We start from the raw sequence: 57,671 nt of genomic DNA on the forward strand, positions 1-57,671 counted from the left end.
CTGCGCGCAGCGTTGGAAGGTGACCGAGATAGCTTACTCGAACTGGGCTATGCCGTTGACCTTCACTACATTCGTGATGGTGAAACCGCTTTTGATGCGGCGACTGAAGCACTCACAGGCAAACCTTATGAGTGCGTGCTGATTGGCGCTGGTGTCCGTCGCGACGAGGACCATTTTCTGGTGTTTGAAAAGCTGGTGAATGCCGTTCATAAAGCCGCGCCACAAGCGACGATTTGCTTCAATACCAATCCAAGTGACACGGCGGATGCGATTAAGCGCTGGACGTAATATCCTAGTGATAGTGGGTCGATTGACTCGACCCTTTTCATCTTGTCATGGAGGACACTATGTCGATACGCGCCACAGAAACAGGCTTCAATCCCGAATACAGTGAAGACGCCCCCTCTTTTGAGGATGTCAGCGACCAAAAAGGTATCACTATTATAGAGTTTGGCGCGCCATGGTGTGGTCATTGTCAGGCAGCTGAACCCGCGGTAAAAGCAGTGCTGGAAGCAAAGTCTTTCCCTCACACCAAAGTGTACGACGGTAAGGGAAAGCCTTTAGGTCGAGCCTTTAAAGTGAAGCTCTGGCCAACTCTGATCCTGCTCCAAGATGGATTGGAAATAGACAGAATTGTCCGCCCAATCCATGAAGATGAAGTGGAAGATTTAATCGCTCAGGCTAGCAACTAATAATGCGCTCATCCAAAGGTCAGCAGACCCTAAACCCTAAGGTCTGCTGACCTTTGACAAAAAAAGCGTGCTCCCGCACGCTTTACATACCTATTACTCCTGGGGAAGAGCATCTAACAAAAATGGTGTGTAACACGTGCCGGATGACGCGCCCTCACCATACTCTTCAATATTCGACGCTGCGCAGTGGTCTTCCGGTACACCAATCTTACCGTCAGTGGTTGCTCCCCATGCCCAAACATCACCTTCGTCTGTAACTGCAAAGTGGCTTGATGTGTTCGAGCTCAGTTGCACCACTTTCAGCTCATCAAGCGCTTCCAACTTCACTGGCTTAACGGCGATTTGACGCTCAATGCCAAGTTCATCCACTTCATAGCCGTTACCTGCGTAACCTGTGCCCATATCACCCCAAGAGTAAACATCACCGCCCAGCGTCAATGCGTGGGCATTTCGGCTACCGCCCTGGAAAGCAATAATACGGTCACCACCGAGATTTTCAGGAGACAAAGCAGTCAACACTTCGGGGGTTGGAATCGATGTGATGTCGTTGATCTTATAGAGGGTGTTTGCACTGTTTGGCTCTGGCGTGCCTTGTGCCAGCGCACCGTAATCATTACTGCCCCAGCCATAGACAATCCCTTCTGCATCTACGGCCAGGCCATAATCTGCGCCCGTTTCTACATAGATGATGTTCATGCCTTCAAGAATCTTCTGCGGCTCAGAACGATCTTCGTTTACCGTGCCATCACCTAATTCACCGCCTCTGGCGTTGTTACCCCAAGAATACACATCACCCTCTGCCGTTAATGCAAAAACGTGGTGGTCACGAATCGCAACATGCACGATGAATTCATCACTTGGAATATCCACCAAGCCAAAGGTGTTTTGATCATCATCTTTGTCATCAACACGGCCAAGCTGCAAGTTACCGTTATCGCCGGACGAATAAACCTTGCCAGACTGAGTGACAACGTAAGCACTTGCGCTTCCGCTGGTTGCGTAAGCAGCTAATTCACCATCGGGCAGCGTGACCTCCACAGGAGCATCGGTGGTATTTTCGTTTCCAAGACCAAGCTGACCCCGATTGTTTGGACCAAACACAAACAGGCGGCCATCTTCTGTCACCATGGTGCCGTCAATTTGGTCGGTAGAAATGGATTTGAAGCTAACGCCGCTGATATCTACCCAAGCGCTGGCAGGGTTTGATAATCCGTACAAACGCTGGTTCTGCAGTTCAATGTAACATTCACCTTCCGCTTCAGTGAGACCATCACGAGGTTCTGTCACCAATTCCGTTCCTGCTGGCAGGTACAAATCAGAAGCCCGTCCTAACTTGGTGCGCATCGCGCCTTCACAATAACGGTTTGGGTCTTCACCGTATGAAAAACCACCGTAGTTTTCACCGAAGCTGAAAGGACGTCCACCTTGACTCAAACCCAGCGTGTGGTGATTACCCGCAGCCATTTGTATTTGTTCGTTCGCCGTTGCCCAATTGATGTAGGCGTATGCTTTAGCATCACCAGTCTTCTCAGCAAGCGCTTTCAATTCTGCGCGAGCAACTTTGCCTTTTTTGCTTTTCCCTTTAACAGGTTCAACACTGAGGCCGGTATACATATCCCCATCAGCATCGTCGGCAATAAATGCCTTTAGCAAGGTGAGCGCTTTTTCTTCACGTAAGTCTTTTTCTTTGGTTAAGTCAGCCAAAGAGATGTGTTCAGCGCCTTTCACTTTTTTCAAACGCATACCATCCACTGAGAAACGGATTTTCTCACCTTGCAGGTAGTAGAACGTCCCTCCTTCTCCAGTCGTTCCCTTGTAGAAACCTGATTGATAACTGAGCCCCTCAACCGGAATATCCAGCTTTCCCTGCTCCAACGCAGGACACCCTGCCAGTGCCGCGACGGCACTCGCCAACACCGCTGGTTTCCATATTCCTACTGCCATTACTGCTTTTCCTTTTGTAATTGATAACGATTTGCATTCTTATTATCAAAAAACAAAAAGGAGAAACGCAATATCTCAACTGGCCATGACGCGACTAATTTGGGTAATGAATCAATTTCGCTACAGTCGAAGCATGATCAAATCCTTCACCGCATAAGTTTCGGTTTCCATTGAGGACGTAGTTGACTCAAGATACTCTGGCACAGAGTGGATTCGCGTTAACAAGGAGTGTGGAATCATGGCAATTGAAACTTGGCTGGCATTCTTATCTATTGCTTTTATTGCTGCACTGTCGCCAGGGCCTGCCATTTTATTGGTGCTCACCCACTCTTTCCGCTCTGGCTGGAAAAGGTCAATATTCACCATTGCTGGAAACGTGACTGGGCTATTCATTATGTCGTCAGCTTCCGTATTGGGTTTGAGCGCCTTAGTTTTGAATTCAGCAACGGCCTTTATGGTAATCAAAGCGATTGGCGCAGTTTACCTGTTCTACATCGGCTTTAAGATCTGGCGAAATGGTATGACGATTTCGCTGGATCCATCTGCGCAGGAGCAACTTGCCAAAAAAGGAAACTATTACCTGCAGGGTGTGATGGTGGCATTAACCAATCCGAAAGCCATTGTTTTCGCGACTGCCCTCTTCCCGCAGTTCATCACTATTGAGCAGCCTTTGGCACCGCAGTTCGCCATTTTGGTCGTGACCATCATGTCTTGCTCCGCCATTTGCCTTTTAGGATATAGCTACTGGGGTGGGAAACTACTGACACGATCGGGTAAGTTTGCCGCATCACGCTGGTTGCCTCGAGCCTTTGGCTCCACTTTTATGGGCGCGGGCATTGCGCTGGCGTTAACCGCCCAGCGCTAACCGATAAGAAAAACAAATTGGATTAATACAATCAGGAACAGAGCGAGGCTTAGTCCTTTCCAGAAACGTAATGGGTCGGTTTCTAAAAGCGGCCTGTTTTCATTGGAAGATTTGAACGTAGGATTTGGTTTCATCAAATCCTGTTCAAATTCTGAAAGTGCCTGATAGCGGGCTTTTGGGATTGGATGACATGCCTTTTTGAGCGCCTCATCAAACCAATCCGGCGCAGCAGGACAATAGACCGTAGCTGGCACATAGTTTTGACGATTTGCCGCTCTGGGGTTGGAGGCATTCACTGCTTTGTAAGGTAGATGTCCGGTCAAAAGCTCGTAAACTGTCATACCTAACGAAAATAAGTCAGAGGAGAAATTGGCTTTGTTGCCCTTGAGGTATTCCGGTGCCGCGTAGTTTAAGTCACCGACTGGGTACCCTTCTTCCTCGCTACCCATTAGCTCTTCCAAGCCCGCTGATTGCGCAGTGCCGTAGTCAATCAAAGTCACATTCATGTCTTTGTCGACCATGAGGTTGTCCGGTTTGATGTCGCGATGAACCACCGAAAGACGTTGAAGCACCCGAACCGCTCGAATAGCTCCTTTTGCCAGCGTACGAACCTGAGTGAGCGTCGGCGTTGGATTATCGATCATCCATTGTCTGAGTGTGACACCTTCGATGTAATCGCAGACATGATAGAGGTATGGCGAATAACTCGATGGCGGATGAATCTTCATCACACCGGGTGATTTCACCTGTTCACCAATCCACCCCTCCCGGATAAAGCCCGCAAGATAAACAGCGTCATCCGCAAAGTTGAGCGATGGCATTTTCAATACATACTGACGGCCATCCAAGTCACTGCGTGTCAGGTAGATATGGCTCCGGCTTCCGCTGTAAAGCACCCTCGCCACTGTGTAGTGGTCAATCTTCTGCCCCTCTTTCAAAACAGGCGGAATTTTTCTTTCTGATAAATCGCGGAGCGCTTCGCCATAGGTCGCAGCGGGAAGAGAATCGACAGCTAACAACAGACAAGTGATGTTGTCATCGCTTCCCAACTTGTAAGCGTCATCAACAAACGATGCCGCTAAGTGTTCGAGATCAGACGTGGTATCGGAAGCGTAGAGACGTTGGGCGATTTCCCGCTCTGTCATGGTGTCATGAATGCCATCTGTCGCGAGAAACAACAGATCACCACGCTCAAGTGCTACGGGCTGATAATCCACATTCAAGTGGCTATCAATACCCAGCGCGCGGGTTAAGTGATGTTGGGTTTTACTTTGGTAGTGTCGATGATCCTGCGTAATCTGGGTCAGCCTGTGCTGACGCCAAAGGTAGACGCGGCAATCGCCGACATGAAAAACATGGGCGGTATTCGATTTCACAATCACTGAGCAAAAAGCTGCCACCATGGCACTGGCTTGCGTGCCTGCTTGTTGTCCATGATGGTAAAGCCAGTAATTGAGAGATTTCATCACCTTTCCAGCAGCATCTTTCACTGGCCAGGTAATTGGCGTATCAAGGTAGTTATTCACGAATTCAGTCACACCCATTTCACTGGCTTTCTGACTGACTTCGCTGGTGCTGACGCCATCCGCAATCGCCGCTACCACTCCTTTGTGTTTCAGCTCGCTTGCCTTTTTTGGCAAGTAAACAGCAAAAGCATCCTGATTAGGTGGCTTGCGCCCGGCAACCGAGCTACCACCTGCACGAACGATCAAACGGGAAGCCGCCTCCTGCGTCTCCCCGTTTTCAGTACCGGCAGCGCCATACGACGCTGCCTGATCATGAAACTCTGGTTTCATACTTATGCTTTCGCCACATCAATCATGGTGATTGAACCATCATCATTCACTTCAGCAATCTGGCCTGACGGCTCTTCCATAAAGAGTAGCGTTACAAAGCCAAGAACCGCAGTGCCTGCAATGATGTAGAAGAAAGTACTGTAATCAACCAGCGACAAAATCGTCAGATAAGTCACGGCACCTACGTTACCATAAGCACCTGTCATACCAGCGATTTGACCTGTCATACGACGCTTGATCAGTGGCACGGCCGCAAATACTGCACCTTCACCGGATTGCACGAAGAACGAACAACCCATTGCCGCTACAACCGCCAGCCAAACTGGCCACGCGCTGTCGACTTGACCCATCACGAAGTAACCCAATGCCAGACCCGCAGTGAGGATAAGCAGCGTTGGTTTACGACCGAATTTATCAGACAACCAGCCGCCACCAGGACGTGACATCAGGTTCATGAAGGCATAAGCGGATGCCACCATACCCGCCACAACAGGGGTCAACTCAAAGGTTTCAGAGAAGAACAGTGGCAGCATAGAAACCACAGCAAGCTCAGATCCAAAGGTCGCGAAGTACAGCACATTCAGCACAGCAACCTGCTTAAATTGGTAGCGGTGAATTTCTGGCACCTCTTCTTTAAAGACGTGCTTGTTCACTTTCCACACTTGGGAAGCATCAAACAGGTAGATGCCTGCAAGTACCGCGTAGATGCCATAAACGGCTGCATCAGAAAACATGCCGATACCGCTTGGCGAAAGTTTCCAAGCCAACAGTGCCAGTGCGCCATACATTGGTGTTTTCATGAATAGCAGCAGGTAGAAATCGCCTTTTGAGGTGACTTCCATGGCACCGCCGTTCTTTGGTTTGTAGTAGGTTGCACCTTTTGGCGTGTCCGTCACGTTGCGATAAAACACGAAAGAGAAAGCCAGGCTCATCAAGCCAGTGATACCCATAGCGTAACGCCAGCCATCTTCACCACCGAACATCACAGCCACGGTTGGTAGAGTGAATGCGGCGGCTGCTGAGCCGAAGTTACCCCAACCACCATAGATACCTTCTGCAGTGCCCAGTTCATTGTGTGGGAACCACTCAGACACCAGACGGATACCGATAACAAAGCCTGCACCGATGAGACCCAGGGCAAAACGGGCAATGGCAGCCTGAACGAAGCTATCTGAAAGTGCGAAAACAAAACAAGGGATAGAACAGATAGCGAGCAGTAAGGAGTAGATTAGCCGCGGGCCATATTTATCCGTGAGCATGCCGATTAAAACACGGGCTGGAATGGTAAAAGCAACGTTGAGAATAAGCAGAGTTTTAATTTCTGCGGTAGTTAAGCCGAGCGATTCTTTTACCGATTGCAGTAATGGCGCAAAGTTAAACCACACCACAAAGGTAATAAAGAATGCGAACCAACTTAAATGGAGAATTTTCATTTTTCCGGTAAAGGAAAATATATTGAACTTGTCACTAGATGACATTATTGACTTCCTCTTCAAACAAACAATCCCTGTGCCGCGATGTTTTAATCACAGCAAACTTAATTTGAAAATTTTTAACTTCCCCTGATTGAGTAATCAGGGGAATGAATATTTAAACTAGACTCAGTTGCACAGCACCTTCATGACAACGAACTGGGTAGGTGGTGATCGATACGTTTTCGTCTTCCAGACAAATACCGCTATCCAAGCAAAAATGCTGTTTATAGAGCGGTGAGGCGATCACTGTTTTGTCACCTATCGAGCCGATCATTCCGCGAGAAAGCACATTCGCTTTTCCGATTGGATCATAATTATCAACGGCATATAGCGAGTCTGTTTGGCCACAAAGAAATACCGCCACCTGCTTGTCTTCCAACAACGCGCACACACCGGTGTTTTTGACCAAGTCAGACTTTTCACAAATGGTTTGCCACTGGCTCATTGCTTTCTCCTTAACTTTCCAGCGTGACGATATCGATATTTTGCGATGCAAGTTCAGCAGGAATGCGCTGACCACGAACAGTTTGATATTTCAAACTCTCATCCTGCGCTTCGCTATTAACGAAGTGTTTGAAGCGCTTGAGTTTCTCAGGCGATTCAATCGTGGTTTTCCACTCGCATTGATAGTTACCCAGGCTTGCCGCCATTTCTGCTTCCAACTCTTCACCAATGTTGAGCTTGTCTTCGATCACCACTTGACGCAGGTAGTCCAACCCTCCTTCGAGGTTTTCTAGCCATACTGACGTGCGTTGCAAGCGGTCTGCGGTTCGGATGTAGAACATCAACACGCGGTCGATGTATTTAATCAGGGTTTCACTATCCAGGTCTGATGCGAACAGGTCAGCGTGACGCGGGCGCATACCACCATTGCCACAAACATAGAGGTTCCAGCCATTTTCTGTCGCGATAATACCGATGTCTTTTGATTGCGCTTCTGCACACTCGCGGGTACAACCTGATACGGCGAACTTCAGCTTGTGCGGCGATCTCAGGCCTTTGTAGCGGTTCTCGATATCAATCGCGAAACCCACGCTGTCATCCACGCCGTAACGACACCAGGTAGAGCCAACGCAGGATTTCACGGTACGGACAGATTTCCCGTAGGCATGGCCGGTTTCAAAACCTGCATCAACCAGAATTCGCCAGATTTCAGGCAGTTCATGAAGTTGCGCGCCGAAAAGGTCGATACGCTGACCACCGGTCACTTTGGTGTAGAGGTCAAACTGCTTAGCCACCTGACCAAGCACAATCAGTTTATCCGGGGTGATCTCACCACCAGCCACGCGCGGCACGACGGAATATGTTCCGTCTTTTTGCATGTTGCCAAGGTAGATGTCGTTGGTGTCCTGCAATCCCATGTGCTCTTCTTCCAACACATAGTCATTCCAGAAAGACGCTAGAATTGAACCGACGGCAGGCTTGCAGACGTCACAGCCCAGTCCTTCACCATGGCTGTCTAACAGTTCGTCGAACGTTTTGATTTTCTTGATACGAACAATGTCAGCCAGTTCCTGGCGGGTGTAATGGAAGTGCTCACAAAGGTTGTTGTTTACCTCGTGGCCTAGCGCTGCCAGCTCTGCGTCCATCACCTGTTTGGCAAGTGCTGAACAACCGCCACACCCACTTGATGCTTTGGTTTCCGCTTTAAGATCTGCCATGTTGGTGCAACCCGCGACAACGGCTGCTTTAATGTCTGCTTTTGTGACGTCATAACAAGAACAGATTTGTGCTTCATCAGGAAGGTTTGCAACACCAGCCGAGCCAGAGTCTGAGGAAGCTGCACCGTCAGACAGAAGCAACACTGAGGGATATTCCGGCAGTGGCATGTCGTTCAACATGGTTTGCAGAAGAGTCGGATAGCTCTCGGTATCTCCGACCAGCACAGCACCCAGCAGTTTAGTACCGTCTTCAGAAACGATAATGCGCTTGTAGATTTGCTCCACACTGTCGGCGTAAGTGTATGATTGCGCGCCAGGCGTGTTGCCTTGCGCATCACCAATACTTGCCACATCAACACCCAGCAACTTGAGCTTGGTGCTCATATCAGCGCCTTTAAAAGCGGCTTCGTCACCGCAAATATTGGCGACGGCCACCTTGGCCATTTGATAGCCCGGTGCCACCAAACCAAAGATCTTGCCCTGCCACAGCGCACATTCACCAATGGCGTAAACATCCTCTTCATTGGTCTGACACTGATCGTTAATCACAATCCCGCCACGCTCACCAATCTCAAGGCCAAACTCCCTCGCAAGCTCATCCTGCGGACGGATACCTGCAGAGAAAACAATCATGTCAGTTTCAAGCTCGGAGCCGTCCGCAAACATTAGTTTGTAGCGTGAAGTGCTGCCTGCCGTAATGCATTTGGTGGCTTTTTCGGTGTGGACTTTAACGCCCAGAGATTCGATTTTTTCTTTGAGTAATTCACCACCGCCCTCATCCAGCTGAACGGCCATCAATCTCGGCGCAAACTCCACTACATGGGTGTCAACGCCCATACATTTCAGGGCGTTTGCTGCTTCAAGCCCAAGCAAACCGCCACCGATAACGACGCCTGATTCGCTTTGCTTTCCAGAGGCTTCAATCGCTTCCAAATCTTCTATGGTGCGATAAACATGACAATGTGGCTGATCGTTACCTTCAATAGGTGGAACAAAAGGGTAAGAGCCAGTAGCGACCACTAACTTGTCGTAAAAAACTTCTCTGCCTTTGTCTGTCACAACGCAGTGATTTTCAGCGCGAATAGCGGTGACCTTCTCATTCAGGAAGTAGTGAACACCTTTTTCGTCGTAGGCTTCTTCATTGGTTAACATCAAATCATCAGCAGATTTCCCACTGAAATAACCACTGAGCTGAACCCTGTCATAAGCCAGTCTTGGTTCTTCTGAGAAGGTCGTTATTTCAAAGGTGCCTTCAGCATTTTTGTCGCACAACTCCTCGATAAATCTGTGCCCAACCATGCCATTACCAATGACAACGATACGTTTCTTTTCCATTGTTATTCCCTATGCAGAAAGCTTCTCAAGCTGTGTTTCAGCCTGAGAGATAAACCAGTTGAGCTCGTCAGCAAGTGTGACGACCTCACCCACCACAACAAGCGCAGGGGACTTGACACCCTCTCCTTGAATGGTGGCTTCAATTGAATGCAAATCGGCGGTAAAAACCCGCTGCTGCGGGGTGCAGCCATTCTCAATAATGGCGACCGGCGTGCTGGTAGAAAGGCCATGCTGGCGAAGTGACTGAGCAATTTGCCCAACCTTCGACAAGCCCATGTAAAACACCAGCGTGTGATTCAGCGAGGCCAACGCCTGCCAGTTGATGGAGAGCTCTTTTTCCGCATGAGCCGTGACAAACGTTGCCCCTTGAGAAAGGCCCCGATGTGTCAGAGGAATACCCGCGTAGCTGGTGCACCCAGACGCTGCAGTGATACCCGGGACGACTTCTACAGATATACCCTCACGGTGCAGCTCTAACATCTCCTCACCACCGCGACCAAACACAAAAGAATCACCACCTTTTAAACGACAAATTCTCTTGCCGCGGCTGGCGAGTTCGATCAATAGCTGGTTGGTTTCACTCTGAGGAACGCTGTGCTTTCCTTTTGCCTTACCCACATACACCAACTCGACACCCTCTGGGATCAGCCCAATGATTTCTTTGCTGACGAGTCTGTCGTAAACCACCACGTCGCTATTCTCGATACAACGAAGTGCCTTAATGGTCAGCAAGTCTGGATCACCCGGTCCTGCCCCCACTAATGAGACGTGCCCTCGTTTGAAAGATGTAATTTTAACGGTGGACATCCTTGCCCCTCATGTCGCGTGTTATTCATCTCGCTAGAGCAAATTGAGTGCCACTGGGAAACCAAAGATCTACTTATCTGGCATAACACCCTGTTTTTAAAAGTGATATTTTTATCAATTAAAAGAAAACAACCAGAGTAGAAAACAACAAAGAAATAAAGAATCCGCTTCGAAATAGTGCAAGATGATTTTCGGGATGCACTGTTATTGCGCAATTTATTAACAGAAATCATTTAGCACTATTTCAGTGAAAGATAATATTTAAAACTTTCCCCATACTTATTCATTGGTTTTCATTAAATAAAAACTCAAATGCAACAAATCATATTTATCACCGAGTAGTTGGCGTGAGAGTTGCTTTATTCCCCTCAATAGAGATAAGAGAATCTCAAGAGGAATAAAATGACTAAAAATAATGATTCCAGTTGGATAAAGTCGACATGTGCATATTGCGGAGTAGGCTGTGGCATTGAGGCCAAAGTACAAGCGAATGGAAAACTGGAAGTTCGCGGTGATGAAGAACATCCGGCAAATTTAGGAAAGCTTTGTTCAAAGGGCTTAAAGCTAGGAGAAACTGTCACTACCCAAGGGCGCATGCTTTCCCCTTCCGTTCACGGCGAAGATTGTTCATGGGATCATGCGCTTTCCCATGTCGCCTCCACCTTCAGCGATACCATCGCTAAGTACGGACAGGACTCGGTCGCGTTTTATGTGTCAGGACAACTGCTGACCGAAGATTACTATGTCGTCAACAAGCTGATGAAAGGCTTTATCGGCAGCGCCAACATCGACACCAATTCCAGACTGTGTATGGCTTCTTCTGTCGTGGGACACAAGCGCGCATTCGGCGAAGATATTGTGCCGGGCAACTATGAAGATCTGGAACTAGCTAATCTTGTTATTCTCACAGGCTCAAACCTCGCATGGTGCCACCCGGTTTTGTATCAACGCCTTAAAGCCGCAAAAGCACGTCATGGCACTAAGATAGTGGTTATCGACCCACGGGAAACAGCAAGTTGCGAAATTGCTGACCTCCACCTTCCCTTATTCCCGGGCTCTGACATTGCGTTGTTCAACGGCTTACTAGCCTATATGGCCAAGTTGAATCAGATTAACCAAAAATATGTCGAACAGCATACCGAAGGCTTTGATGAAGCATTAGAGCTCGCCAAGCGTTTCTCAAATATCACGTCAGTGTCTTTGGCTACTGGCCTCAAGACAGCCGATATTGAAACCTTCTTTCAGTGGTTCCGCTCAACACCGAAAACCGTGACTGTGTATTCGCAGGGAGTCAATCAATCCACCAGCGGTACAGACAAGGTAAACAGCATTCTCAACTGCCATATTGCAACAGGTCGGGTTGGCCAGCCGGGCTCAACACCATTTTCCATCACAGGACAACCTAACGCCATGGGAGGCCGTGAAGTTGGCGGTCTGGCTAACACGCTGGCCGCACATATGGAATTTGGTAATCCGGAGCAATCAGAACTGCTCAGTGAATTTTGGGAAACATCCAACCTTGCGACAAAGCCAGGCCTCAAAGCCATGAACATGTTCGAAGCGATTGAGACAGGAAAGATTAAAGCTCTCTGGGTGATGGCAACCAACCCGGCAGTCAGTCTCCCGGAAAGTAACCGGATTAATGCGATTCTCGCCAGTTGTCCCTATGTTGTTGTCTCTGATTGTGTTGAAAGCAATGACACCCTGAAGTACGCCCACGTTCGACTCCCTGCACAAGGTTGGAGCGAGAAGTCAGGTACTGTCACCAACTCCGAGCGCCGGATTTCGCGCCAGCGTCGCTTGTTGCCTACGCCAGGTATGGGCAAGCCCGACTGGTGGATAGTCAGCGAAGTCGCAAAGAAAATGGGATTCGAAAAACAGTTCAGCTACCGCTCGGAACTGGATATCTTCAACGAGTATGTAGAACAAACCCGATTGGGAAATGAAGTCGGCAAATCAACCGCACGTGCCCTGACACTGGAAAGCCTTTCAGGTATGACACCAGAAAATTACCAATCTTTTGCGCCTAGGCAATGGCCTGCAAAAGATGGTGTTTGCCCGGAACGTCTATTTGGCGATGGAAACTATGCGACGCCGAATGGTAAAGGTAGATTTGTTGCCGTTGATTTCAAGCCACCTGCACTCTCTTTAAGCGAGCGCTACGGCCTTATATTGAACTCGGGGCGAATTCGGGACCAGTGGCATACCATGACCCGTTCTGGGCTCTCTCCGTCGCTTTCAGAGAACGACAGCGTGCCTCAGCTAGAAATCCATCCCTTTGATGCAGCCGATCGCGGAATAAAAGATGGTCATTTGGCGAAAGTCATCAGTAGCATTGGTGAACAAATTTTCATTGCTAAAGTAACCAGTACTGTTTCGGTCGGGCAATGCTATGCCCCTATTCATTGGACACACACCAACTGTTCAGATGGCAAGGTGTGTACCGTCATTCCTTCCAACACGGATCCGTTCTCCGGCCAGCCTGAATTCAAAGCGACGCCTATAGAGGTGAAATCGGTAAAAACTTATCTCGATGCGCAGATTGTTTCTAGATCCCCGTTGGATAAAACAAAGCTCAATGCTATTCCCGCTGCCTTTTGGGTATCACAGCAATGTGATAGCGGTGTCTTGTATTCACTCAAGCTAACCGTCAAAACATTGGAGTTGGAAGATTTGTTAGCTGCATTGATGGATGATGGGCAGCCTACTCTGGTCATTGCATCCAGTGGCGAGGCGCAACGTGTGGTTTATCTTCAGTCAGGAAAATTCGGGCTTGCTGCTGCGATATATCCATCGTCGCTAGCCGGATCTCAACCCGATATTTCCCAGTTAGTGTCAGCGGAAGCAGAGCCAGAAGTCATGCATGGTTTTCTTGCCGGCACGCTGAAAGCCAAATCACGAACCATCTGCACCTGTAAAAAGGTCACTAAAGCAGATATTGAGAATGCCATCGATAACACTGGCGTTTGTTCTGTGAAATCGCTGGGTGAGTTAACTGGCGCAGGAACGGGCTGCGGCTCCTGCGTGGCGGAACTGGAACAATTTATTGGTAATGCAAAGCCGATTTCAATCACGCCGTATGAGCGTCAGGTTGAAAGCGCATGTGGCAAGTAGTCGGGCTTACTTGGCAAACAGCTGGCCTTCGATGTCTTTGAAAGCTTTGAATTCGAGCGCATTACCGGTTGGATCAAGGAAAAACATCGTGGCCTGCTCACCGGGCTGGCCAACAAAACGGATGTAGGGCTCAATCACAAATTCGACGCCTTTGGATTTCAACCTGTCCGCCAGTTGTTGCCAGTCTTCCATTTCCAGTACAACACCGATGTGCGGAACAGGCACTGACTTGGCATCAACAGCATTGTGATGAAGCTTGAGTGTGTTGTTTTCACCAATGTTTGGATCATGATGAATCACCAGTTGGTGACCATAGAGATTGAAATCGACCCACTCATCGCTACTGCGCCCCTCTCCGCAATTGAGGATATCCGCATAGAAACGTCGGGATTCTTCCAAGTGTCGCACTGGAATGGCGACATGAAATGGGGTTAATGCCATAACTTTCTCCTTGTCGAACTACCTCTAACCAGCCTACGCCAAAAAATGACATTGCGATTGCCTTAAGGCTCGGAATGGAAACAAAAAAAGCACCCGTAGGTGCTTTTTAGTTTTAGCGTGAAGAGACTACTTCTTCTTGCGTTTGTCAGTGATTTCCCACTTACCGTCGATAAACAGACCCGTCCAGCCAGAAGGCTTGCCGTCATCTTCGGTACGCACGTAGTTCTCTTTGCTCTTACGGCTAAAGCGAACCACTGCTTTGCGACCATCTGGATCTTCCGATGGTGCATCTGCCAGATATTTGAACTTCTCAGGCAGGCGTTCTTTGAAACGTGCGAGTTCTTCAACCAAAGGTGCACGGGTTTCGCGCGATTTCGGGAAGTTACTTGCCGCCAGGAATAGACCTGATGCACCGTCACGAAGCACAAAGTACGCGTCTGAATTCTCACAAGGCAGTTCAGGGAAGTGAACTGGATCCTCTTTCGGTGGCGCGACTTCGCCGTTCTTCAGGATCTTACGGGTGTTCTTACAGGTTTCGCTGGTGCAATCCATGTACTTACCGAAACGGCCGTTTTTCAGCACCATGTCGGACCCACACTTGTCACACTCGACCACTGGGCCGTCGTAACCTTTCAGCTTGAACTCACCTTTCTCAACCACATAGCCATCACAGCTTGGGTTATTACCACAAACATGCAGCTTGCGGTCTTGGTCGATGAGGTAAGCATCCATCGCCGTTTCACACTTCGGACAACGTTTCTTCGCACGCAGCGCTGCGGTTTCAACGTCTTCTTCCAGAACGTTAACGATACCTTCTTCATCCATCAGGTTGATGGTGGTTTTACAACGCTCTTTCGGCGGCAGTGCATAACCAGAACAACCCAGGAATACGCCAGTCGATGCAGTACGGATACCCATTTTACGGCCACAGGTTGGACAGTCGATGTCGGTCATCACGATGCTGTTAGGCTTCATGCCACCTTCACCTTCTTCCAGCTCTGCTTTTTCAAGATCGCCGGTGAAGTCTTTGAAGAAGTTGTTCAGAACGTTTTTCCAATCTTCTGAACCCATCGCGATTTGGTCGAGATGTTCTTCCATACGTGCTGTGAAGTCATAGTCCATCAGATCAGCAAAGCTGTCATCCAGACGGTCTGTCACGATCTCACCCATCTTCTCAGCGTAGAAACGACGCTGCTCTACACGCACATAGCCACGATCCTGAATCGTAGAAATGATCGCTGCATAAGTCGATGGACGGCCAATGCCACGCTTCTCAAGTTCCTTAACCAGCGCAGCTTCTGTGTAGCGTGCTGGTGGCTTGGTGAAGTGTTGCTTCGGATCCACTTTTTCCAAAGACAGAATCTCGCCCACATCAACATGCGGCAGCGTTGTGTCTTCGTTTTTACCCATTGGACGTTGAACACGTGTCCAACCGTCAAAGCGCAAGGTCCGGCCTTTTGCTTTCAGGGTAAATTCGCCAGCTTCCACAGTAATGGTGCTGGAGTCGTACTTCGCTGGCACCATCTGACAAGACACAAACTGACGCCAGATCAGGTCGTAAAGACGATGTGCGTCTGGGTCCATGCCCTGAAGATCATCAGCTTTCACATCCACGCTTGAAGGACGAATCGCTTCGTGCGCTTCTTGTGCATTACCTTTTGAACCGTACACATTTGCTGATGATGGCAGATAGTTGTCACCATACTCAGAGCCAATGAAACTGCGTGCAGCTTCAACCGCTTCTTTACTCAGATTGGTCGAGTCAGTACGCATATAGGTGATGTAACCTGCTTCGTACAGACGCTGAGCCAGCATCATGGTCTTCTTAACGCCGAAGCCCATACGGGTGCTCGCAGCTTGTTGCAGCGTCGACGTAATAAATGGTGCAGACGGCTTGCTTGAGGTTGGACGATCTTCACGGTCAACCACTTTGTAAGTCGCTTTCTGCAACGCTGCCGTTGCAGCCATTGCCTGCTCTTCGTTCAGCGGTTTAAACGCTTCACGATTTTGCTGGGCAACAACCAGACGCAACGCATTTTGGCTCGCCGTGGTGGTGTCAGTGTGAATGTCCCAGTATTCCATTGGAATAAAGGCTTTAATTTCATGCTCACGCTCAACCAGCAGTTTTACTGCAACTGACTGAACACGGCCTGCAGACAAACCACGCGCGACTTTTTTCCAAAGCAGCGGAGACACCATAAAGCCCACAACACGGTCGAGGAAACGACGCGCCTGCTGGGCATTTACGCCATCCATGTTCAGTTCGCCCGGTGCTTCGAACGCCTGCTGGATTGCGTTTTTGGTAATTTCGTTAAACACAACGCGTTTGAAACGGCTTTCGTCACCGCCAATGATTTCCCGCAAGTGCCAGGCAATCGCCTCTCCCTCGCGGTCCAAATCCGTTGCGAGATAAACGTGGTCAGCTTTCTCTGCCAACGTTTTCAGTTCCTGCACGACTTTTTCTTTGCCCGGCAGGATTTGATAATTCGCTTTCCAGTTGCGGTATGGGTCAACACCCATTTTGTTGATCAGCGCGTTTTTATCTTTCTCTTTTTTGATGCGCTCTTTTTCTTCCGCACTCAACCCTTTGGTTGAAACTGGCGTTGCTTTCTTGCCGCCTTGCGCGGCACCGGTAGGCAGATCTCGGACATGACCTACGCTAGATTTAACGATGAAGTCTTTGCCCAGATATTTATTGATCGTTTTTGCCTTTGCCGGGGACTCCACGATAACGAGAGATTTACCCATAGTGACCCAATACGCCCTCGCGTTTCTCATTCAAAAAATTCATTCAGATCGCAGGCAATCGATGAGCTTTCCAACTCCAGTGCCATGCTGACGCTTTTTTTAATATTGAGCGACTCGATCCGAATATCAACCAGTTTCTATCTAATTTCCCCTGATTGGTCGCTGCTTCCCCAGTTGTTGTTCATTTGTTAACAACAAGTCTGCACTATCAGGGAAATGTTGCCGTCTCACTTTTATTAGTCGAGGATATCTTAGAGCGCTAGCCCTTTAGCGCCGCACTTTTACCCTCTATTCGTCATTGCTAAGAAAGCATGACTGAAAGTGCAGGCTAAAGCAGGCAGGCGCGCTAATCATTACCATTGACCGAAGCATCTTTACCATTTCGCTTCGAATTTTTCTGGCTTGGCTCACAATAAGTAGCGGAAGCCGCAAAATAATGAGGCTTTGTTCAAACCTACTGTTTTTTCCTTTCCCAACGCTATAATGCCCCTTCATTTCACTACCCGAATCGAGAAGAAAATGGCTGAGAAAACACCTATCAGCGCCGACGATTTATTGAAAATCGCAAACGAAATGATCCGTGAGCATAATGCTTACATCGAAGGCATGAACACTGACTCTGTCGAAGAAAAAGCCGGTGTCATGGTCTTCAAAGGGGAGTATTTTTTAGACGACAACGGACTGCCAACCCCTAAAACCACTGCCGTATTCAATATGTTTAAGTACCTGGCACACCAGTTGTCAAAGCAATATACGATTCAGTAAAACGTTGCGTTCGGTGATAAAAATGCCACCTTTCGGTGGCATTTTTATCTTTAACCTTCAAACACTGCTGTGTCTTTTTTCTCGTCCTGATGGACATCATCACCGCCACCAGAACCCGGCTTCTGACCGCGTCCTTTCGGGTCTGGGCCAAACTGATTTGGACCCGGTGTACCATCAAGAATGCCTAACTCCACCAGCGCGAAGATAGGACCTACCAACGGCAGAAAAGTCACAATAATCCACCAAGGACTCTTGTTTCTGTCTTTCAGCCGTTTGATGTTCAGCGCGATAGAAGCATAAATGGCAAACAGTGAAATCGCCAATGCCAGTGCATCAAGCACCACATTCCCGCCCTGATAGAAGAAAGTTGGCAGCACCATAATCAATACCGGAACGCTATACAGCCAGTAATCTCGACGTCGCATCCGGCCTTCAAACGAGAGCAGTGCCCACTTTTGATTGTTCATTTTTACTCCTAAACAATTGGTCGCTGACCGCGGCTAATCCACTTCAGCAGCACGCGGTCCAGCGCTTCTGCCGATGCACCAGCCAGTTTTTCTGCCAGTTTCTTGCGTTGAACATAACGCACGCCCAGCACATCTTTTTCTTTCACTGCCGACACCAGATAATCGTCACTGGTCCCAATGCTGTCAATCAATCCCAGTGGCAGTGCCTGATTGCCAAACCAATGCTCACCAGTGGCCACTTTTTCAAGGTCCAACGATGGACGGTGATCAGCAATAAAGTCTTTGAACAGTGTGTGAGTTTCTTCCAACTCGCTAACAAATTTTTCACGCGCCTTGTCGGTATTTTCGCCAAACATGGTCAAGGTGCGTTTGAATTCACCTGCGGTTAGCTGCTCAAATTCAATGTCGTGCTTTTTAAGCAGTTTGTTGAAGTTTGGCAACTGCGCAATCACACCGATGGAACCTACTACGGCAAAAGGCGCTGCAACGATCTTGTCTGCCACACATGCCATCATGTAACCGCCACTTGCAGCCACTTTATCCACCGCAGCTGTTAAAGGAATTCCTGCCTGCTTAATGCGATCAAGTTGGGAAGAAGCAAGGCCATACGCGTGAACCATACCACCACCACTTTCAAGGCGCACCAGCACTTCATCGCCCTCTTTGGCAACAGCCAGAATTGCTGTCACTTCTTCACGCAAAGCAGCGACTTCACGTGCATCGATACTGCCTTTAAAATCCAAGACGAAAACATGTGGTTTACGGCTTTGTTCCAGCGTTGCCGTATCTGTCATTTTCTTCGCTTCATTCTTGGCTTCTTTAGCCTTCGTTTTCTCCGCTTTTTTATCTGCTTTGTCGCGCGCTTTTAATGCTGCTTCATCGTAGAGATGCGATTCCATCGAATGTACTAAATCTTTATGTTTTTCAGTCAGATTAGTAATTTCCAACTCACCTTTTTGAGACTGTTTGCCGCCAGCGCTTTTAGCAATAATAAGCACGACGATCACGGCGACTGCAAAGGTCAGCACTTTCGCCAGGAAAAGGCCGTAATCAAGCAAGAATTCCAAACTTCGTTCCTCGTTTATTGTTGTTTCTGTGTACTTTTATTGAGCACAGATTTTTATCTATCGCGCCATTCTACTAGACATAAATACCCAAACAACCCGAAGTTGCAGGTTTCAGCGATTATATCAGCCCGTATCGTTGACAGCTCAAAGCAAGGTCAAAACCAATAAGAACCCCTAATTATTCTTCGCCCTTCGGGAAGCCATCGGCAAGCCCACTACTTCAGCAAATTTCAAGACAATAGAACCACTATTCATTTTAAAATTTGTTTCGTATTGAACATGCCGATGACCTCTGAAATCCAGCCCCTTCAGGTAGTTTGGGTATTGAACAACCTCGTATGTCGCTTTCTTTACATCACCAGGTTGTTTCTTCTTCCCAAGCAGCCTTAAAATGCGAGCTTACAACAGTGTCTTTCACTCGCATGATGACGAGTGGCAAGTTTAGCAGGCACGCAAGATCAAAATGAAAAGGATATTGTAACGTGGAGTATCAAGTAGCAGCCGACGCATTGAATGGCAAAGTGATTCTGGTTACCGGCGCAGGCGACGGTATTGGCCGCCAGGCTGCCATCAGTTACGCACAACACGGTGCAACAGTTATTTTGCTGGGACGCACAGTGAAGAAGCTCGAAAGCGTTTACGACGAAATCGAAGCCGCAGGTTACCCGCAACCGGCAATCATTCCACTCGATATGATGGGTGCAACCCGCCAGCATTATTTGGATATGACCGACACCATCGAGCAGCAGTTCGGTAAGCTGGACGGTGTTTTACACAACGCAGGTATGCTGGGTGTACTGAGCCCATTCGATCAAATAGAAGAAAAAGCCTTCGACGAAGTTATGCAGGTGAACGTGAAAGCGACCTTCCTGATGACACAAGCGCTGATGCCTTTGATTCAAAAATCAGAAGATGGCCGCATCGTTTTCACCTCATCGACAGTAGGGCATTCAGGACGCGCGTTTTGGGGTACCTACGCTATCTCTAAATTCGCGACAGAAGGCATGATGCAGGTGCTGGCTGATGAGCTCAGCAACACAACAGTGAAGGTCAACGCCATCAATCCAGGTGGTACGCGCACTAAAATGCGTGCCTCTGCTTTCCCTGCCGAAGATGCCAACAACCTTAAGACACCACTGGATATCATGCCGCTATACCTTTACCTGATGGCACCTGAGGGTAAAGACGTGAATGGCCAGTGTATTGATGCTCAGCCGAAATAAAGTATCTAGATACCATAAAACGACAAAAGCCAGCATCTCTGCTGGCTTTTTTCTTTATATATTCCAAACCATTAACGTGGTTTTCTGTTCCCACCTGCCTTCTTCTGGCGAGTAGAAGACTGACCGGAACGGTTTGCGCCTGGCTTACCTGGACGACCGCCACCTGTGCGGGTGCGGTTACCAGCTGCTTGACCACCACGACGGTTACGTGGCTTGCGGGTTTCACCAGACTCAACACGCTCTTCATAACGACGCACTGCACGACGAATCTTTTGCGCACGCGCTTTGCGTTTCTTGGTTTCTGGGTCGATCATGGTTTCTTGTTCTGCACGCAGTTCTACCATCTCGCGAAGGTAGTTCACATCGCTCAGTTCAAGCTCCATCCAACCGCCACGAGGCAGTTCTTTGCTCAGGTAGATATCACCATAGCGAACACGCTTAAGACGGCTCACAGTCACGCCCTGAGTTTCCCACAGACGACGTACTTCGCGGTTACGACCTTCAGTGATCACCACGTAAAAGGTGTGGTTTGAACCTTCACCACCTGCGTAAACCACGTCTTCGAAACGTGCTTCACCGTCTTCCAGTTCAACACCTCGAACCAGGTTACGGACCATCTCTTCGTTAACTTCGCCGAATACACGAACCATGTATTCGCGCTGCACCTGACGGCTTGGGTGCATCAAACGGTTTGCCAATTCACCATCTGTGGTGAAAAGCAGAAGACCCGAGGTATTTGCGTCCAGACGGCCTACTGCCACCCAACGCGCGCCATTCAGGCGTGGCAGGCGGTCAAACACAGTGCGGCGACCTTCTGGATCGCTGCGGGTACACAATTCGCCTTCAGGCTTGTTGTATGCCAGAACACGACAAACTTGTTCAGAAGACGCAGAAATTTGCACATGGTGACCATCAACACGTACGTTAGCATTCAGGTCTTCCAAACGGTCACCCAGTTTTGCTACTACACCGTTAACACTCACTCGGCCAGATTGAATCATGCCCTCGATTTCACGACGTGAACCAAGACCTGCACGGGCCAGCACCTTCTGTAATTTTTCGCTCATTGACTAACTACCTTACTGTCGCCTTCACAGGCGTCGATGTCGGAAAGAAAACCTTTGGAGGCGCGACTGAGCGCGGATCTAAGGCAACGGCGTATTATGCCAAAATGCACACAATGACACCACATAATTTCACGGAATCGATAATGGCTGAATCTGGCAATTTTCGTTTGCACTCAGCCATTTTGTATAACTGAGAATTTTCGCCTAATTGCCCTTTTTACTTTGTCTCTTCTAGCCTATTCGAAAGGAGAGGTATCGCCTGTACCACGTCGGAGAATTTCAGGCTCATCTTCGCTGAGATCGATGACCGTAGTTGGCTGCTCGCCCAAATAACCACCGTTAAGAATACAGTCGACAGCATGTTCCAACTGGTCACGGATCGCTTCCGGATCAGACTCTGTATGTTCATTCCCCGGTAATATCAGCGATGTGGACATCATCGGCTCGCCCAACGCCTCAAGTAAATCCAGCGCAATCTGGTTATCCGGCACACGGATACCGATGGTTTTACGCTTAGGATTCATCAGTCGACGAGGTACTTCTTTGGTCGCTTTCAAGATGAAAGTGTAACAACCCGGCGTGTTGTTACGAATCAGGCGGTAAGCACTGTTATCAACGCGGGCATAGACTGACAGTTCGGATAAATCACGACACATCAACGTGAAATTATGTCTGTCATCCAGGCGGCGAATTCGACAGATTCGCTCAAGTGCTTGTTTGTTTTCCAATTGGCAACCCAGCGCATAACCAGAATCCGTTGGATAGATAATCACGCCACCGTTACGAACAATCGCAACAGCTTGATTGATAAGACGTGCTTGCGGGTTTTCAGGATGCACGTAAAAGAATTGGCTCACACTTCCTCCTCATGAGGCATTTCTGCCTCGGCAATCTCGGGCAAAGACCAGTTTTCCCAGACTTCCTTACAACCTTTCGGTAAGTATAAGTTACGACCCAACTCCAGCCACGGTGAAGGGTAATGAAAATCAGAGCCTTGGGAACCGGCTAACCCGAACTGAATAGCGTAGTCGCCCAGCAGACGACGTTCATTGGGCGATTGTTGTGGCTGTGCAACTTCCATTGCATCACCACCTGCATCAACAAAAACCTGAAGCAGGCGTTTCAGCCATTTAGCGGTAAGTTTATACCGACCAGGATGAGCCAGCACGGCTTGACCACCCGCTTTGTGAATAACATCAACGGCTTCCTGAATCGTACACCAGTTTGGTGGCACATAACCCGGGTTGCCGCGGGTCAGATATTTTTTGAATACGGCCTGCATGTTTTTCACATGCCCCTGCTCCACCATCCAACGGGCAAAGTGGGCGCGTGTAAGCGCAACATCGCCTGCAAGCGCTTTTGTGCCCTCGAGCGCACCAGGCATACGTTGCTTTTCCAAGCGTTCTGCAATTTGTACTGCACGTTCTTCGCGACGCGCTGACTGTTCAGCGATCAGTTTCTGCAATTCAGGAGAATCTGGATCGATGTTGAGACCGACGACATGGATGTCTTTATTCTCCCAAACCGTCGATATTTCAATACCATTGACGATGTGTAATGGCAGATTGTCACGGGCGACGACTGCTTTGGCTTCTTCTAGCCCTTCAACCGTATCGTGATCGGTAATCGCAAGCACATTGACGCGAAAATCAACCGCGCGCTTGACCAAGTCTTCCGGTGTGAAGCGCCCATCCGACGCTGTTGTGTGGCTATGTAGATCAAATAGCATTCATTTTCTTCTATTTGTTGCTTGACTTCGCCACCATATACTAGTTAACTAGTACACGATTACTTATTCAAATGGATTTCGTCTTCATGGTACAGCATAACCTCATCCAACAAACAGCACTGATTAACTGGTGGTGGCACTCCCAATAGCGGGCGGTGTGATGAGTGATATCTCAAGGAAAGACGACACCAAGCCCGCATAACGCGGGTTTTTTTGTACCTATTTTTTCCCGGAAACTGGATTGGGAATGACAAGCTAAGGACTCAGATTATGATCATCGTGCTAAAGCCTCAGGCAACAGAACAAGAAGCAAAACATATCCTGAACAAGATTGAGAACGCTGGCTTGAAGCCACTTTACATGCCGGGTGTAGAGCGTATTGTTTTGGGCGCACTGGGTGATGAACGCGTATTGCAGAAGCTCCATCTGGAAAGCGACCCGCTGGTTGAAGAAGTCAAACCTATCCTGACCAAATACAAAATGGTGTCCCGCGAAGTACAGGCGCACAACAGCGTCGTCCGCATCGGTAATGTGCCAGTAGGCGGCGACAAATTCGCGGTTATTGCAGGTCCTTGCTCGGTAGAATCCGAACAACAATTGATGTCTGTTGCAGATGTCGTCAAAGGTCATGGCGCAGTTGCCCTTCGTGGCGGCGCTTACAAGCCACGCACTAGCCCTTATGACTTCCAGGGTATGGGCATTGAAGGCCTGAAACTGCTTAAACAAGCAAGTGAAGCTACCGGCATGCCAACCGTTTCTGAAGTCATGGAAGTCAGCCAGGTTGATTCATTGTGTGAATACATCGACTGCTTGCAAATTGGCGCGCGCAATATGCAGAACTACGGATTGTTAAAAGCCGTGGGCGAAACTGGTAAACCGGTCTTGTTAAAACGCGGACTTTCCGCCACTATCGAGGAACTGTTGCTGGCGGCAGAATATATCTATGATGCCGGCAACCCGAATATTATTCTCTGTGAGCGCGGCATTCGTACATTTGAAACAGCAACGCGTAATACTTTGGATTTAAATGCAGTCGCTTACATCAAGCAGCGCAGCCACTTGCCAGTGGTCGTCGACCCAAGTCATGGCACTGGCGTACGTGAGCTTGTCATTCCATTGTCTCGTGCGGCAGCAGCGGTAGGCGCCGACGGTATCATCGTTGAAAGCCACCTCAATCCAGCAGAAGCGCTGTCAGATGGGCATCAAGCACTGACAGGGGAAATGTTCGCGCAGTTAATGCAAGAATTGAAACCATTTGTAGAAGCAGCAGGGAGAACGCTGTGAAAAACCACGCTTTAAATAAAGGCGAACTCGACGTATTGAGCCTGGATGTGCCATACGTCGCTGCACCCACTGAATTGTATGCGGCGATCTGTCAGGATCGCCCGCATAGCCTACTGTTGGAATCTGCTGAGATTGATTCCAAACAGGACCTAAAAAGCCTGATGTTGGTCGACGCAGCAGTGCGTATCGTTTGTCGTGGCCGCACGGTTGAACTCGAAGCTAAGAGCCAAAACGGCCACAACGTGCTTGATGCCGTTGAAGCTGAGCTTGCCAGCCAACAACTTGCTATTGAAAGTGAACGTCAGCCAGAGCTGCTGACCTTACACTTTGCTGAAGAAAACCGCACACTGGATGAAGACGCCCGTCTGCGCCAGCCATCCCCTTTTGATGCGCTACGTTTGGTTCAGCATGCTTTCAAACTGGATGGCTTGCCTGATGAAGCATTGTTTGTAGGTGGTTTGTTCGCGTACGACTTGGTCGCGCAATTTGAACCACTGCCAGACGTAAAATCCGGTAACCGTTGTCCTGACTACCTGTTTTATGTTGCGGAAACCCTTCTGGTTATCGACCACCAGCGTCGTAAAGCCAAGCTTCAGGCAACCCAGTTTGGTGGCAACGAAAACACCGAAACCTATTTTGATTTGAGCCGCCGCTTACAGGCGATTCGAGAAAGCTGCCTGAATCCAACCGAAATGCCTTCAGCGAAGCAACTGGACAGTGTTGATGTGGCAGTCTCGGTCAGCGACGAAGATTTCTGCAATGCAGTCGATGAGCTCAAAGGCTACGTGGTAAAAGGCGATGTTTTCCAAGTTGTTCCAAGCCGTCGCTTCACTTTGCCATGCCCTTCCCCGCTAAACGCGTATCTGAAACTCAAGCAAGGCAACCCGAGCCCTTACATGTTCTACATGCAGGATGAGGAGTTCACCCTGTTCGGCGCGTCTCCGGAAAGTGCGCTGAAATACAGCAAAGACACCAATCAAGTGGAAATCTACCCGATCGCAGGTACTCGCCATCGCGGTAAAAACAGCGATGGTTCCATCAACCTTGATCTGGATGGTCGCATAGAGCTTGAACTTCGCAACGACATCAAAGAAAAAGCCGAGCACATGATGCTGGTTGACTTGGCGCGAAACGATGTGGCTCGCATCAGTGAACCAGGCACCCGCTATGTCGCTGATCTTCTTCAAGTAGACCGTTACAGTCACGTGATGCATTTGGTATCGCGCGTTGTCGGACAACTTCGTCATGATTTGGACGCTCTGCACGCTTACCAAGCCTGCATGAACATGGGCACCTTGACGGGTGCACCGAAAATCCGAGCCATGCAATTGATTCGTGAGTTCGAACAAAGCCGCCGCGGCAGCTATGGCGGCGCAGTCGGTTACATTACCGGCCACGGCGATATGGATACCTGTATCGTTATCCGCTCCGCTTATGTAGAAGATGGCGTAGCACAAGTACAAGCCGGTGCCGGTGTGGTGTTTGACTCTGTGCCTCAGGCAGAAGCAGACGAAACCCGCGGCAAAGCCGCTGCCGTTCTTACCGCGATTCGCGCAGCACATACAGGAGCATAAGCATGAGCAATCAGGTCAATGCACATATTGTGCTCGTCGATAACTTCGATTCATTCACTTACAACCTGGTCGATCAGTTCCGCTCACTCGGTTATCCGGTCACGATTTACCGAAACAGCCTGAGTGCAGACCAAATCGAACAGGCGCTATCTGAACTCAACAACCCAGTGGTTGTGTTGTCGCCCGGCCCTGGCGCACCTTCAGAAGCAGGCTGTATGCCAGAGCTGATTTTAAAGCTGAAAGGCAAAGTGCCAATGATTGGTATTTGCCTGGGCCAACAAGCGATTACCGAAGCTTACGGCGGCACTGTTGCTGGCGCGGGTGAAATCGTTCATGGCAAAGCGTCACTAATGACACACAACGGCCACGATGTATTTGGAAGCATCGAAAGTCCGCTAACGATTGCCCGCTACCACTCTTTGGTTGCGACCAAGGTACCAGACTCTCTGGATGTGATTGCGGATGTGGAAGGATTGGTGATGGCTGTTGTTAACGACGCAGATAAAGTCGTGGGTTTCCAATTCCACCCGGAATCCATTCTCACGACAAAAGGCGCAGACCTTTTAACCAATACCATTAACTGGGCTACACAAGCGCGCTGATCGACAAAGACAAGGAGAGCATTATGGAAGCGATTATTAACAAACTTTACGACCAGACATCTTTGTCGCAGGAAGAGAGCCATCAGCTGTTTGATACCATTATCAAAGGCGAGCTTGACCCAATTCTGCTGTCAGCAGCGCTGACCGCTTTGAAAATCAAAGGCGAAACGCCAGAAGAAATCGCGGGTGCAGCGTCTGCACTCACAGAAAACGCCAACCCATTCCCAACACCGGATTACGATTTCGCTGACATCGTCGGTACTGGCGGCGACGGCGCAAACACCATCAATATTTCAACCACCGCAGCATTCGTTGCTGCAGCATGTGGCGTGAAAGTCGCCAAGCACGGTAACCGCGGTGTTTCGAGCAAGTCGGGCTCTTCTGACCTGTTAGCTGCATTTGGTATCGACCTGGCGATGAGTCCTGATACCGCGCGCGGCGCACTGGATGACTTGGGCGTGTGCTTCCTGTTTGCACCTCAGTATCACAGCGGTGTTCGCCACGCGATGCCCGTTCGCCAGACCATGAAAACCCGCACTATCTTCAACTTGCTGGGTCCCCTAATTAACCCTGCGAAGCCAACACTGGAATTGATGGGTGTGTACGATAAATCGCTGGTTCGTCCAATTGCTGAAACCATGCTGAACCTCAACATGAAGCGCGCAGCCGTTGTTCACGGCAGTGGTTTGGATGAGGTAGCGATTCACGGTGAAACAACGGTCGCGGAAATCAAAGATGGCGTCATCACTGAATACACACTGACACCAGAAGACTTTGGCGTTCAGACCTACCCGCTTGAATCTATCAAAGGCGGTACGCCAGAAGAAAACCGCGAAATCATTTCGCAAATCCTTCAGGGCAAAGGCACCGACGCACAGCAATCTGCTGTCGCTGTTAACGTGGCTTTACTGCTGCGCTTGTTTGGACAAGAAGATCTCAAAGCTAACACGCAAAAAGCGCTGGATGTGATGAATAGTGGTAAGCCATTCGAACTGGTTCAGCAACTGGCATCTCGGAGCAACTAATGGAAACGGTACTGGCAAAAATTGTTGAAGACAAAAAAGAGTGGGTAGCGGCGCGTAAGGCTTCGCAACCGCTTGAGAGCTTTATTAACGACGTGGTACCTAGCGATCGCAGTTTCTATGATGCGCTGTCTGGCAACCCGGCGAAGTTCATTCTCGAGTGCAAAAAGGCGTCACCGTCCAAAGGCCTGATCCGAGATGATTTCGACCTGAACTACATCGCGGGTGTCTACGGTAACCATGCCGCTGCGATTTCAGTGTTAACCGATGAAAAGTACTTCCAGGGCAGTTTTAACTTCCTGCCAATTGTTCGCAACCAGGTACCATGCCCTGTGCTTTGCAAAGATTTCATGGTCGACACCTATCAGGTGTACCTTGCGCGCCATCATCAAGCCGATGCCATTCTGCTGATGTTATCTGTACTTAACGATGAAGAGTACCAAACACTTGCAGCGGTCGCCCATGAGCTAAACCTCGGTGTGTTGACAGAAGTAAGCAACGAAGAAGAACTGGAGCGTGCGATTGCTCTCAATGCCAAAGTCGTTGGCATTAATAACCGCAATCTGCGTGACCTGAGCATCGACCTGAACCGTACCAAAGAACTGGCACCTCGCCTGCCTGATGACCGCATTGTAATTTCAGAGTCGGGTATTTATACCCACCAGCAAATCCGCGAGTTAGCACCTTTTGCGAATGGCTTCCTGATTGGTAGCTCGCTGATGGCAGAAACCGATGTCGAGCAGGCGGTCCGCCGTGTGCTTTACGGTGACAATAAGGTATGTGGCCTAACCCGCTCGGAAGACGCCAAAGCGGCTTACGATTCTTATGCCAACTATGGCGGCCTGATCTTCGTTGAAAAATCGCCTCGTTATGTCGATTTAGAAGCAGCGCGAAAAGTGATGGAAGGCGCGCCGCTACAATACGTTGGCGTGTTCCAGAACCACGACCTGAACCATGTCGCTGACACCGCAAAAGCGCTGGATCTGGCAGCGGTTCAACTCCACGGCGCTGAAGACAGCGAATATGTGAAACAACTTCGTGCCAAATTGCCGAAAGGTACTCAGATTTGGAAAGCGCATGGCGTAAGCGACACGGTTCCTCACATTGAGCCTCACGCTGATCGTAATCTTCTGGACAGCCGCGTCGGCAATCAAAGTGGCGGTACAGGAACACAGTTCGACTGGTCTTTGGTGCCGGATGAACAAAAAGAAAGCCTGATGCTGGCCGGTGGTCTGTCATCAGAAAACGCAAAAGAAGCTGCGCAAATCGGCTGTGCGGGACTCGATTTTAACTCGGGCGTGGAAAGCGAACCGGGTATCAAAGATAAAGACAAATTGGACGCTGCATTTACGGCGCTGAGAGATTACTAAGGACTGTTATGACTAAGTTAAACGCCTATTTTGGAGAGTTTGGCGGACAGTATGTTCCTCAAATTCTGGTTCCAGCGTTAGACCAACTGGAGCAAGCGTTTATTGACGCACAGAACGATCCCGCTTTTCAGGAAGAGTTCATTTCTCTTCTGAAAGAGTATGCGGGTCGTCCTACTGCCCTCACCCTTTGCCGCAACCTGACCAAAGGGACCAAAACCAAACTTTACCTGAAACGTGAAGATCTGCTCCATGGCGGTGCACACAAAACTAACCAGGTATTGGGTCAGGCGCTACTGGCTAAACGTATGGGCAAAAAAGAAATCATTGCCGAAACCGGCGCTGGCCAACACGGTGTAGCAACGGCACTGGCTTGTGCCCTGCTTGACCTGAAATGCCGCGTATACATGGGCGCGAAGGACGTTGAACGTCAAAGCCCGAACGTATTCCGCATGAAGCTGATGGGCGCAGAGGTCATCCCTGTTCATTCTGGTTCTTCAACGCTGAAAGATGCCTGTAACGAAGCGCTGCGCGACTGGTCTGCAAGTTACGAAGAAGCTCACTACCTACTGGGCACGGCAGCGGGTCCTCACCCATTCCCGACGATTGTTCGTGAATTCCAAAAGATGATTGGTGAAGAGACTAAGCAGCAAATTCTGGAAATCGAAGGCCGCCTGCCAGACAACGTCATCGCCTGTGTGGGCGGTGGTTCTAACGCTATTGGCATGTTCGCAGATTTCATCAAAGAAACCGATGTGGGTCTGATTGGCGTTGAGCCTGCTGGTCTGGGTCTGGACACAGACCAACACGGCGCACCGCTTAAACACGGCAAGCTGGGTATCTTCTTTGGTATGAAAGCGCCACTGATGCAGGATCCAAATGGTCAGGTCGAAGAGTCTTACTCTGTATCTGCCGGTCTCGACTTCCCATCGGTTGGCCCTCAGCACGCGCACCTGAATTCTATCGGCCGCGCCGAATACGTGGCAATTACCGATGACGAAGCGCTGGACGCCTTCCAGGAACTGGCTCGTCACGAAGGCATTATTCCTGCACTGGAATCTGCTCATGCTTTGGCGTATGCGCTGAAGATGGCAAAAGAAAACCCAGAAAAAGAGCAGCTGCTTGTAGTGAACCTATCAGGCCGCGGTGACAAGGACATCTTTACTGTCCACGACATTTTGAAAGAAAAAGGAGTGATGTAATGGCTGCTACCTTGTCTCACCGCTATGAAGCGATGTTCGAAAAGCTGGATGCTAAAGGTGAAGGCGCATTCGTTCCTTTTGTCACCATTGGCGATCCAAATCCAGAGCAATCACTGCGTATCATAGAAACGCTGATTGAAAATGGTGCCGATGCGTTGGAGCTGGGCATTCCGTTCTCAGATCCACTCGCCGATGGCCCAACCATTCAGGGCGCAACCATTCGTGCGTTGGAATCTGGCACTACGCCAGACAATTGTTTCGGCATTCTGAAGGAAGTGCGTGAGCGTCATCCTGATATTCCCGTTGGCCTTCTGATGTACGCAAACCTGGTTTTTGCCAATGGTGTCGATAACTTCTACGCCAAGTGTGCAGAAGCCGGTGTCGATTCGGTACTGATTGCTGATGTGCCAGCGGGCGAATCTGCAGAGTTCCGTGAGTCCGCTGCCAAGCATGGTGTCCACGCTATCTTTATCGCACCACCAAATGCGAACGAAGAAACCCTCAAAACCATTTCTGAACTTGGCGGTGGCTATACTTACCTGCTTTCCCGTGCTGGTGTTACCGGTGCAGAAACCAAAGCTGGTAAGCCGATTGAACACCTTCTTGCTCAACTGTCAGCGTTCGATGCACCTCGTCCTCTGCTGGGCTTTGGTATCTCAGAGCCAGCGCAGGTCAAAGAAGCGATTACAGCTGGCGCAGCTGGCGCGATTTCAGGTTCAGCGGTAGTGAAGATCATCGAGCGCAATGTGGCTGATGAAGCAAACATGCTGAAAGAGCTTGGCGAGTTCGTTGCAAGCATGAAAGCCGCAACAACGAAGTAAGACGAAGTCGTCCCAAATCCCCTATGTTTAAGGCCATCATCCGATGGCCTTTTCTTTTCTCTATCGCCTTTACGTTTTAACTGCCAGAAGTTTTCGGTAAACTTTGGGTCTTATTGAGCATGCCTAAAGCTCTGCCACAAGGATCACTCTCTGAATGAAACAGCTTCTCGACTTTATCCCGCTCATTATCTTCTTCGCGCTTTACAAGATGTACGACATCTACACGGCAACGGGAGCGCTGATTGTCGCAACAATCATTCAAGTCGCCGTTACCTGGGTGCTCTACAAAAAAGTCGAGAAGATGCAGATAGTCACAGCGGTATTGGTGGCTGTTTTCGGCGGCATGACGCTGTTTTTCCAAGATGACAATTTCATCAAATGGAAAGTAACGATCGTTTACGCCCTGTTTGCCATTGGGCTGACGATATCTCAGGTTCTGGGTAAACCACTTATCAAAGGCATGCTTGGCAAAGAAATTACCCTACCGGACAGCGTGTGGCGAAATATCAACTCAGCTTGGGTGGTTTTTTTCGCTGCGTTGGCGGTGCTCAACGTTTATGTCGCCTATCAGATGCCACTGGATGTTTGGGTAAATTTCAAAGTGTTCGGTTTGTTAACGCTGACGTTGGCATTTACGATGGTGAGCGGTGTATACATCTACAAGCACATGCCAAAAGAAACCGATTCAGAAGAACAATAACTCGCACTTAAAATACTCTTAGGGTGATTAGACTCACCCTTTTTCAATTTCATTTCCCGGAAGTCGTATCATGTCGGAAACGAATAATTGCCCTCGCGGTCAACTGTTACTGCGAACGCTTGCTATGCCCGCTGACACCAATGCTAATGGTGATATTTTTGGCGGTTGGATTATGTCCCAGCTTGATTTAGCTGGTGCCATTTTGGCGAAGGAGATCTCCCACGGTCGCGTGGTTACTGTCTCTGTTCAGGAAATTGTGTTTAAAAACCCGGTCTCAGTCGGAGATGTGGTTTGTTGCTATGGCGAATGCACCCGGATTGGCAGAACCTCGATGAGTGTAAGTCTGGAAGTCTGGGTAAAACCGGTAGCCATTGATGGTATCGGAACACGACGCAAAGTGTGTCAAGCAACCTTCAACTACGTGGCCATTGATGGTGATGGTCGCCCAAGACCGATAAATAAGTCATAAATCAGAAAAACTTGCCTGCGCGATACAGTAGCCTTGCATACAATAGGCCGAAGACCTTAGGTGAGAAAAACTCGGAGAGAAGCACGGATGTGGTACGTCATTTTTTCACAAGATGTTGAAAACAGTTTGCCGTTAAGAATGAAAGTTAGGGAACAACACCTTGCCCGTTTACGTGACCTAGAAGCGGAAGACCGTCTTCTGGTGGCAGGACCAAACCCAGCGGTTGATAGCGAAGACCCGGGTGAAGCAGGTTTTACAGGCTCTACTGTGATTGCAAAGTTTGGCAGCCTGGAAGACGCAAAAGCTTGGGCAGACGCTGACCCATATATCGAAGCTGGCGTTTACAAAGATGTCATCGTGAAACCATTTAAAAAAGTGCTGCCGGCGTAACATTCACCGACAGTTCGAACGCACAGGAATTTTCAATGCGAAAGACTCTAAAAACAGGACGTATTGCGCTGATGAGCGCTGCAGCGCTGGTTCTCTCGGCCTGTTCAAGCACGTCAGATCTCGAGATTGCGGAATCCTTTGCTGCGCAACGTGCAGATATGCTCAGCAAACTCGTACCTATTCAGTTGAATGGCTACAACCTTGTCCGTGCTAAATCTAACAGCACTGAAATTGAACTGACTCTTCTGTATTCAGGTAGTGGAGACGTGGCACCAGCTGCATTAGCTGAAGGTTTGGAGAAAACCTACTGTACAGATAACGAAATCTATTCGCTGATGGAAAAAGGCGTGCACTACAAACTGCTTTTCCGCGATGCACGCGGACGCCCGGTTCTGGAGCGAACCATCCGCAGTGAAGATTGCGAAAAACACCAATAAAACAAGCCCGCAAACGCGGGCTTTGTTATTTTTGTAGCTTGAAACCCAGAATGAAAGACATCACTTTCTCTCTTGGCATTTCGCAGGGCTTCAAAGACCAGATATCATCAACACGATACAAATTCCCACTGATAAAATCAGATCCCGCCAGAGACTCTGCGTAAACTTTTACCGCATGTCCGTTGCTGTAGCGCTTCACTGAAAGTCCCCAACGCTCACCTTTGTATCAAACGTCATGATGGCCTGAGTCTAGTGTTTCTATCCGTTGAAATGCGTCCATAAAGCTTCGAACCTAAATTAAGCCTTATGTTTAAAATGCATCACTTTCAGCGCACTGTCAGTATCAATATCTTCAAATTCCGGTGGGTTTTCGAGCCGAGAGATGTAGCTGAACGCTGGTGCCTGCTCTTTCATTTGCTCTGTCAGGAAATCAGGTTTCACATCTGGCGCGTTAACACAAGCCAACACATCACCACTTTCCGAAACTAATTCGGGCAAACGGCGCAGAATTTTTGCGTAGTCTTTGGTCAGCACAAAGCTGCCTTTCTGGAATGAAGGCGGGTCAATTATCACCAGATCGTAAGGACCAAACTTCTTGACCTTGCCCCATGACTTGAAAAGCTCGTGACCGAGGAAACTTACCTTGCTTAAATCGTGCTGATTGAGGTGATGGTTTTCTCTACCTCTTGAGAGAGAAGATTTCGCCATATCCAGATTAACGACTTTTTCTGCGCCACCTTCAATTGCAGCTACAGAGAAACCACAGGTGTATGCAAACAAGTTCAATATGCGTTTGCCTGCTGCATTTTCTTGAACCCATTGACGGCCAAGGCGCATATCCAGAAACAGACCGTTATTCTGGCGCTTACCCAAGTCCAGCTTGTAGTTAAGGCCATTCTCAACCACATCAATCTGGCTTGGCATTTCGCCCACCAAGGTTTCGGTTTCTGATCCTTCACGGTCACGATGCTGAAGAATGACCGTCGTGCCTTGGCATTTCGTCCACACATCGCTTGCTACCAAAGCGCTTATACCTTCTTGCAATGCTGCATAGAATTCACTATCTGATTCTTTGAATATCGCAATCTGAAGCACACCATTCCCAAGCCAATCTGCAGTTAGCTGATCTAAACCTTCGTAGCAACGCCCGCGTCCATGAAAAACACGGCGCACCTCCTGGTTACACTCAGCAAGGCGAGCGCAAAGTACTTCAAAAAACGTAGGCAGTGCAGCGGCTGTCATCATTGATTTGTTTCCTTTTCAGCGTCAGCGAATACATTTTGTTCCACTATCTGGCTGCTCAGTTGCAGGTTATAGAACTCACAATTACGGCGGTTGCATCCGCGCGACTGTTTCTTTCTCAATTGACGGCGAAAATTAGCCAGATTCCAGTAACGACTGGAAGAACCTGATTTTCTCAACGTACTCGTTTTCTTTTGTTTCAGTGCCATGCTCGACTCCATACTACTTCCATCCTTGGAGTACTAAATTGCTATTTTTGGTGCGGCAGCTTCGGCCAGCTTAACGTTTCCGGTGTTTGCCATTCTTCTGGCAGTTCAGGCCATTCGTTGCCAATGCTTGGCATTTGTTGGAATGAAAATGCCTCGCCACCGTGACTGAACCTAAGCGCGAAAGCATGAAGATATCCCCTGTCTGCCCCCGCTCCGCTATAGGTTTCATCACCCAGAATTGATGACCCAACACTTTTCAGCGCTACGCGGATTTGATGTGTCTTACCCGTGTAAGGCTTGCAGAGAAATAAGCGTTTACCTTCACCACCGGACGTGGAAAAGAACTGGGTAATAGCAGGATTGGTTTTGGTAGATAGAAGCTTCCACATTGAGCGGCGACTTTTGGTCATATCACCAATAATGGTGCCCTGCTTTTTATTCGGCTTCTTTGCAGACACAGCCAGATAAAACTTCTGAACCGTTTTATCAGCAAACATTGAAGAAAGCTCAGATGCCGCTTTTTGATGACGTCCTAATAGAAGCAAGCCAGAGGTCATTTTGTCCAGTCGATGGATCAGGTAGAGCTTTTCGTCACCCGTTTGCTTCGCCACTTCACTCAAAAGAGGCTGATCATTATCGTCTTTGTGAACGCTAATGCCGGGATGTTTATCGATGACCAGAAAGTCATCATTCTGAAAAACCAGACTGAACATGGGTAAACCTGTCGCTGCAGAAAAATAAGCGCAGAGTGTAAACCCAATCGCCCCAAATTTCTCTAATCAGAAAAGAAAATCCCCGGTATTTACCGGGGATACGAGGTTGAGTTTGCGCTTGGTGAAGGTTACTTAATCAAGGGCCATAGGAAAACCAACGCCATCAGAATTGGGCACACAACACGAACGTAGGTTGGCCACACTTTCCAGAACAGACTCTCCGAAATTTCTGGGTTACCTTGACGCAACTCTTCCAATACCTGATTACGCTTCCAAATCCAACCAGCAATCAGCGCCATGATAAGCCCCAGAATTGGCTGCATGTACTCTGTGGTAATGCTGATCACCAGACCAAACAGTGAACCAAAGTTGAAGATAATAACGGTAGAGAAAAGTGCAATTGCACCACCAATCCACCACACGACTGTCTTACGGTCTTTGTTCAGTTCTTCAGAGGCACAAGACACTGGCACTTCAAGCATAGAAATCGATGATGTCAGTGCTGCGATAACCATCAGTGCAAAGAAGGCCACACCAACAATCAGACCCGCGCTGCCCATGGTGTCAAACATCGCTGGCAACACACTGAATACCAATGTATCACCATCCAAGAGGCCACCCGCTTCGTTGTAGATCTGCACGCCGTTGTGTTGAGCCGCAAACATTGCCGGGAGGATCAGAAGGCCTGCAACAAAGGCAACACCGGTATCTAGCAAAGCAACCTGCGCCGCTGTTTTAGGTAGATCTGCATCTTTGCGAAGGTAAGAGCCGTAGACCATCATGGTGCACACACCGATAGACAGAGAGAAGAACGCCTGACCCATTGCGCTGACCATCAGATCAGGAGAGAAGTGCGAAGTATCCGGAACCAGATACATCTTCAAGCCATCAACAGCACCCGGTTGGAAAAGGGTGTAAATCACCATCAAGATAAACAGCACAAACAACACTGGCATCAAACGGCTTGACCATTTCTCGATACCATCAGCCACACCGTTGCGCACAACCAGAATCGTCAGCAACATGAATAGTGCCATCAGAACGAGATTACGTTCAATACTGAAGCCTTCCAGCCAGGCCGCTGCCGCATCCATTCCCACTGCGCTCAGCAACGGACCCACCAAAAATCCGAAGAACCAGCCAGCGACGATGGCATAGAAGCTAAGAATGCCACTCACGCCCAGCATACCGGCGATACCCACCGCAGAGCCAAGCGCTTTTTGTTTTGGTGCAACAGAAATCAGGGAACGAATAGGGTTGGATGCACCGTAACGGCCGATGGTCAATTCAGCCACCAGCAGTGGGTAAGCCAGAATAAATACCATCGCGAGGTAAATCAGTAAAAAGACAGCGCCACCGTTGCTGGCTGCCTGTGTTGGGAAACCCCAGATATTACCTAGCCCCACAGCAGAACCAGCTGCAGCGAGAATAAATCCGAGACGGGAAGAAAATTGGGCTCTACTACCGCTTGCCATAATCACTCTCTAAAAAGTTATTTTTAATGTTGTTATACCCAAATCGCCCCAAGGCGCTGCTTTTAGCGAGAGTTGAATGGGTAACTCCTTTCCCAGCTTGTTGATACTTTTCCGTGGTAGCCCACGCCGGGCTGTAAACAAAAGCTTACAGATCATAAATATGCTGTTTGAAGAACAGGCATGGCAAGTAAACCAGTTTGAGAATAAAATTTGAAGCGATCGCGCTATATTTTTCGATCAGTCAACATATTACCCCATTTATCGCCTCGATTTGATTACTTTATAAACACTTAGTGACAAACACTTTTTAACATTCGTCTAATCAGCCAGCGAAATACTCCTCGTGTGCCTCGCGATTGGGAATATGCAACGCTAAATACAGTGCATACTGTTCTTGATCACTCTATATTGAGGATTGATTTGAGCTAAGTGGGTTGAAATGGAAAAGGTTTATCAGTTTTTGGTATGGGCAAGCGTCTTCTTTTATTGGCTGCTGATCGCCGGTGTGACCATTCGTGTGGTATTAAAACGTCGAGCCCTTGGTGTTTCCATTGCCTGGCTGATGATCATCTACATCATTCCGATTGTCGGCGTGATTCTTTATCTCCTCTTTGGTGAGCTTAACCTTGGCCGAAAACGCGCCGATCGCGCGAGAGCGATGTTTGCGCCTTATGGTAAATGGCTTGAAACCGTTAACGAATGTGAAGCGCATCGTCCTCAACACTTGAGCTTCCTCGCCCGTCCTGTCCATGACTTGTGTTTACGACGGGCAGGGATTCCGGCATTGGCGGGTAATCAACTCACACTATTCAACGAAACGGCAGACATTCTCCGTAACATTACCCAAGACATCAAAGAAGCAGAACAATCCATCAACATGGTGTTTTATATCTGGCATCCTGGAGGTCATGCTGATGACGTCGCTAAAGCAGTCTGTGATGCAGCTAAACGGGGTGTAACCGTCCGCATTTTGCTTGATTCAGCCGGGAGCAAAACCTTTTTCAGAAGCCATTGGCCTGATGCGATGCGTAAAGCCGGGGTTGAATTAATTGAAGCACTTGCCGTTAGTCCAGCGCGTATGTTCCTTCGCAGGCTGGATATCCGTCAGCACCGTAAAATCGTCATTATCGACAACAAGACTGGCTACACAGGATCGATGAACTTGGTCGACCCTCGCTTCTTTAAACAGAACGCAGGTGTTGGCCAATGGGTCGACATTATGGTCAAAGCCGAAGGACCATCCGTTCCTATTCTCAACAGTATCTTTGCCTGGGATTGGGAAGTAGAAACCGGCCTTCGCTACCTACCCGATTTGCCTCAATGCAGCTTGATTGAGGAACATCGTCATGCAAACCACTCGGTTCAGGTTGCACCTTCTGGCCCCGGCATGCCGGATGGCATCATTCAGCAGGTATTAATGCTGGCGATTCATCAGGCGAAAAAGAGTCTGACAATCACCACACCTTACTTGGTGCCAAGCGAAAGTTTGCTTAGTGCCCTGCAAACCACCGCTCAACGTGGCGTGACAGTAAATATTATTATTCCGGCCAAAAACGACAGCCTGATGGTGGAATGGGCCAGCCGCTCTTTCTTTAATGAGCTTTTGAGAGCGGGTATTAATATCTATCGTTTCAATGGTGGATTACTGCATACAAAGTCAGTAATGGTGGATGATAAATTCTGCCTGATTGGTACCGTCAATTTGGATATGCGAAGCCTTTGGCTCAACTTTGAATTGACACTCTGTGTCGACGACCCGGAGTTTTGCGCGGACTTGGTTTCTCTTCAAAACGCTTACATGGCAGACTCTTCATTGGTTGATAAAACGGAATGGTCTCGACGCTCTGTATTTAATCGCCCCATCGAGCAGTTCTTTTATATGTTCAGCCCGCTTTTATAGCACCTCTCCTTTTTGATGAAGGCTCGGTCATCAAAAGGGAGGAGTTATCTTCTAACTCAGCAAAAACGGATATCTATCTCTTTAAAAGCAATATGAACTATCCAGATACTTGCCACTGCTACTTGCGTTAAAAGTATTCAAAAGATTGAGCTTTATATCAATTCATAAAGTTTTACAAAATCAGAGAACATCAAATAGAACCTTCTAAAGCGCACTTTTTGTTTAACGATTAACCTAATCGCTCAAAATAAAACCACCCGTATAAGTGATAAGTATCACATTTGCTACAAGTCGATTCACAGACTGATTATAACTTCTTATTTTTCATCATGTTATTTTTACAAAAAAAATAAAGTCACACCAATATATTCTCATACCGCAACTGCCTAAGAGAATAGACTTTATTTCAATTCCAGATGTAATATGCGCGCCACTTATAACACCAATAAACTAGTGATAATCGTGTATATTCAATCGGAACTGAGTTTTTTATGCCGACTCGTTGCTCTCAAATCAGCCAAGCGCCATCACGATTGGTTGGAACAACAAGGAGTGATATTAAGTTCTGAACAGGCAATTGCTATTGCAGCCGTGGCAGATAAAGGCGAAATGCGTCAAGGTGACCTAATGGGTTTACCTTATCTGGCTAGTGAGAAATCAAAAGTCAGCCGCGTTGTGCAAGGCCTGGTTTTAGAGGGTTACATTGACCGTCGTGACGACATTCATGATCGCCGTTCTAAGATTCTGACTTTGTCGGAAAAAGGACAAATGATGGCAGACATGATGTCTCAAGCAGAATCAAATAATAAGCTGCTTCTGTCTTCACTGCTCTCAAACGAAGAAATGTCTTCACTCCAAAATGCACTGGAAAAGATTGCCCACGCAATGTGATTTCCGTAAAACCCGAGCCCCGCTCGGGTTTTTCTTTTCAGCATAGAAATCCTCCCTAACTCCTTAAAAATTACCGTATTAAATACGCGAAAAAAATATCCATTTATGCATCAGTATCTTGGTCAATGTTTGTGCATTTTTACGCACTTTTTCGCGATCGATATACATCCAGTTGTCTACACTTGAAGAGCGGAATGGGGACGCAGCTAAGGGGTGGTCTATGTTGGCTCGACACAGAAATTATTTGCTCAAAGATACTAAGCAGCTACACGCTCACGTTCAGGTAAATCCTACCGGCCTGATCGAAGTTGAGATTGTAGAGAAAAGACAATGCCACGCTGCAGAGTTCGAACATTTACGTTTCGAACGCAGCGGCAGAGTGACGAAGCTGGTAGGTAAACATACGTCAAATGGCAAACCAGTACATTGGCAATTACCTCTTGCAAATGATGATGCCAAGGAACTGGAAAATCTCATCGAAGAAGCCACGGAAGAGCTTGAAATACTGATGAGAGACCTATAACAAACTCATAGCGCAACAATGCCTTTTAACGCTGCTCCCGCAGCGTTTTTTCTTTTTAAAGTCACCATTGATCCTGCATAATGTCTACTGGTTTCGAGATGGCTTAACTCCCGATGTCTAAAGATATTTTCAATACAATCGACCTAAACTTACTCCGCATTTTCCTGGTTGTATTCCAAGAGAAAAATACGAGGAAAGCCGCAGAGCGTTTGTTTGTAACTCAACCTGCGGTTAGCCAGAACCTTAAAAAGCTCCGTCATTTCTTTAACGATGAACTCTTTATAAAAGTGCCGGAAGGGCTTCAGCCTACCCCAAAAGCGGAACAAATTGCTGCGAAGATAACGCCATCACTCAATGACCTTCAATCTTCCTTAAACGAGCTGGAAGAATTTGATCCTTTCACTCAGAAGAAAAAAGTTCGGATCGCATTTGCTCCACAGGTAATGATCAGCTTATCAGGGACATTCATATTGGAGCTGAAAGCCAGAGCCCCAAAGCTTGAGGTTGAAATTGTTAACTGGAGTACGACGACCTTTTCGGAAATAGAGAATGGTCAACTATTGCTCGGCGTATCATACAGCTATAGCCGCATTCCAAAGCACATTAGAGAGCTTGAGTTGATTAAGCTCACAGGATGTTGCGCTGTGAGGCAAGAACATCCACTCAACACTGCCAGCGCAAAACCGGAAGCGTTCTCAGATTTTGAATTGGCATCTCTGTTTATTCCAGGTTGGAGTGAGGACTTACCCATAGCAGCCAAAGAGCTGAACGCGATGTCATTGCCTTACAAAGTTGGCTTTCGTTCCGCTTATCCAATGGCCATTGTTGATGTTATACATAAAACGGATATGTTCTTCGCCACCAGCGATCTCTTCCCTTTCGACGCCTATCCTTATCTACGTAGACTTGATATTGACTCTGAAGACATTGAGTTAATCTATCCACTCAACAGCTACTTCCACCAAAGAAATAGTAATGACCCTCTGACTCAATGGCTAAATCAGTTATTGATTGAAGAGCTGGAGATAGTCCGTCATAAGCCAAAAACGGCTTAAAATAACCAACGACAAGCCAATAAGCCTTACTTATCACCGGAATAACAGTTAATAATTAAAACATATTGAATTCTCTGTTTAAGATGGCTCCGCCACCTAGGGAACGGCAACAATAGCTGGCAAGGACGCTCTCAAATAAACAGAGAGAGTAACTAATGAAAAAAGCGGTCCTGGCAAGCACTATCTTCCTTCTGCCTTTCGCAGCCTTTGCAAACGATTATTCTGGTCATCGCGTTGGTATCGGCTATGTCGAAACCGAAATAGAAAACACTGTAGGCTCCCGTGTTGATTGGGGTACTGGATTCAAGCTTGAGTATGGCTATGACATCAACAAAATATTTGGTGTCAATTTCTCCTACAACAACACATCAGATTCCGTAAATCTTCAGCACCAAGGGCAGACCATTTTGGGTGCCGACCAGAAGCGTCACACGTTCAAGCTTGACACTGACATCGGTTATACCTTTGATGTACGTGGTTTCCTCATCAAACCTTATGGTGCAATTGGTATTGCCAGCTATACAGAGAATCAAGACATTAACGTCGCTGACAACAGCTCAATGTCGCACTCATTCAGCGATACGGCTGTTTACTTTGGCGGTGGCGTGCGCGCTTCCCTACCACAAGGCTTATATGCAGATATTCGTGCAGACTTTCTCGCAGATGATGATATGACCGACCAGGTATCTCTGAGCATCGGCTATCGCTTCTAATAGTGGAAAGGAGTTTGGCAATGAAAAAATATCTTTTTCCTCTAGTTTTTATTGCGGGTACGTCATTCGCTTCTGATATCCATTTTTCCCCAGACTTTAAAGTTGGAACTCAAATGGGTATAGGGGTTCAAGTGGGAGTCGAGGACGCAATGGGCTTTGAAGCCGTTTATGGCAGCTTCGGGATTGCCAACTCCTACTGGTTCTCTGATAAAGAGTCAGTCAAACACTACCGCGTTGGCGTTCAATACTTAGAAAAAAAACATCAAGCTTATTCGGTTCAACTCGAAGCAGGTATTGCTGAATATCGCGGTACCAGAAACTATTACAGCCGCTACCGGGAAGATCTGAAAGCCTATGGGCCTAGCGTAGGGGCGGCACTGGTGTTTGATTACAACCTACCTATTAAAGTGAGATACGGATTGGAGATGGGATACTTCCGACATCAAGAGACCTTCCTGCCAAGCGGCTTATCTCCTCAGCTCAATGTTGGCGTTATCTTGCCTCTTTGAACACTGAAAATTTCATCACCTTTCGTTTTAAATTTAACGCTCAACGCATGTTGGGCGTTTGTTTCATCCTCATACTATGGATGAATGTACATTTAGGGTCACTCTGGTAAAATGCGCCAAAATTCAAATGTGAGCATGACGAGAGCCAAATATGCCAATGTATGTTGTGGGTCATAAGATCCCTGATTCTGATTCAATCTGCGGTGCAATTGCACTTGCGTACCTGAAAAACCAAATCGGTGAGCCAGCAGTAGCGGCACGTCTTGGAGAGCCTTCTCCTGAGACCGCGTTCATTCTGGAGCGCTTTGGTTTCGAAGCTCCTGAGCTGAAACTGAGCTACGCAGGCGAAGAAGTTTACATCGTTGACCACTCTGAACTGACTCAAGCACCTGACGACATCGCAGAAGCGACTATCGTTGGTATTGTTGACCACCACAAACTGGGTGATCTGACTACGTCTACCCCACTGGAGTGTTGGATCCGTCCCGTTGGTTGTTCAAACACCGTCATCAAAATGATGTACGACTTCCACGGTGTAGAAATTCCAAAAGAGATCGCAGGCATCATGATGTGTGCGATTCTGAGCGACACTGTTATCTTCAAATCACCAACTTGCACCACTGCAGACATCCGCTGTGTTGAAGATCTGGCGAAGATTGCAGGTATTGAAGATTACGAAGCACTGGGCTTGGAAATGTTCAATGTAAAATCTGCTGTAGCAGGTACTCCGATTCGTGATCTCGTTATGCGTGATTACAAAGACTTCAACATGAACGGTAACCTTGTTGGTATCGGCCAGCTGGAAGTTGTTGATCTGTCAGTTTTTGATGAGATCAAAGCAGAATTGGAAGCCGACATCGCTACTCTGAAAGCAGAAGGCGAGCGCCACACAGTGATGTTGCTACTGACTGACATCATGAAAGAAGGATCTGAGTTGTTGGTTGTTTCAGACGACGTGTCTGTTGTAGAGCGCGCTTATGGCAAAGAAACCGAGAATGGCCGTGTATGGTTGGATGGTGTTCTAAGCCGCAAGAAGCAGGTTGTTCCGCCGCTTCAAGATTCCTTTGCTTAATTGAATAGAAAAGGGGCGGGTTTCCGCCTTTTTTTATTTTCTACATCGTCAATATTTTTGGTCATCTTTAATCTAGCATATACAAAAATTCAGTCTGAATATAAAACCCTTTGACCAATTTAACTAACTAACCTCCTAATACAGCCAATTCCTTTTTGTAATATATTACTAATCCCTTAAATTCCCTTCCTCAAATCACTCTGTAAAACACAATTTTTCATTCACTCAAACCCGCCACTCTCCTCTCTAAACCTTAAAAATCGCAAATTCAACACATTGCATTTCAATCACTTGTTTAATCAACCAGTTGCTCCAAAATATAATGTACGTCATAAATTTAGCATGCGTTACATTCTCATTTATTAAACACTTTTAAATAATAATTTAAAAACCATCATTCTTTTAATCACAGCGTTTGAATAAAGCCCTACTCTAGTCATGTGATTATTCTTAAAAAAGACTGGCATTAATTGAGGGTTCATGGATGTCCGAAGAGAGTCTGGGTCAGATGGCTAATAAATCTGTATTTATTTCTAAAGATGGAAAAATTGAATATGCGCAAAGTGGAATAAAAATAAATCAGGGAGATATTATCTTTGTCCCTAAAAACCAAGAGACTGACAATTCATCTCATTCAGTCTTGCTTGTAGATGATTCTTTGCCCTCGGAGATGGTATTACCAGAGGGTTTTGAAGAAATCATCACGGCGATTGAAGAAGGGCGAGATCCGTTATTGGTTGCGGATGTAGACCCGCAAGCTGGTGAAGCAACAGCTGGTTCCTCCTTGGCACCCCAAGCGGTTATTCTGGCGAATTCCCTTTCTGTATTGGCAACGGCAGGATTCGACACAGATATTGCTCTACCACCAACAACAACGCTGATTCAGCAAACGATCGCAAGCTCTCTATTCGGTATCCAAAGCCAAGAAACCGAAACACCAACCATTCCTGCTCATTTGCAGGCCACATTACTTGGCAGTGACACTGTCGCGGAAGGTGACAGCGCAACATATACCATTTCTCTCTCAGAACCTGCGGAGACTGATGTCACCATCACTATAAGCGTGCAGCACAAAACTTCTGAGTCAGACGATATCATTCCTGTCCAACAACAATTGGTGATACCCAAAGGTCAAACTCAAGCAACATTTACCGTCGATATTCTCGACGATCCGTTTGATGAAAACGACGATGATGACAGCTTTGAGGTTTCCATCATCGAATCCGTCGCGGCAGATAGCGAACAAATAGTAGATTCATCCGCACCTTTAATCACCACAATTTTGGATGAAGATACTGAGGACCTGAAAGTCGGCGAGGATATTCCAATGCTGACTCTCTCAGGTGACAGCAGTGTTGAGGAAGGGGAATCAGCAAACTATCTACTCGAACTTTCAGAAACTCCCCATTCCGACATGGAGATTACTGTAACTATCACCCATGTCTCTAGTGAATCTGGAGATATCGCGACTTCATTGCAAACAGTCACTATCCCTGAAGGCAGTAATAGCGTCAGCTTTACCGTTGCAACACTTAACGATGTCTATGACGAGAGCACAGATACTGACGTTTTCAAAGTTGAGGTAACTGGCTCAACGGGAGGCGACTTTGAAGGTCAACCAGATGCACCTCAAGCGATTGAGACCACAATCGAAGACAGTGCAACAAAAGATGCACCGACGCTAACTTTGACAGGTGATACTTCAGTTAGTGAGGGAGCATCAGCCAGTTACACACTCACTTTGTCCGAAGCCCCTAACTCTGACTTTACAGTTACAGTCACGGTTGGTCATAAGACCACAGAAGATGGTGATATTCAGCCAGTGACCCGCAACGTGTTGATAGCAGCCAACACCACCTCGGTTAATTTCTCCGTTGATACCCTGGACGACAGCCTGAATGAATCGGTCGATGACGATGTATTTACCGTCTCAGTCGACAGCACGTCTGGTGGTGACTTTGAAGCACAGCCAACCGCACCGGCTGCCGTCGAAACCACCATCAATGATGGCACTACCGCGGATTCACCGACTCTCACCTTAACTGGCGATGCGTCAGTGAATGAAGGGGAAGCGGCAAGCTATACATTGACGCTCAGTGAAGCACCAACAGCAGACTTTACTGTCACGGTGGTTGTGGGACACAAGACCTCGGAAGACGGTGATGTCACCCCTGTCACCCGCGATGTGGTGATTGCTGCGAACTCTACCTCAGTCAACTTTACCGTTGATACCCTAGACGACAGCTTGAATGAATCTGTCGATGATGATGTGTTTACCGTGTCAGTGGATGCTACATCTGGCGGTGACTTTGAAGCTCAGCCATCGGCTCCAGCGGCGGTGGAAACGACCATCAATGATGGCACCACGACAGATGCGCCAACCCTGACACTGACCGGTGATGCCTCTGTGAACGAAGGCGAGTCTGCCAGCTACACCCTTACCCTATCTGAAGCACCAACTGCAGACTTTACTGTCACGGTTGTTGTGGGACATAAGACCTCAGAAGATGGCGATATTACGCCTGTCACCCGTGATGTGGTGATCGCTGCAGGTACAATTTCAACTAATTTCACGGTCGATACGCTCGATGACAGCCTGAATGAATCGGCGGATGACGATGTATTTACCGTCTCAGTCGACAGCACAACTGGTGGTGACTTTGAAGCACAGCCAACCGCACCGGCTGCCGTCGAAACCGCCATCAATGATGGCACTACCACGGATGCGCCAACTCTGACACTGACCGGTGATGCCTCTGTGAATGAAGGCGAGTCAGCCAGCTACACCCTTACCCTATCTGAAGCACCAACATCAGATTTTACTGTCACGGTGGTTGTGGGACACAAGACCTCGGAAGACGGAGATGTCATGCCAGTGACCCGTGATGTGGTGATCGCTGCCAACACGACCTCGGTTAACTTTACCGTTGATACGCTCGATGACAGCCTCAATGAATCTGCCGATGACGATGTGTTTACTGTCTCGGTCGACAGCACAACTGGTGGTGACTTTGAAGCACAGCCAACTGCGCCAGCCGCGGTGGAGACCACCATCAATGATGGCACCACCACAGATGCGCCGACTCTCACCTTAACTGGCGATGCGTCAGTGAACGAAGGCGAGTCTGCCAGCTATACATTGACGCTCAGCGAAGCACCAACAGCGGACTTTATTGTCACGGTTGTTGTTGGACATAAGACGTCAGAAGATGGCGATGTCACGCCGGTGACCCGCGATGTGGTGATTGCGGCGAACTCTACCTCAGTCAACTTTACCGTTGATACCCTGGACGACAGCCTGAATGAATCCGCCGATGACGATGTGTTTACCGTCTCGGTCGACAGCACGTCTGGCGGTGACTTTGAGGCGCAGCCAACTGCACCCACTGCGGTTGAAACCACCATCAATGATGGCACTACCACGGATGCGCCAACCCTCACACTGACAGGTGATGCCTCTGTGAATGAGGGCGAGTCAGCCAGCTACACCCTTACCCTGTCTGAAGCACCGACAGCTGATTTCACCGTCACCGTGGTTGTTGGTCATAAGACGTCAGAAGATGGTGATGTGACGCCAGTGACCCGTGATGTCGTCATTGTTGCAAACACTACCTCAGTCAACTTTACCGTTGATACCCTGGACGACAGCCTGAATGAATCCGCCGATGACGATGTCTTCACCGTCTCGGTGAACAGCACTTCTGGCGGTGACTTCGAAGCGCAGCCAACTGCACCCACTGCGGTTGAAACCACCATCAATGATGGAACCACCGACGATGCGCCGACACTGACACTGACGGGCGATGCGTCAGTGAATGAAGGGGAAGCGGCAAGCTATACATTGACGCTCAGTGAAGCACCAACAGCAGACTTTACTGTCACGGTTGTTGTGGGTCACAAGACCTCGGAAGACGGTGATGTCACGCCAGTTACCCGTGATGTCGTCATCGCTGCGAACACTACCTCGGTTAACTTTACGGTTGATACCCTGGACGACAGCCTGAATGAATCCGCCGATGACGATGTCTTCACCGTCTCGGTGAACAGCACAACTGGTGGTGACTTTGAGTCACAACCTACCGCACCAGCTGCCGTGGAAACCACCATCAATGATGGCACTACCGCGGATGCGCCGACCCTGACACTAACAGGTGATGCCTCTGTGAATGAGGGCGAGTCAGCCAGCTACACCCTCACCCTGTCTGAAGCGCCGACGGCTGATTTCACCGTCACCGTGGTTGTTGGTCACAAGACCTCGGAAGACGGTGATGTCACGCCAGTAACCCGTGACGTGGTGATCGCTGCCAATACCACTTCGGTTAACTTTACCGTCGATACCCTAGATGACAGCCTGAATGAATCGGCGGACGATGATGTGTTTACTGTCTCTGTCGACAGTACTGCTGGCGGTGACTTCGAGGCGCAGCCAACGGCGCCGGCTGCTGTCGAAACCACCATCAATGATGGTGCCACTAAAGATGCGCCGACCCTGACGCTGAATGGCGATGCCTCTGTCATTGAGGGCGGATCAGCCAGCTACACCTTGACCCTCTCGGAAGCACCTACAGCGGACTTTACGGTCACTGTGGTGATTGGCCATAAGACCACGGAAGACGGCGATGTCACGCCGGTGACCCGTGATGTGGTGATCGCCGCAGGCACCACTTCCGTTGATTTCACCGTAGATACGCTTGATGACAGCCTGAACGAATCGGCCGATGACGATGTGTTTACCGTGTCTGTCAACACTACTACTGGCGGTGACTTCGAGGCACAACCAACTGCGCCTTCTGCGGTGGAAACCACCATCAATGACGGCACTACCACGGATGCGCCGACCCTCACATTGACCGGTGATGCATCAGTGAATGAAGGGGAAGCGGCCAGCTACACGCTCACCCTGTCGGAAGCGCCAACGGCGGACTTTACGGTCACCGTGGTCATTGGACATAAAACCTCGGAAGATGGTGATGTTACACCAGTGGCCCGGGATGTCGTCATTATCGCTGGTACCACTTCGGTCGACTTTACCGTTGATACCCTTAACGACAGCCTGAATGAATCCGCGGATGATGATGTGTTTACCGTCTCGGTCGACAGCACCTCTGGTGGTGACTTTGAAGCGCAGCCAACCAAGCCTGCAGCCGTCGAAACCACCATCAACGATGGCACCACCACGGATGCGCCAACTTTGATATTGACCGGAGATGCTTCTGTCAACGAAGGTGAGTCAGCCAGCTACACATTGACGATCAGTGAAGCACCGACCGCGGACTTTACCGTGACTATCGTCGTGGGTCATAAGACCACGGAAGATGGCGATGTCACGCCAGTAACCCGCGATGTGGTCATTGCGGCAGGCACCACTTCTGTCGACTTTACGGTTGATACCCTGAACGACAGCCTGAACGAATCGGCGGATGACGATGTGTTCACCGTCTCGGTGGATGCTACATCTGGCGGTGACTTTGAGACACAGCCCACCGCGCCAGCTACCGTGGAAACCACCATCAACGATGGCACCACCACGGATGCGCCGACCCTGGCGCTGACTGGCGATGCCTCTGTCATTGAGGGCGGATCAGCCAGCTACACGCTTACCCTGTCGGAAGCTCCAACAGCGGACTTTACTGTCACCGTGGTGGTTGGTCATAAGACGTCAGAAGACGGCGATGTCACGCCGGTGACCCGTGACGTGGTCATTGCGGCAGGCACAACATCAGTAGATTTCACCGTAGATACGCTTGATGACAGCCTGGATGAGTCAGCGGATGACGACGTGTTTACCGTGTCTGTCAACAGTACTACTGGCGGCGGCTTCGAAGCGCAGCCAACCGCACCGGCTGCCGTGGAAACCACTATCAATGACGGCACTACCACGGATGCGCCAACCCTGACACTGACGGGTGATGCCTCTGTCAACGAAGGCGAAGCTGCCAGCTACACGCTCACCCTGTCTGAAGCGCCGACGGCAGACTTTACTGTCACCGTTGTTGTGGGACATAAGACGTCTGAAGATGGCGATGTCACGCCGGTGACCCGTGATGTGGTGATCGCCGCTGGCACTACGTCCATCGACTTTACGGTGGACACGCTTGACGACAGCCTGAATGAATCCGCCGATGACGATGTCTTCACCGTCTCGGTGAATGCTACCTCCGGCGGTGACTTTGAGGCACAGCCGACTGCACCGGCTGCCGTGGAAACCACCATCAATGATGGTGCTACAACTGATGCACCAACCCTGACCCTGACGGGCGATACGTCAGTGAATGAAGGCGAATCGGCCAGCTTCACCTTGACGCTCAGCGAAGCGCCAACCGCGGACTTTACCGTGACTATCGTCGTGGGTCATGAGACCACCGAAGATGGCGATGTCACCCCTATGACCCGTGATGTTGTCATTGCGGCTAACACGACTTCGATTAACTTTACCGTCGATACCCTAGACGACAGCCTGAGTGAATCCGCCGATGACGATGTGTTTACCGTCTCGGTGAGTGCCACCTCAGGCGGTGACTTTGAGTCGCAGCCAACGGCACCGGCTGCCGTGGAAACCACCATAAATGACGGCACTACCACGGATGCGCCGACCCTGACGCTGACGGGTGATACCTCTGTCAACGAAGGCGAAGCTGCCAGCTACACGCTCACCCTGTCCGAAGCACCAACCTCTGATTTCACAGTGACTGTCGTGATTGGACACAAGACCACGGAAGATGGTGATGTTACACCAGTGACCCGTGATGTCGTCATTACCGCTGGTACCACTTCGGCCGACTTCACCGTAGATACGCTTGATGACAGCCTGAACGAATCGGCGGATGACGATGTCTTTACCGTCTCGGTGAATGCCATTTCTGGCGGTGACTTTGAGGCACAGCCCACCGCACCAGCTACCGTGGAAACCACCATCAACGATGGCACCACCACGGATGCGCCAACTTTGACATTGACCGGCGATGCTTCTGTCAACGAAGGTGAGTCAGCCAGCTACACATTGACGATCAGTGAAACACCGACCGCGGACTTTACGGTCACTGTGGTCATTGGACATAAGACCTCGGAAAATGGCGATGTTATACCAGTGACCCGTGATGTCGTCATTACCGCTGGTACCACTTCGGTCGACTTTACCGTTGATACGCTTGATGACAGCCTGAATGAATCCGCCGATGACGATGTGTTTACCGTCTCGGTCGACAGCACAACTGGCGGGAACTTTGAGGATCAGCCAACGGCTCCGGCTGCGGTGGAAACCACCATCAATGACGGCACCACCACGGATGCGCCGACCCTCACATTGACCGGTGATGCATCAGTGAATGAAGGGGAAGCGGCCAGCTACACGCTTACCCTGTCTGAAGCACCAACATCAGATTTTACTGTCACGGTTGTTGTGGGACATAAGACGTCGGAAGATGGCGATGTCACGCCAGTTACGCGCGATGTCGTCATTACCTCTGGTACCACTTCGGTCGACTTTACCGTCGATACCCTGGACGACAGCCTGAATGAATCCGCCGATAACGATGTGTTTACTGTCTCGGTCGACAGCACGTCTGGTGGTGACTTTGAAGCGCAGCCAACCGCACCAGCTGCCGTGGAAACCACCATCAACGACGGCACTACCACGGATGCACCGACGCTCACCTTAACTGGCGATGCTTCAGTGAATGAAGGTGAATCAGCCAGCTACACATTGACGCTCAGTGAAGCACCAACATCAGATTTTACTGTCACGGTTGTTGTAGGACATAAGACGTCAGAAGATGGTGATGTCACGCCAGTTACCCGTGATGTCGTCATCGCTGCGAACACTACCTCGGTTAACTTTACGGTTGATACCCTGGACGACAGCCTGAATGAGTCTTCCGATGACGATGTGTTTACCGTCTCGGTCGACAGCACAACTGGTGGTGACTTTGAAGCGCAGCCAACCGCACCCACTGCGGTTGAAACGACCATCAATGATGGCACCACCACAGATGCGCCAACCCTGACACTGACGGGCGATGCCTCAGTGAATGAAGGCGAGTCAGCCAGCTATACCCTTACCCTGTCTGAAGCACCGACAGCTGATTTCACCGTCACCGTGGTTGTTGGTCATAAGACGTCAGAAGATGGTGATGTGACGCCAGTGACCCGTGATGTGGTGATCGCTGCCAACACGACCTCGGTTAACTTTACCGTTGATACCCTGGACGACAGCTTGAATGAATCTACCGATGATGATGTGTTTACTGTCTCAGTCGACAGCACTTCTGGCGGTGACTTCGAGGCGCAGCCAACGGCGCCGGCTGCTGTCGAAACGACCATCAATGATGGTGCCACTAAAGATGCGCCGACCCTGACGCTGAATGGCGATGCCTCTGTCATTGAGGGCGGATCAGCCAGCTACACCTTGACCCTCTCGGAAGCACCTACAGCGGACTTTACGGTCACTGTGGTGATTGGCCATAAGACCACGGAAGACGGCGATGTCACGCCGGTGACCCGTGATGTGGTGATCGCCGCAGGCACCACTTCCGTTGATTTCACCGTAGATACGCTCGATGACAGCCTGAATGAATCCGCCGATGATGATGTGTTTACTGTCTCGGTCGACAGCACAACTGGTGGTGACTTTGAAGCACAGCCATCGGCTCCAGCGGCGGTGGAAACGACCATCAATGATGGCACCACCACGGATGCGCCGACCCTGACACTGACGGGCGATGCGTCAGTGAATGAAGGTGAATCAGCCAGCTACACGTTGACGCTCAGTGAAGCACCAACAGCAGACTTTACTGTCACGGTTGTTGTGGGACATAAGACCTCGGAAGACGGCGATGTCACGCCAGTTACCCGCGATGTGGTGATCACTGCCAACACAACCTCGGTTAACTTTACGGTTGATACGTTGGACGATCAGCTTATCGAATCATCAGACAATGATGTTTTCACAGTTTCAGTTAGTACAACGTCAGGCGGAAACTTCGAAGCTCAACCGACTGCACCAAACGGAATTGAAACGTCTGTGACAGCCAACGATACAGCAGCGCTTGTCGAAGATGTCGGCGCTCAATCCATTTCCGGTGTTCTGCAAGTTTTGGCATCTGATGGTGTTACAGAGCTCCAGTTTGATGACACAACGAGTACGGGTACCTATGGGCAGCTTGCTCTTGTGAGCGGTGAATGGACATATACGCTAGGTGCGAACGCACAGACATTGGATGAAGATCAAGTCGTCAATGAAACCATCACATTGACTGCGACGGATGGTTCAACACATCAAGTAACCGTTGTAATAACGGGTACAGAAGATGTGCCGGAAGTATCTGGCACTTTGACTGGTAGTGTTGACGCCGTCGGCTTCTATGTCGATACCAACAACGCAGGTAGTGTGACAGGAGAAGGAACCAGTACTTCTGGGCCAATCAATGCAGGTTGGACAACAACCTCAACCACCATCAACGGTGTGCCCTATGTTGTGTCTACCCAGTGGGGAATCAGCGTTTCCACATTCATTTATAAGGTAAATAATGATGGTTCACTGACTGAAACAGATCGCATTACCTATGACCAGTCCACCAATACGGTAACGACAACATCAGGTGGTGACGTTACGGCTGATGTGACCGCATTAGGTATCAGCCCCAACTCACTGGGTAATGGTTTAACGCAATCTAATATTTCTAATATTGATGGTAATACCACGCTGTTTGTCACTTCTCAAAACAGTCGCTCATTGACCGCATGGGAGATTGCACCAGATGGAACGCTCTCAATAAATGGTGGTGTGACTAACATTCACAATACCGATGGACAAAGCTATTTACGCGAGAACGTGGTATTCGAAGGAGAAGATGGTACTGAATATGTGTTCGTCACTCGCCCAGGCACGGACAACATCTCGACCTTAACCTATGATCCGGTCACCGGTGACTTTACCAATCTAAATCGCGCCGTGTTTGGCGGAGATCTCGTGTCGTCTATCGATGTCTACACAGACAACAATGGTAACACCTGGTTGGTAGCCTCATCCAACGATCAAGTGCGTATCTACAGCGTTAACGCGAATGACGGAACACTGACATTTGTTGACTCAGAGTCGGTCAACATCGGTGTCAGTAACTCTGTGAATTTCTACGAAACCAGTGATGGCCGACTCTATGCCATTTACACCAACAACTCTTCAGATCTCGCCACGATTTATGAGGTAGACAGTTCTGGTAATTTAACGCTGACTGATACCATTTCTGGCGCTGGACATTACTTCGCGTCCGCCAGCTATATTGACGGCGAGCCAGTGTTTGTCATGCCAAATCAGGACAGCGGCGTTGACCTCTATACCATTGATGAAAGCGGTAGTTTGGTTCTGCAATCCACAATAACGGGGATAAGCAATGACTGGACCTCACCGGTCATTGTCCAAACTGAAGATGGCTCTCATTACCTGGTGGATGCTGATGGAAACACAGCAACAGTGAAACTGAAAATCGGCAATCAGGAAGAAATCACCGTCTCCGGTTCCATCGCTATTACAGATATCGATACCAATGACCAGCCTGAATTCCAGAACACAGTCATCGAAGGCAAGTATGGAACACTTGAACTGATTGATGGTGACTGGACCTACACACTTGATAAGGACAAAGTATCCAGCCTGGAGGACGATGAAGTCGCGCAGGATGTCATCACACTGACCGCCACCGATGGGACGACACAAGACGTTGTCATTGATGTGACGGGTCACCAACCCGTAGAGCAATTTGTTCAAGGTACAAATACTGGGAGCATAGTTGTTGACCTTGCGCCAGACGCTGCTTCTCCGGGCTTTGAGGAAGATGCTGCAGATGGCACCGTGTCATTCTCATTGGCCGACTACACATCTGACTTGATTGATGATGCGGACAATAGTGATGCATTGACAACATCAATCAACATCACTTCACTTCCGGATAATGGCACACTCTACTATCTCGATGCTGGCGGAAATCAGATTGCTGTTGCAGTGGGAGATACATTGCCAGACGACACTAATTTCGTTTTTGAGCCCGATAAAGTATCAAAAACGTTCTCGTCGTCAGACATCACAAGCTCTACACAGTCTTCGATTGTCACCGATGGTATGACAGTGTCAGGAGGTACCTTCTCAGGGATTAAGCCAGATCTGGGAAGCATGATTACTGATGCTCCAATTGTGTGGGAATTCACTAACGGTGAAGATGGTCTTGGCATTGGTTCAGATCGGGAGCTTGATTCTGTTAACAATGAAGTGATGACTTTTGAGTTTACCAACGGACTTGATGTCACAAGCACTGACATTGTTGTTGCCAGTGCATTTGGAAACTTCTCAGATACTCGCCCAGCGAACGCGACTGTTAATTTTATCGCTTTGAAAGACGGTCAGATTGTTAACGAATTTACCTTCGCAAACATCTGGGAAGCGTCAGGACTAACGGGTAATGCCACACTCAATATTAGTGATGGCAGCGGTTATGACGAGCTGCGGATGTATATCTCTGCTTCCGTCAACAGTAACCTCACCGTCACCAGCGTTTCGACTGTTGCTCTGGATACCACAGACACATCGTTTACCTATAAAGCGGTTAACTCTTTGGGCAATGAAAGCGACGTCGCCACGATAACCTTGGGAGACGCCATCAGCGACACTGCAGAACAAAGAACACCGCCAACAGTTTCCGGCACACTTGTTCTGGCAGATTCATCCGGGACAACAACAGGTATTTTCCCAGACACTACTGAACAAGGTCAGTATGGCTCTGCTCAGCTGGTGAACGGCAACTGGACATACACTTTAGATCCAACGCTTCTATCCAACATCCCTGATGGACAGACGCTTCAAGACACCATCACCTTCACCGCCAATGATGGCACCACCTCCGACATTCAGGTTGTGATTGGCGAGTCTGGAAGCAGTATTGCGTCATATTACGCCACCGACGTAACAACAGGATTGAGTGATTTGGTTGATCTGAGCCAAACGACGGCATTTGGAGGTAGTGAAGATGATTTGCTTTCGGGCTTGGGCGACGAAGATATCATGCTTGGTCTCGCTGGAAACGATGCTCTCAACGGCGGTGCAGGGAATGACACACTTGATGGCGGTGAGGGAAATGACATTCTTACGGGTGGCCAAGGAGACGATATCTTATTCGGTGGAGACGATAGTGACATTTTCGCCTTCAATGCAGGTGATCAGGGAACTGGCGCAACACCTGCTCAGGATCAGATAGCCGATTTTGATACCAGTCTGGACACTTTAAGTCTGGCTGATCTGCTTCAAGGAGAAAGTGAAGAAAATATCGGAGACTATCTGTCCGTCTTTGATAATGCGAATGGTGATGCGGTCATCAATGTTGCTTCGTCCGGCGCCAGTGTTGATCAAACAATTGCGTTAGACAATGTCTCGGTTTCTGATTTAGCCACTGCATATGGCGTCGATTCAACAGGATTGAACAATGACCAGATCAGTTCCGCGGTAATTGATGCCATGATCACCCAGTCAAAAATCATTATTGACTAAATTTCATAATATATTGAAAAGCCAGCGAATAATTCGCTGGCTTTTTTCTTTTCCTAAATATATCCCTGCATAGCTCATCCAGAACCCAATAAGCCAGTGAAAGTCACTAACCTACGATTAAAATTAAAAATAAAACACCATTCATTTAATATTGATGCATCTCACATTAAAGTGCATAATCTGTGCAAATATTCACCAAGAGGTAAACACTGTGTCAAAAAAGATCGCCGTTAAAATTTCTAACTACGTTCCACTTTTCGTTCTGATGGGCGCGACTATCGCATTCACTCTGGCGAACGCGATGTACTGGGGCGGCGTACTGTAAACACAGTGAATTGCAATCGGAGTGCGATGCCTCCCAAAGCACAAAATATAGAAAAACCCGGTTATACCGGGTTTTTACTTTTCTAAACGCCAGAAACGAGAAAACCCGAGCATCTCTGCTCGGGTTTTAAATATGGCGGTGAGGGAGGGATTCGAACCCTCGATACGTTGCCGTATACACACTTTCCAGGCGTGCTCCTTCAGCCACTCGGACACCTCACCATATTGTTGTTGGGCTTATCGCCTCAACGGAGCGCTACTATAGGGAAGCACGGATTTAAGGTCAATAAGATTTCTGAAAAAACCGTGCAAGTGTTTAAGATTCAAGCGACATTGTGTGATTTACACGCTCTCACCGCTTTTCTTTCTCCGTTTTTGGCTCAGACTGTTAGAATGTCCGCCTCCTTAGGAAAAGAGAGCCTTTCATGTCTATCTCGCTATCACAATTTATTACCGAAAACGGATTGGAGCCAAAACTACTTTCCGCCACGCAAACAGAAGGCTTTGTGACTGCAATGGCTGCAGCCCCACACCTTATCGACCCAAGTGAATGGCTTGCATTTATGTGGGGTGGTGAAGAAGAAGCGCCGTTCGGTAGCCATGAACAACTCGAGCAATACGCAAACATCATCGTAGAGATGTGGAACGAACAACGTGGTGCTTTGCTTTCAAACGAATGGCAGTGGCCTGAAGCTTGTGCGCTGAGCGAAAGCGAGATCGTTAATGATGCGACGCGCGAATACTGTGAAGGCATGCTGCAGGGCTGGACCCTATGCCGTGATGACTGGGAAACGTTGATGCCTGAAGACTCGCAAGAGAACGCGCTTCTGGGCGGTGTTCTGCTTTCAATCAGCCTGCTGTTTGATCCTGAGTCTGCATTGGCTGTGATGGAAGAACAAGGTGCTGCGGAACTTGCACAGTTTGAAGAAGTATTCAATGGTATGCCAGTAATGCTTTGTGGCCTGACGATGCGCGCCATGCAGATGGTTGAAGCGCAATAATCCGCCATTATTCTCGTATTATTAAAAAGCGGTCTATGACCGCTTTTTTATTTCAAAGTTTTCGCGCAGTTTTCAACCATTCCTGATATAGTCGCGCCCCTGAATTTACTCGCCGCTCAAACGGCACTGACAACGAGACTCTCCCTGTGACGAATCAAGTATTCTCAACACTTCCGTTGAAAGATGAATTGCTTTCTACACTCAATGACATTGGCTACAAAACCATGACGCCAATTCAGGCCCAGAGCCTGCCTTCCATACTTGATGGGAAAGATGTCATCGGTCAGGGTAAAACAGGCTCAGGCAAAACAGCGGCTTTTGGTCTTGGATTGCTGAACCGACTCAACGTTAAACGTTTTCGCGTTCAATCACTCGTGCTTTGCCCTACCAGAGAGCTGGCCGATCAGGTGGCGATTGAAATCCGAAAGTTGGCACGTGGCATCCACAA

General features: G+C 48.8%; 45 protein-coding genes, 1 tRNA gene and 1 other annotated feature (2 of these 47 running past the window's edge). Of the genes, 27 read left to right on the forward strand and 19 right to left on the reverse strand.

Annotation, left to right across the window (positions count from 1 at the left end; genetic code table 11):
* Both GCE9029_RS07620 and GCE9029_RS07625 read left to right on the forward strand, forming a co-directional pair.
* Positions 1 to 288 carry the 3' portion of a hypothetical protein gene (locus GCE9029_RS07620; RefSeq protein WP_231870053.1) on the forward strand. Its footprint begins 87 nt before the window's first position, so only the last 288 of its 375 coding nucleotides appear in the window; the start codon falls outside the window, past its left edge; its stop codon occupies positions 286 to 288.
* Between the two features lie 59 nt (positions 289 to 347).
* On the forward strand, positions 348 to 692 hold the full coding sequence (locus tag GCE9029_RS07625) for a thioredoxin family protein (protein WP_082804299.1): 345 nt from the start codon (positions 348 to 350) through the stop codon (positions 690 to 692).
* Positions 693 to 785: 93 nt separating this feature from the next.
* Here the strand turns inward: GCE9029_RS07625 and GCE9029_RS07630 are convergent, their stop codons facing one another.
* Complete coding sequence (locus GCE9029_RS07630) at positions 786 to 2,636, reverse strand: RCC1 domain-containing protein (protein WP_062662298.1); 1,851 nt, start codon at positions 2,634 to 2,636, stop codon at positions 786 to 788.
* Positions 2,637 to 2,874: 238 nt separating this feature from the next.
* Between GCE9029_RS07630 and GCE9029_RS07635 the strand changes: the two genes are divergently transcribed.
* Positions 2,875 to 3,501 (forward strand): LysE family translocator, encoded by a 627-nt coding sequence (locus GCE9029_RS07635; protein ID WP_062662300.1) that lies wholly within the window; start codon positions 2,875 to 2,877, stop codon positions 3,499 to 3,501.
* On the opposite strand, the gene GCE9029_RS07640 is transcribed toward GCE9029_RS07635, so the two are convergent.
* The 5 genes from GCE9029_RS07640 to cobA all read right to left on the reverse strand — a co-directional run bounded on the left by GCE9029_RS07640 (position 3,498) and on the right by cobA (position 10,575).
* Positions 3,498 to 5,297, reverse strand: a complete 1,800-nt coding sequence (locus GCE9029_RS07640) for a bifunctional protein-serine/threonine kinase/phosphatase (protein ID WP_062662303.1) — start codon at positions 5,295 to 5,297, stop codon at positions 3,498 to 3,500. The genes GCE9029_RS07635 and GCE9029_RS07640 overlap by 4 nt on opposite strands.
* A 2-nt stretch (positions 5,298 to 5,299) precedes the next feature.
* A complete protein-coding gene (locus tag GCE9029_RS07645) occupies positions 5,300 to 6,775 on the reverse strand; it encodes a NarK family nitrate/nitrite MFS transporter (protein ID WP_046306535.1) in 1,476 nt (491 codons plus the stop codon).
* A 112-nt stretch (positions 6,776 to 6,887) separates the two neighbouring features.
* Positions 6,888 to 7,217, reverse strand: coding sequence for a nitrite reductase small subunit NirD (gene nirD / locus GCE9029_RS07650; RefSeq protein WP_062662305.1), 330 nt, complete (start codon positions 7,215 to 7,217; stop codon positions 6,888 to 6,890).
* Between the two features lie 10 nt (positions 7,218 to 7,227).
* Positions 7,228 to 9,768, reverse strand: coding sequence for a nitrite reductase large subunit NirB (gene nirB, locus GCE9029_RS07655; protein WP_062662307.1), 2,541 nt, complete (start codon positions 9,766 to 9,768; stop codon positions 7,228 to 7,230).
* Positions 9,769 to 9,777: 9 nt separating this feature from the next.
* Positions 9,778 to 10,575, reverse strand: coding sequence for a uroporphyrinogen-III C-methyltransferase (gene cobA / locus GCE9029_RS07660; RefSeq protein WP_082804300.1), 798 nt, complete (start codon positions 10,573 to 10,575; stop codon positions 9,778 to 9,780).
* 402 nt (positions 10,576 to 10,977) lie between these two features.
* Between cobA and GCE9029_RS07665 the strand changes: the two genes are divergently transcribed.
* Positions 10,978 to 13,689, forward strand: a complete 2,712-nt coding sequence (locus GCE9029_RS07665) for a nitrate reductase (protein WP_062662309.1) — start codon at positions 10,978 to 10,980, stop codon at positions 13,687 to 13,689.
* 6 nt (positions 13,690 to 13,695) lie between these two features.
* Here the strand turns inward: GCE9029_RS07665 and GCE9029_RS07670 are convergent, their stop codons facing one another.
* Together GCE9029_RS07670 and topA are read right to left on the reverse strand one after the other, a co-directional pair.
* Positions 13,696 to 14,130 carry a VOC family protein gene (locus GCE9029_RS07670; RefSeq protein ID WP_002540184.1) on the reverse strand — a complete coding sequence of 145 codons (435 nt, stop codon included), beginning with the start codon at positions 14,128 to 14,130 and terminating at the stop codon, positions 13,696 to 13,698.
* 126 nt (positions 14,131 to 14,256) lie between these two features.
* The gene (topA, locus tag GCE9029_RS07675) at positions 14,257 to 16,878 is read right to left on the reverse strand and encodes a type I DNA topoisomerase (RefSeq protein WP_062662311.1); all 2,622 of its coding nucleotides are present in this window, start codon (positions 16,876 to 16,878) and stop codon (positions 14,257 to 14,259) included.
* A gap of 519 nt (positions 16,879 to 17,397) precedes the next feature.
* Here topA and GCE9029_RS07680 point away from each other — a divergent pair.
* Positions 17,398 to 17,643, forward strand: coding sequence for a YciN family protein (locus tag GCE9029_RS07680; RefSeq protein ID WP_062662313.1), 246 nt, complete (start codon positions 17,398 to 17,400; stop codon positions 17,641 to 17,643).
* Positions 17,644 to 17,693: 50 nt separating this feature from the next.
* Here GCE9029_RS07680 and GCE9029_RS07685 read toward each other — a convergent pair whose 3' ends face one another.
* Both GCE9029_RS07685 and sohB read right to left on the reverse strand, forming a co-directional pair.
* Entirely contained in the window at positions 17,694 to 18,110 is a 417-nt protein-coding gene (locus tag GCE9029_RS07685; protein WP_002540187.1) for a DUF805 domain-containing protein, read from the reverse strand.
* 8 nt (positions 18,111 to 18,118) lie between these two features.
* Positions 18,119 to 19,177 carry a protease SohB gene (gene sohB, locus GCE9029_RS07690; protein WP_062662315.1) on the reverse strand — a complete coding sequence of 353 codons (1,059 nt, stop codon included), beginning with the start codon at positions 19,175 to 19,177 and terminating at the stop codon, positions 18,119 to 18,121.
* A gap of 482 nt (positions 19,178 to 19,659) precedes the next feature.
* Between sohB and GCE9029_RS07695 the strand changes: the two genes are divergently transcribed.
* Positions 19,660 to 20,400, forward strand: coding sequence for a YciK family oxidoreductase (locus GCE9029_RS07695; RefSeq protein WP_062662317.1), 741 nt, complete (start codon positions 19,660 to 19,662; stop codon positions 20,398 to 20,400).
* A gap of 71 nt (positions 20,401 to 20,471) precedes the next feature.
* Here the strand turns inward: GCE9029_RS07695 and rluB are convergent, their stop codons facing one another.
* From rluB to rnm, 3 genes are all read right to left on the reverse strand, one after another.
* Entirely contained in the window at positions 20,472 to 21,467 is a 996-nt protein-coding gene (gene rluB / locus GCE9029_RS07700) for a 23S rRNA pseudouridine(2605) synthase RluB (protein WP_062662319.1), read from the reverse strand.
* Positions 21,468 to 21,703: 236 nt separating this feature from the next.
* Positions 21,704 to 22,324 carry an L-threonylcarbamoyladenylate synthase gene (locus GCE9029_RS07705; RefSeq protein WP_002540191.1) on the reverse strand — a complete coding sequence of 207 codons (621 nt, stop codon included), beginning with the start codon at positions 22,322 to 22,324 and terminating at the stop codon, positions 21,704 to 21,706.
* Positions 22,321 to 23,196, reverse strand: a complete 876-nt coding sequence (rnm, locus tag GCE9029_RS07710) for an RNase RNM (RefSeq protein WP_062662321.1) — start codon at positions 23,194 to 23,196, stop codon at positions 22,321 to 22,323. The genes GCE9029_RS07705 and rnm overlap by 4 nt, the downstream gene beginning before the upstream one ends.
* 122 nt (positions 23,197 to 23,318) lie before the next feature.
* Positions 23,319 to 23,413: a sequence feature (Trp leader region), on the forward strand.
* 53 nt (positions 23,414 to 23,466) lie between these two features.
* On the opposite strand from rnm, the gene aroF reads away from it, so the two are divergent.
* The 11 genes from aroF (at position 23,467) to gspS2 (ending at position 33,064) form a co-directional block, all read left to right on the forward strand.
* Positions 23,467 to 24,480 (forward strand): 3-deoxy-7-phosphoheptulonate synthase, encoded by a 1,014-nt coding sequence (aroF, locus tag GCE9029_RS07715; RefSeq protein WP_062662323.1) that lies wholly within the window; start codon positions 23,467 to 23,469, stop codon positions 24,478 to 24,480.
* Positions 24,477 to 26,054: an anthranilate synthase component 1 gene (locus GCE9029_RS07720; protein WP_062662325.1), complete on the forward strand. Its 1,578-nt coding sequence runs from the start codon at positions 24,477 to 24,479 to the stop codon at positions 26,052 to 26,054. Before aroF ends, GCE9029_RS07720 begins: the two co-directional genes overlap by 4 nt.
* A gap of 2 nt (positions 26,055 to 26,056) precedes the next feature.
* Positions 26,057 to 26,656 carry an aminodeoxychorismate/anthranilate synthase component II gene (locus tag GCE9029_RS07725; RefSeq protein ID WP_062662327.1) on the forward strand — a complete coding sequence of 200 codons (600 nt, stop codon included), beginning with the start codon at positions 26,057 to 26,059 and terminating at the stop codon, positions 26,654 to 26,656.
* 23 nt (positions 26,657 to 26,679) lie between these two features.
* Entirely contained in the window at positions 26,680 to 27,681 is a 1,002-nt protein-coding gene (trpD, locus tag GCE9029_RS07730; RefSeq protein WP_046306505.1) for an anthranilate phosphoribosyltransferase, read from the forward strand.
* Positions 27,681 to 29,048, forward strand: coding sequence for a bifunctional indole-3-glycerol-phosphate synthase TrpC/phosphoribosylanthranilate isomerase TrpF (trpCF, locus tag GCE9029_RS07735; protein ID WP_062662329.1), 1,368 nt, complete (start codon positions 27,681 to 27,683; stop codon positions 29,046 to 29,048). Before trpD ends, trpCF begins: the two co-directional genes overlap by 1 nt.
* Before the next feature lie 8 nt (positions 29,049 to 29,056).
* Positions 29,057 to 30,247 carry a tryptophan synthase subunit beta gene (gene trpB, locus GCE9029_RS07740; protein ID WP_062662331.1) on the forward strand — a complete coding sequence of 397 codons (1,191 nt, stop codon included), beginning with the start codon at positions 29,057 to 29,059 and terminating at the stop codon, positions 30,245 to 30,247.
* On the forward strand, positions 30,247 to 31,068 hold the full coding sequence (trpA, locus tag GCE9029_RS07745; protein ID WP_062662334.1) for a tryptophan synthase subunit alpha: 822 nt from the start codon (positions 30,247 to 30,249) through the stop codon (positions 31,066 to 31,068). Before trpB ends, trpA begins: the two co-directional genes overlap by 1 nt.
* A 154-nt stretch (positions 31,069 to 31,222) precedes the next feature.
* On the forward strand, positions 31,223 to 31,768 hold the full coding sequence (locus GCE9029_RS07750; RefSeq protein ID WP_062662336.1) for a septation protein A: 546 nt from the start codon (positions 31,223 to 31,225) through the stop codon (positions 31,766 to 31,768).
* A 70-nt stretch (positions 31,769 to 31,838) separates the two neighbouring features.
* Positions 31,839 to 32,237: an acyl-CoA thioester hydrolase YciA gene (yciA, locus tag GCE9029_RS07755; protein WP_062662338.1), complete on the forward strand. Its 399-nt coding sequence runs from the start codon at positions 31,839 to 31,841 to the stop codon at positions 32,235 to 32,237.
* A gap of 87 nt (positions 32,238 to 32,324) precedes the next feature.
* Positions 32,325 to 32,627 (forward strand): YciI family protein, encoded by a 303-nt coding sequence (locus GCE9029_RS07760; RefSeq protein WP_062662340.1) that lies wholly within the window; start codon positions 32,325 to 32,327, stop codon positions 32,625 to 32,627.
* A 35-nt stretch (positions 32,628 to 32,662) separates the two neighbouring features.
* Positions 32,663 to 33,064: a type II secretion system pilot lipoprotein GspS-beta gene (gspS2, locus tag GCE9029_RS07765; protein WP_062662342.1), complete on the forward strand. Its 402-nt coding sequence runs from the start codon at positions 32,663 to 32,665 to the stop codon at positions 33,062 to 33,064.
* 25 nt (positions 33,065 to 33,089) lie between these two features.
* Here the strand turns inward: gspS2 and GCE9029_RS07770 are convergent, their stop codons facing one another.
* The 5 genes from GCE9029_RS07770 to GCE9029_RS07790 all read right to left on the reverse strand — a co-directional run bounded on the left by GCE9029_RS07770 (position 33,090) and on the right by GCE9029_RS07790 (position 36,703).
* Positions 33,090 to 33,263 (reverse strand): hypothetical protein, encoded by a 174-nt coding sequence (locus GCE9029_RS07770; protein ID WP_231870054.1) that lies wholly within the window; start codon positions 33,261 to 33,263, stop codon positions 33,090 to 33,092.
* Between the two features lie 98 nt (positions 33,264 to 33,361).
* Positions 33,362 to 34,309, reverse strand: coding sequence for a class I SAM-dependent methyltransferase (locus GCE9029_RS07775; RefSeq protein ID WP_062662344.1), 948 nt, complete (start codon positions 34,307 to 34,309; stop codon positions 33,362 to 33,364).
* Positions 34,306 to 34,515, reverse strand: coding sequence for a hypothetical protein (locus GCE9029_RS07780; protein ID WP_062662346.1), 210 nt, complete (start codon positions 34,513 to 34,515; stop codon positions 34,306 to 34,308). The genes GCE9029_RS07775 and GCE9029_RS07780 overlap by 4 nt, the downstream gene beginning before the upstream one ends.
* 41 nt (positions 34,516 to 34,556) lie before the next feature.
* The gene (locus GCE9029_RS07785; protein ID WP_062662348.1) at positions 34,557 to 35,228 is read right to left on the reverse strand and encodes a TIGR01621 family pseudouridine synthase; all 672 of its coding nucleotides are present in this window, start codon (positions 35,226 to 35,228) and stop codon (positions 34,557 to 34,559) included.
* A 128-nt stretch (positions 35,229 to 35,356) separates the two neighbouring features.
* On the reverse strand, positions 35,357 to 36,703 hold the full coding sequence (locus GCE9029_RS07790; protein ID WP_062662350.1) for a sodium-dependent transporter: 1,347 nt from the start codon (positions 36,701 to 36,703) through the stop codon (positions 35,357 to 35,359).
* A gap of 439 nt (positions 36,704 to 37,142) precedes the next feature.
* Here GCE9029_RS07790 and cls point away from each other — a divergent pair, with 439 nt between their 5' ends.
* The 8 genes from cls to GCE9029_RS07830 all read left to right on the forward strand — a co-directional run bounded on the left by cls (position 37,143) and on the right by GCE9029_RS07830 (position 55,898).
* Positions 37,143 to 38,603, forward strand: coding sequence for a cardiolipin synthase (cls, locus tag GCE9029_RS07795; protein ID WP_062662352.1), 1,461 nt, complete (start codon positions 37,143 to 37,145; stop codon positions 38,601 to 38,603).
* A gap of 462 nt (positions 38,604 to 39,065) precedes the next feature.
* A complete protein-coding gene (locus GCE9029_RS07800; RefSeq protein WP_062663170.1) occupies positions 39,066 to 39,494 on the forward strand; it encodes a winged helix DNA-binding protein in 429 nt (142 codons plus the stop codon).
* Between the two features lie 220 nt (positions 39,495 to 39,714).
* On the forward strand, positions 39,715 to 40,017 hold the full coding sequence (locus GCE9029_RS07805; RefSeq protein WP_062662354.1) for a hypothetical protein: 303 nt from the start codon (positions 39,715 to 39,717) through the stop codon (positions 40,015 to 40,017).
* Between the two features lie 113 nt (positions 40,018 to 40,130).
* Complete coding sequence (locus GCE9029_RS07810) at positions 40,131 to 41,072, forward strand: LysR family transcriptional regulator (protein WP_062662356.1); 942 nt, start codon at positions 40,131 to 40,133, stop codon at positions 41,070 to 41,072.
* 155 nt (positions 41,073 to 41,227) lie between these two features.
* Positions 41,228 to 41,785, forward strand: coding sequence for a porin family protein (locus GCE9029_RS07815; protein ID WP_062662358.1), 558 nt, complete (start codon positions 41,228 to 41,230; stop codon positions 41,783 to 41,785).
* A 20-nt stretch (positions 41,786 to 41,805) separates the two neighbouring features.
* A complete protein-coding gene (locus GCE9029_RS07820) occupies positions 41,806 to 42,294 on the forward strand; it encodes a hypothetical protein (protein ID WP_062662361.1) in 489 nt (162 codons plus the stop codon).
* 151 nt (positions 42,295 to 42,445) lie between these two features.
* Positions 42,446 to 43,366 (forward strand): manganese-dependent inorganic pyrophosphatase, encoded by a 921-nt coding sequence (locus tag GCE9029_RS07825; protein ID WP_062662363.1) that lies wholly within the window; start codon positions 42,446 to 42,448, stop codon positions 43,364 to 43,366.
* A 670-nt stretch (positions 43,367 to 44,036) separates the two neighbouring features.
* The gene (locus tag GCE9029_RS07830; RefSeq protein WP_157487783.1) at positions 44,037 to 55,898 is read left to right on the forward strand and encodes an immunoglobulin-like domain-containing protein; all 11,862 of its coding nucleotides are present in this window, start codon (positions 44,037 to 44,039) and stop codon (positions 55,896 to 55,898) included.
* A 458-nt stretch (positions 55,899 to 56,356) separates the two neighbouring features.
* Here GCE9029_RS07830 and GCE9029_RS07835 read toward each other — a convergent pair.
* Positions 56,357 to 56,444 (reverse strand) — tRNA-Ser (locus GCE9029_RS07835).
* 203 nt (positions 56,445 to 56,647) lie between these two features.
* Here GCE9029_RS07835 and GCE9029_RS07840 point away from each other — a divergent pair.
* Together GCE9029_RS07840 and dbpA are read left to right on the forward strand one after the other, a co-directional pair.
* On the forward strand, positions 56,648 to 57,223 hold the full coding sequence (locus GCE9029_RS07840) for a UPF0149 family protein (RefSeq protein WP_062662368.1): 576 nt from the start codon (positions 56,648 to 56,650) through the stop codon (positions 57,221 to 57,223).
* A gap of 146 nt (positions 57,224 to 57,369) precedes the next feature.
* A protein-coding gene (gene dbpA / locus GCE9029_RS07845) for an ATP-dependent RNA helicase DbpA (protein ID WP_062662370.1) crosses the window boundary here: on the forward strand, positions 57,370 to 57,671 show its beginning. Its footprint extends 1,084 nt past the window's final position; only the first 302 of its 1,386 coding nucleotides appear in the window; its start codon is at positions 57,370 to 57,372; its stop codon lies beyond the right edge, outside the window.

Origin of the sequence: Grimontia celer, from assembly GCF_900055185.1 — a bacterium.
Lineage (GTDB): Bacteria > Pseudomonadota > Gammaproteobacteria > Enterobacterales > Vibrionaceae > Enterovibrio > Enterovibrio celer.

Excerpts from the sequence above, each read along its gene's own strand:
- GCE9029_RS07625 (WP_082804299.1), top strand. The coding sequence starts at position 348 with ATGTCGATACGCGCCACAGAAACAGGCTTCAATCCCGAATACAGTGAA.
- GCE9029_RS07630 (WP_062662298.1), bottom strand. The coding sequence starts at position 2,636 with ATGGCAGTAGGAATATGGAAACCAGCGGTGTTGGCGAGTGCCGTCGCG.
- GCE9029_RS07635 (WP_062662300.1), top strand. The coding sequence starts at position 2,875 with ATGGCAATTGAAACTTGGCTGGCATTCTTATCTATTGCTTTTATTGCT.
- GCE9029_RS07640 (WP_062662303.1), bottom strand. The coding sequence starts at position 5,297 with ATGAAACCAGAGTTTCATGATCAGGCAGCGTCGTATGGCGCTGCCGGT.
- GCE9029_RS07645 (WP_046306535.1), bottom strand. The coding sequence starts at position 6,775 with ATGTCATCTAGTGACAAGTTCAATATATTTTCCTTTACCGGAAAAATG.
- nirD (WP_062662305.1), bottom strand. The coding sequence starts at position 7,217 with ATGAGCCAGTGGCAAACCATTTGTGAAAAGTCTGACTTGGTCAAAAAC.
- nirB (WP_062662307.1), bottom strand. The coding sequence starts at position 9,768 with ATGGAAAAGAAACGTATCGTTGTCATTGGTAATGGCATGGTTGGGCAC.
- cobA (WP_082804300.1), bottom strand. The coding sequence starts at position 10,575 with ATGTCCACCGTTAAAATTACATCTTTCAAACGAGGGCACGTCTCATTA.
- GCE9029_RS07665 (WP_062662309.1), top strand. The coding sequence starts at position 10,978 with ATGACTAAAAATAATGATTCCAGTTGGATAAAGTCGACATGTGCATAT.
- GCE9029_RS07670 (WP_002540184.1), bottom strand. The coding sequence starts at position 14,130 with ATGGCATTAACCCCATTTCATGTCGCCATTCCAGTGCGACACTTGGAA.
- topA (WP_062662311.1), bottom strand. The coding sequence starts at position 16,878 with ATGGGTAAATCTCTCGTTATCGTGGAGTCCCCGGCAAAGGCAAAAACG.
- GCE9029_RS07680 (WP_062662313.1), top strand. The coding sequence starts at position 17,398 with ATGGCTGAGAAAACACCTATCAGCGCCGACGATTTATTGAAAATCGCA.
- GCE9029_RS07685 (WP_002540187.1), bottom strand. The coding sequence starts at position 18,110 with ATGAACAATCAAAAGTGGGCACTGCTCTCGTTTGAAGGCCGGATGCGA.
- rluB (WP_062662319.1), bottom strand. The coding sequence starts at position 21,467 with ATGAGCGAAAAATTACAGAAGGTGCTGGCCCGTGCAGGTCTTGGTTCA.
- rnm (WP_062662321.1), bottom strand. The coding sequence starts at position 23,196 with ATGCTATTTGATCTACATAGCCACACAACAGCGTCGGATGGGCGCTTC.
- aroF (WP_062662323.1), top strand. The coding sequence starts at position 23,467 with ATGATCATCGTGCTAAAGCCTCAGGCAACAGAACAAGAAGCAAAACAT.
- GCE9029_RS07725 (WP_062662327.1), top strand. The coding sequence starts at position 26,057 with ATGAGCAATCAGGTCAATGCACATATTGTGCTCGTCGATAACTTCGAT.
- trpD (WP_046306505.1), top strand. The coding sequence starts at position 26,680 with ATGGAAGCGATTATTAACAAACTTTACGACCAGACATCTTTGTCGCAG.
- trpCF (WP_062662329.1), top strand. The coding sequence starts at position 27,681 with ATGGAAACGGTACTGGCAAAAATTGTTGAAGACAAAAAAGAGTGGGTA.
- trpB (WP_062662331.1), top strand. The coding sequence starts at position 29,057 with ATGACTAAGTTAAACGCCTATTTTGGAGAGTTTGGCGGACAGTATGTT.
- trpA (WP_062662334.1), top strand. The coding sequence starts at position 30,247 with ATGGCTGCTACCTTGTCTCACCGCTATGAAGCGATGTTCGAAAAGCTG.
- GCE9029_RS07750 (WP_062662336.1), top strand. The coding sequence starts at position 31,223 with ATGAAACAGCTTCTCGACTTTATCCCGCTCATTATCTTCTTCGCGCTT.
- yciA (WP_062662338.1), top strand. The coding sequence starts at position 31,839 with ATGTCGGAAACGAATAATTGCCCTCGCGGTCAACTGTTACTGCGAACG.
- GCE9029_RS07760 (WP_062662340.1), top strand. The coding sequence starts at position 32,325 with ATGTGGTACGTCATTTTTTCACAAGATGTTGAAAACAGTTTGCCGTTA.
- gspS2 (WP_062662342.1), top strand. The coding sequence starts at position 32,663 with ATGCGAAAGACTCTAAAAACAGGACGTATTGCGCTGATGAGCGCTGCA.
- GCE9029_RS07775 (WP_062662344.1), bottom strand. The coding sequence starts at position 34,309 with ATGATGACAGCCGCTGCACTGCCTACGTTTTTTGAAGTACTTTGCGCT.
- GCE9029_RS07780 (WP_062662346.1), bottom strand. The coding sequence starts at position 34,515 with ATGGCACTGAAACAAAAGAAAACGAGTACGTTGAGAAAATCAGGTTCT.
- GCE9029_RS07785 (WP_062662348.1), bottom strand. The coding sequence starts at position 35,228 with ATGTTCAGTCTGGTTTTTCAGAATGATGACTTTCTGGTCATCGATAAA.
- GCE9029_RS07790 (WP_062662350.1), bottom strand. The coding sequence starts at position 36,703 with ATGGCAAGCGGTAGTAGAGCCCAATTTTCTTCCCGTCTCGGATTTATT.
- cls (WP_062662352.1), top strand. The coding sequence starts at position 37,143 with ATGGAAAAGGTTTATCAGTTTTTGGTATGGGCAAGCGTCTTCTTTTAT.
- GCE9029_RS07805 (WP_062662354.1), top strand. The coding sequence starts at position 39,715 with ATGTTGGCTCGACACAGAAATTATTTGCTCAAAGATACTAAGCAGCTA.
- GCE9029_RS07810 (WP_062662356.1), top strand. The coding sequence starts at position 40,131 with ATGTCTAAAGATATTTTCAATACAATCGACCTAAACTTACTCCGCATT.
- GCE9029_RS07815 (WP_062662358.1), top strand. The coding sequence starts at position 41,228 with ATGAAAAAAGCGGTCCTGGCAAGCACTATCTTCCTTCTGCCTTTCGCA.
- GCE9029_RS07820 (WP_062662361.1), top strand. The coding sequence starts at position 41,806 with ATGAAAAAATATCTTTTTCCTCTAGTTTTTATTGCGGGTACGTCATTC.
- GCE9029_RS07825 (WP_062662363.1), top strand. The coding sequence starts at position 42,446 with ATGCCAATGTATGTTGTGGGTCATAAGATCCCTGATTCTGATTCAATC.
- GCE9029_RS07830 (WP_157487783.1), top strand. The coding sequence starts at position 44,037 with ATGGTATTACCAGAGGGTTTTGAAGAAATCATCACGGCGATTGAAGAA.
- GCE9029_RS07840 (WP_062662368.1), top strand. The coding sequence starts at position 56,648 with ATGTCTATCTCGCTATCACAATTTATTACCGAAAACGGATTGGAGCCA.